The organism is Brenneria salicis ATCC 15712 = DSM 30166, assembly GCF_003315515.1.
Taxonomy (GTDB): Bacteria; Pseudomonadota; Gammaproteobacteria; order Enterobacterales; family Enterobacteriaceae; genus Brenneria; species Brenneria salicis.
Genome location: NZ_QNRY01000027.1, coordinates 1 through 52363, shown reverse-complemented (window position 1 = coordinate 52363; position 52363 = coordinate 1). Strand labels below are relative to the sequence as shown.

Genomic DNA, 52363 nt, shown 5'->3' with positions numbered 1-52363 from the left:
GTTCTGTAGCAAGTGCCTGAAGTTTCTTCTCGTCCATAATTTGCCTGTCTCCGCTGTTCGGATAACGATATCAAAAACAGGCAATTACACAATTTAATTTACAGGCTCGTTTTGATTCCTTTTTCTATTCCTTGTGCATCCCTTTTTTAAAACCAATCTGTCCCAGTTGTTGTGCGATGGTCATAATTACCTCCCGCTGACGGATATTTATCAGATCTCATATCTCAGATCGGTATCCTTTGTGATTAGCACCTTCACGATACGATGGCTTTCCACCGTCAAAATAGTGAAGGTGTAACCATCGACAGACAATGTATCACCCGCTTGCGGGATACGTTGAGAGTGCTCCATCAAGAGTCCGGCCAGCGTATAATATTCTCGCTTTCCATCCAGGGTGAGCGGAACGTACATGGTCAGATCTTCCAAAGGTAGATAGCCGTTCGCGGTCCAACTGCCATCCTCATTTTGCTGAATATCATGACGGGCATCGACTTCCTCACCTTTCAGCGGCAGGTTACCGGCAATGGTTTCCATCACATCGCTTAGCGTCACAATCCCTTCAACCGAACCAAACTCGTCAGCGACAAATGCAAAATGGGTTTGTGCCTCTCTGAATTGATCAAGAGCCAGTAACAGAGAAAGCTGTTCGGGAAAAACCAGTGGCTGACGCAGCAGAATACGCAGATTAAAAGGTTCATGACTGAGTTGCTGCTGTAACAGGTCTGTGACATTGACTATCCCCAGCAACTCATCTGACGTGCTGCTGTCGACAATGACCAGTCGGGTATGCTGGCTGGTTTTTAATATCTGCGCTAATTCCTGTTGAGCGGTATTTAGCTCAATCGGGTCAATGTCATGGCGGGACGTCATAATACTGCTGATGGTTCTCTGCGCCATACCTAGAACGCGTTCGATCATGCGGCGCTCCTGTCGGTTGAAAATTTCCTGACCAGCGTGTGCATTATCCGCAATCATTGATGACGTTTGGTTGTCCAGTTCTGCTTCATCATGATTTCCTCGCAAAATCCGCAGAACGACCTCGGCGGTGCGTTGGCGCAAGGGAACGGAAGAGGAAAGAAAGCGCCGACGGTTAAATTGCGAAACCTGATTCAACAACTCGATGAGCACCGAGAAACCAATAGCGGCGTAGAGATAGCCTTTGGGGATATGGTAGCCAAACGCATCCGCGACCAGGCTGAAACCAATCATCAACAGAAAACTCAGGCACAAGATAACAATGGTCGGATGCTCGCCGACAAAACGGGTCAACGGTTTGCTCGCCAGCAGCATCAGGAAGATAGCGATTGTCACCGCGGACATCATCACTAACAAGTGGTCGGTCATGCCAACGGCGGTGATGACTGAATCGAGCGAGAAAATCGCATCCAGAACGACGATTTGCGCAACAACAGGCCAGAAACGCGCTCCCTTGCGTTGCGTGTGTTGCTCCTGATCCTTGCCTTCCAACCGCTCGTTAAGCTCCATGGTTGCTTTGAATAACAGGAATACGCCGCCAATCAACATGATGACATCACGTGCGCTGAATGTATGTCCGAGCAATGTGAAGAGGGGAGTCGTCAGGGAGACAAGCCAGGAAATCGACGACAATAAAAGCAGGCGCATCACTAACGCCAGCAACAGACCAACAATCCTTGCTTTATCTCGTTGTTCTTTCGGTAGTTTTTCAGCAAGGATGGCAATAAAGATCAGATTATCAATGCCTAATACCAGTTCCAGCACAACCAGTGTTGCCAGACCTGCCCATATCGTTGGATCGGCGATCCACTCCATACTTATTATTTCACCTTTCTTAGCGAGAACACTTACCAGCGTATCAGGGACAACGGACATGAACCAGCGTTTATAAGGACATTCTGTCGCGGCCAACAACATGAGGATACTTAACTGGCTGCGCTACATTGTCAGTGTTTGGTAGGCATTGTGTCGGATTTTGGTTAACAGGAGTTAAAAAAGATCAGTAAACGGCCATAAGTAAAATTTTCTACTATATTGGCAAGACACCAACGCAGCCTTTGATAACGTAAGAGAATAGCACATAGAATAGCGCGCCCGCTCGCCACGCCAGATCAGCGTTGCTCGACTAGGTTAAAGTCGGGGGGCTTTGCTAAATTTTCATAAAATGTGCTGTTTTTATTCCTTAAGTTGGTTTTTTGTCCTATTGGAGAATCCAATGTTATGGATACGCGTAGTCCTATTCCGAAAAAAAACCTTCCGACATCTTAATTCTTGTGATCTTCATCAAGTCGCCAATACTATGAACGCCGGGCAAAATCGATTTTGCCAAAAGCGTGTTTGAACGTGGTTACCGGCAACAATTGATTAACTATGGCCCATTGGGTCACACAACGACAAAAATCAGACAAAGACAATTGTAACTTACGGATCCAAAGTCTAAACCATAGGATGGTGCTCCGTACTTTGACAGTACATTGGTAGCTACAAGCCAAGGGCGGTAGCGTGCCTGATGTAACAATTCATAACGGTTGATGATGGTGCAAACATGCAGGAATCCACGGTAATATTTTTAAGCGCGTTCGTCGCGTTATTCGTGGCAAGAACCGCGGCAGTCAAAGTGGGCTTGGTAGATAAGCCCAACATGCGTAAAAATCATCAAGGCCATATTCCACTGGTTGGCGGCGTATCCATGTACATGGCGCTGTGGGTACTGTATGTGCTGCAGCCAGGCTGGTTACCTGGTTTTTCCCTCTATATGGTTTGTGCCACTACGTTACTGATCATCGGCGTATTGGATGACCGTTTTGACCTTCCCGTCTTACCTCGCATTGGATTTCAGGCACTTGTCGCCGGATTGATGATGCATGCGGGTTTTTATCTGACCACATTAGGAAATGTACTCTTCGGCTACGAACTATTTTTAGGTAGTTTGTGCTACATCGTCACATTGTTTGCGGTATGGGGCGCGATCAATGCCTTCAATATGATCGATGGCATTGATGGCCTGCTAGGTGGACTGTCTTTTGTAACCCTTGGCGCACTGGTTATCGTTTTCTATCTTGGCGGCAACAGTGACCTGGCCCGTTGGAGTTTGTGCTTGCTGGCGGCAACGTTGCCTTATACGCTGTTGAACACTGGTGTCTTTTTGGGAAAAAAATTCAAAGTCTTTATGGGCGATGCGGGCAGCACGCTGATCGGTTTCTCGGTGATCTGGTTATTAATTCTTGCTACGCAAGGGGAAAATAGTGTGATGCGTCCTGTTACGGCGCTGTGGATTATTGCTGTCCCGTTAATGGACATGGCGGCAGTAATGATACGTCGTCTCTCAAGAGGGAGTAACCCATTCAAACCCGATCGCGAGCATCTGCACCACCTGTTGGTTCGTGCCGGACTAACACCGTGTCAGACCCTTGCTGCAATTCTTTTTATCGCGGTTTTATTTGCCGCCACAGGGATCATTTGCGAGCGTAACAGCGTGAGTGAGTCTATTATGTTAGGCGTATTTTTGATGGCGTTTGTCGGTTATCTGGGGACGATAACCCTGATGGTTCGAATGTCGGCATGGTATCGGCGGCCTATCATCGTAAACAGACAATAGCATCGCTTGGCGGAGTGCCATGAGAAGGGGAATTACCCTTGTTTTATATGTTAGATCTTGACTTCATCTGAATAGTTCTTCTCTATAATCATTGACTATTTTGTAGGGATTTGCGCAATTTTCAATTAAGAGCGATGGCATACACAGGATGATAAAGCACAAGTTAAAATTGTTACCGTTGGTGGTGTTTGCAGCTATGCTTAGCGGCTGCACCATAATTCCCGGTTCACACCTTTCTACCAGTGGCAAAGAAGTGATCGAGCAGCAGGATGCGGATTTTAATATCGACAAGCTGGTTAATGTTTATCCTCTCACGCCTTATCTAGTTGAAAAAATGCGGCCTAAGCCGTTGATAGCGCAAACCAATCCGGCGCTGGAACAAGAGTTGCAAAATTATGAATACCGTATCGGTATTGGTGACGTCATTATGGTAACCGTATGGGATCACCCGGAACTGACCACGCCGGCAGGGACGTATCGTACCGCCGCGGATACCGGTAACTGGGTACACTCGGATGGGACCATCTTCTACCCCTATATTGGTAAGGTTAAAGTGGCGGGTAAAACGGTCACCGAGGTGCGCGATCAGATTATGGGCCGCCTGGCTACATACATTGAATCGCCGCAGGTTGACGTCAGTATCGCCGCCTTCCGGTCGCAGAAAGCGTATGTGACGGGGGAAGTCGCCACTTCCGGTCAACAGCCGATTACTAACGTACCTTTGACCGTATTGGATGCGATTAATAAAGCGGGCGGTCTGACGGAAAATGCCGACTGGCGTAATATTGTGCTGACACACGACGGTAAAGAGCAACGCTTATCCCTCCAGGCGCTGATGCAGAACGGTGATCTTTCGCAAAACCACCTCCTTTATCCCGGTGATATTCTCTATATTCCCCGTAATGACGATCTGAAAGTGTTCGTAATGGGGGAAGTGAAGAAGCAAACCACGCTTAAAATGGATCGCAGCGGGATGACGCTGACCGAAGCATTGGGCAATGCGGAAGGAATGGATCAGACCTATTCCGATGCCACTGGCATTTTTGTTATTCGCTCGCTGCGTGGAACGCAGGGACCTAAGCTTGCCGACATTTATCAACTCAATGCGCAGGATGCAACCGCGATGGTGATGGGGACGGAGTTCCAGTTACAACCTTATGACATTGTTTATGTAACTACTGCGCCGATCGTTCGTTGGAACCGTGTTATCAGCCAACTCGTACCAACCATTTCTGGTTTCAATGAGTTAACTGAAGGTACATTGCGCGTTCGTAACTGGCCGTAGAGATAAATATGTTTGATTCAATATTAGTGGTTTGTGTGGGCAATATCTGTCGTTCCCCAACCGGGGAGCGATTGTTAAAGCAGGTATTGCCGGCGAAACGGATTGCTTCGGCGGGACTGGGCGCGTTGGTGGGCAAACCCGCCGATAATACCGCTGCTGAGGTGGCGGGCGAACGTGGTCTTTCTCTGGAAGGACACAGCGCGCAGCAGTTGACCTCTTCTTTATGCCGTCAGTACGATCTGATTTTAGTGATGGAAAAAGGGCATATCGATGCGGTGGGTAAAATCGCCCCGGAAGTGCGTGGGAAAACCATGCTGTTCGGGCATTGGTTGAATCAGCAGGAAATTGCCGATCCTTACCGCAAAAGCCGCGAAGCGTTTGAATTCGTTTACTCACAACTCGAGCAATCGGCCCAGAAATGGGCGCAAGCATTAAGCCGTTAACCAGTCAGGGAAACCCATGGCAGAGAAAATTTCAGTGAAAGCATCTGAAGCAGCGTCAGATGAGATTGATTTGGGACGTTTGTTAGGAACGTTGCTGGATAATAGATGGTTGATTATTGGTGTTACTGCCGTATTTGCTGTTATTGGGATTTTTTATGTCACATTAGCTACACCGGTCTATAAGGCTGATGCGCTCATACAGGTAGAGCAAAATTCAGGTAATAAGCTGCTTAATGATTTGTCGAGTATGTTGCCAGATGCAAAACCTCAGTCAGCGGCAGAAATAGAATTGTTAAAATCAAGGATGGTGCTTGGTAAAACCATCCGGGATTTATCTTTAGATACCTCAATTGAGCAAAAATTTTTTCCAGTTATTGGAAAGGGAGTAGCTAGAATCGTCGGTATGGTGCCTGGGGAAATAGCGGTTTCCCGATTGGATGTTCCAGAAGCATTGCTTGACAAGGATATGGAACTTACAGTTTTAAATGATACCAGTTACGAATTATCAGCTGATAATATTGATACATTTACCGGTACAGTTGGTCAATTGGAAAAGCATAATGATATTTCTTTACTTGTCAGCCAAATAAAAGCACCTGCAGGTACTGTATTCCGGTTGACGAAGTTAAATGAACTTTCAGTGATAAATGATCTTTTGGAAAGGTTCAATGTTGAGGACAAGGGAAAGGATATTGGTGTATTGCAACTAAGTCTCGAAGGTGAAGATACACAAGAAATTACCAAAATCCTTAACAGTATTAGCTATAATTATCTACAGCAAAATGTAGAAAGAAAATCTGAAGAAGCTGGTAAAAGTCTGGGTTTTTTAAAGGAACAATTACCTAGTGTGCGTGATGAATTGAATGAGGCTGAAAATAAATTAAACAGATATCGTCAACAAAATGAGTCGGTCGATTTATCTCTGGAAGCGAAGGCAGTTTTGGATACAATGGTGTCGATAGAATCACAGTTAAATGAATTAACTTTCAGAGAAGCTGAAATATCCAAACTATACACCAAAGAACATCCCGCCTACCGTGCTTTGATGGAAAAGCGCAAAACGCTAGAGCAAGAAAAAGAAAAGCTTAATAAACGAGTTAGTGGGATGCCGGCAACGCAGCAAGAGATTTTACGTCTTACGCGTGATGTGGAATCCGGTCAAGAAGTATATATGCAGTTGCTCAACAAGCAGCAAGAACTCAGTATCAATAAAGCCAGTGTTGTAGGTAATGTTCGCATAATTGATACCAGTGTTACCCAACCTAATCCGGTAAAACCAAAGAAAATTATTATTATTCTGCTTTCGATCATGATAGGTGGGGTATTTTCTGCCGCCTTTGTTGTTTTGAGATATATGCTTCATAAAGGCATAGAAAGTCCAGAGCAGTTAGAAGAATTGGGTGTTAACGTTTATGCCAGCGTACCGTTATCTGAATGGCAACAGAAAAAAGATCGTGAGTTGATTAATAACAAGCTCAAGAAAAGCAATGTTCGTTCTTCAGAGCTATTGGCTGTTGGCAATCCAGCTGATTTGGCTATTGAAGCAATACGTAGCTTACGGACCAGTCTTCATTTTGCGATGATGGAGGCTAAAAATAATGTGCTTATGATTTCTGGAGCCAGCCCTGCTATCGGTAAAACCTTTGTCAGTGCCAATCTTGGCGCGGTAATCGCACAGTCAGGGCAAAAAGTCTTGATTGTCGATTGCGATATGAGAAAGGGTTATGCCCATGAATTGATGGGAACGACGGGGAGTAATGGTTTATCGGATATTTTATCCGGGCAAAGCTTTGCCGATAAATGTTTACGTAAAACGCAAGTAGAAGGTATGGACTTTGTACCAAGAGGTCAGATTCCTCCCAACCCTTCAGAACTACTGATGCATCAACGTTTTCCGGCGTTTGTCGAGTGGGCATCCGAGCATTATGATATGGTATTGCTTGATACTCCGCCTATTCTTGCTGTGACCGATGCTGCGATCATTAGCCGTCATGCTGGTACGTCATTACTGGTTGCTCGTTTTGAAGTCAATACAATTAAAGAGGTTGAGGTTAGTATTCGCCGGTTCGAGCAGAATGGCGCTGAAATTAAAGGCGTTATTCTGAATGCTGTGGTAAAAAGAGCAGCAAGTTATTATGGCTACGGCAATTACGACTATTATACATACGATTATAAATCTAAATAATCGTAGGATATTATGCCGATGCACTTTTATATACTGATTCAGTGGGTCGGCAATGTATTGGCAGTATGTGTCTATTTCACTGTATTTTAAGGATATATACATATTGTAGTTACTCAGCGACTATAATCAGGAATAAATTATATAAAACAATATTTTGGATATATTATTTTTGACTAAATAATTTAAGTTTTTATTCATAAGCTAAATTCATTTGGTTAACAGTCTTAATCTATTTGTGTCAATTCTATATTTGCTTTTTTAATAAAGTAAGATATTTAGGAATTGAATATCACAATGTTTTGAGATTTTTTAGTATGCATGAAAGATATTGGGGTTATATAAAACTATTTGGGGTGTATATTATGCATGCAACTACTTTTCCTAAGAAGAATAATATTGTTAAGTTTTGTTTGGCTTCGTCTGATTTTATTTTTTTTAATTTAGCATTGATTATCACATTATTAATAATGAATTTATTAAATTATGACATATATTTTTTTATTCCTGAATCTGAAATTTCAGCAAGATTTATTTCTCATATTGCGCTGTCACTCCTGTGTGTAAGTTGGTTTTGGATAAGGTTGCGTCACTATACTTACAGAAAACCTTTTTGGTTTGAATTAAAGGAAATTATCAGAACGCTAGTGATATTTGCGGTTTTTGATTTGGCATTGGTTGCATTTTCAAAGTGGCAATTCTCTCGGTTTATTTGGATTATTACATGGATATTGGCAATTTTCTTAGTCCCGGTTGGGCGGGTAATAATAAAGAAAATGTTGGACAAGTTAGGTATCTGGAAGAAACATACGATTATTATAGGTACAGGTAAAAACGCTAGGGATGCTTATGAGGCGCTTCAAAGTGAAGAGGTTTTAGGTTTTGCTATTGGCGCTTTTTATTCAACAAATGGTTATGATGTTGTTCACGATATTTCTGGTATTCCAGTTATAAAAACAGAAGAGGAACTTTGGCAGCAAAGTTGCCCTAATGATACTCAATTCATTGTCGCCGTAGAGTTTGAAGAGCACGAGCTAAGAGATTTTTGGCTAAAAAATCTTACGAAGCATAATTGCCGTTCGGTATCAGTTATCCCGACATTACGTGGTGTTCCTTTATATGGTACGGAAATGTCTTTTATTTTCAGTCATGAAGTGATGATCTTGCGTGTTAGCAATAGCCTGGCAAAAAGAACGTCTCGCCTAGTAAAACGAACCTTCGATATTTTTGGAGCAATAACTATTGTCACAGTGCTTTCACCATTGTTGCTCTCCTTATTTTATCTGGTTTCGAAAGATGGAGGTAAGGCTATTTATGGACATGAGCGAGTAGGCAGAAATGGTAAAAAATTTAAATGTCTAAAATTCCGCTCAATGGTCATTAATTCTCAGGAGGTCCTGCGGGATTTATTAGAGAAGAACCCAGATGCCAGAGCCGAATGGGAGAAGGACTTTAAACTAAAAGATGATCCGCGGATCACCAAGATCGGTAAATTTATCAGGAAAACCAGTCTTGATGAGCTTCCCCAGCTTTTCAATGTTATTAAAGGTGAAATGAGTTTGGTTGGTCCAAGACCTATTATTGAGGATGAACTGGATAGATATGCGGGAGATGCTGATTACTATCTGATGGCTAAGCCAGGTATGACGGGACTATGGCAGGTGAGTGGGAGAAATGATGTCGACTATGATACGCGTGTTTATTTTGATGCATGGTATGTAAAAAATTGGTCATTATGGAATGATATCGCCATTCTTTTTAAAACTATTAGTGTTGTGTTAAAAAGAGACGGAGCCTATTAATTTTTAACCTTATCAAAGAGGCAGATGTTTTGAATATTCTTATCACCGGTGGAGCCGGTTTTATAGGTTCAGCAGTCGTTAGGCACATTATAAAAAATACAAATGATCATGTGCTTAATATTGATAGTCTAACGTATGCCGGTAATCTCGAATCTCTTAACGAGGTGTCTACTAATTCTCGTTATACATTTGCCCCAATTGATATTTGTGATCATGCGGCCTTAGATGAAGCAATTATTTCCTACAAACCGGATGCTATTATGCACCTGGCGGCAGAAAGCCATGTAGATCGCTCAATTGATGGTCCTGCCGCGTTTATTCGTACGAATGTTGTTGGTACCTACACGCTGCTTGAGGCAGCAAGGGCATACTGGTCTACTCTGGATACAGAAAAGAAAGGCACATTCCGTTTTCATCATATATCCACTGATGAAGTTTATGGTGATCTCCAAGGAGCAGACGATCTCTTTATTGAAGAGACACCTTATGCGCCTAGTAGTCCTTATTCCGCTTCTAAGGCCTCCAGCGATCATTTAGCTCGTGCATGGTTAAGAACTTATGGACTGCCTACTATTGTGACGAACTGCTCGAATAACTACGGGCCTTATCATTTTCCAGAAAAACTTATTCCGCTTGTTATTCTTAATGCCATTGAGGGAAAATCATTGCCTGTCTATGGTAACGGGACGCAAATTCGCGATTGGCTCTATGTGGAAGATCATGCCAGAGCGCTGTACAAAGTGCTGACAGAAGGGATTGTAGGTGAAACCTATAATATTGGTGGTCATAATGAGAAGACCAATATAGAAGTAGTAGAAAAGATCTGTGAGCTACTGGAAGATTTGGCGCCTGATAAACCAACGAATGTCGCTAAATACAAAGATCTTATTGTCTATGTCAAAGACAGACCTGGACATGACGCCCGTTATGCGATTGATGCCGGAAAAATTTCCCGCAAACTTGATTGGCGTCCTGAGGAAACATTTGAGTCCGGTATCAGAAAGACTGTCGAATGGTATTTGAATAACAAGACATGGTGGAGCCGGGTTCTGAATGGTTCTTATAGCCGTGAGCGCTTAGGTATGGGAGATAAGTAATGAAAGGTATTATTCTGGCCGGAGGTTCTGGCACCCGTCTTTATCCAATTACATTGGGTGTGTCCAAGCAGTTATTGCCTGTTTATGATAAACCTATGATTTATTATCCGTTATCGACATTAATGCTCGCAGGTATTCGTGATGTCTTGATCATCACTACCCCTGAGGATAGTTTATCCTTCAACCGTTTATTAGGTGACGGTAGTAAGTATGGCATTAATATTGAGTACGCGGTACAACCGAGTCCAGATGGGTTAGCTCAGGCGTTTATTATTGGTGAATTGTTTATTGGCAATAGCAAATGTTGTTTGGTTCTCGGTGATAATATTTTTTATGGCCAGTCTTTTTCCCGAACATTAGCACAAGCTGCCGGTCATGACTCCGGCGCCACCGTTTTTGGATATCGGGTGAAAGATCCTGAACGTTTTGGCGTTGTTGAATTCGACAAAAATAATAAAGTTCTTTCCATTGAGGAAAAACCGCAAAAGCCGAAATCGGATTGGGCAATAACTGGCCTTTATTTCTATGATAATCGGGTCATTGATTTAGCTAAGTCGGTAAAACCATCAACTCGTGGTGAGTTAGAAATTACGGCTGTTAACCAAATGTATTTGGATGAAGGAAGCCTTACAGTTGAATTATTGGGGCGTGGATTTGCCTGGCTGGATTCAGGTACACACGAGAGTTTGCATGAGGCATCTTCATTTGTTGAGACTATTGAACATGTTCAGGGACTTAAAATCGCGTGCCTGGAAGAGATTGCCTGGAGAAACGGTTGGTTAAATGCTGAAGAACTTGCCAAATGTGCAGAGCCTATGCTGAAAAACGACTATGGACGTTATTTGATGTCACTGCTTAAATCTATTTCGTGAGAATGAAAATGAAAGTATTAATTACAGGCGCGCATGGACAGGTGGGAACTCGTCTGGTTGAGCGTTTAAATGGAAAAGCGGAAATACTGGCAGTTGACCGTGATGTTTTGGATATCACTAATCGGGATGCTGTAATTCAAACGGTAAATAAATTTCATCCTGATATTATTATCAATGCCGCTGCGCATACGGCGGTTGATAAGGCTGAACAAGAGATCGCACAATCATATAAAATTAACTGTGATGGCCCTCTTTTTCTGGCAGAAGCCGCACAGAGTGCTGGGGCGGCGATATTACATATTTCTACTGACTATGTGTTTAACGGTAAAAGTGACGTTCCTTATATCGAATCGGATACGGTTGATCCGCAAAGTGTTTATGGGAAGAGTAAACAAGAAGGTGAACGTGCTGTTGCTGGTGCCTGTGCTCGTCATATCATTCTGAGAACGGCCTGGGTGTTTGGCGAGGATGGCAATAATTTTGTCAAAACAATGCTGAGACTTGGCAGGGAGCGGGATTCGTTAGGTATTGTTGCCGATCAATTTGGTGGACCGACCTATGCGGGGGATATTGCTGACGCATTAATTCGAATTGCCGAAAAAGTTCATTCAAAAGAATTCTCCGATTGGGGCATTTTCCACTTTAGCGGAATGCCTTATGTAAGCTGGTTTGAGTTTGCTGATAAAATTTTCGATGCTGCCGTTGATAAAAGAGTACTGGATAACAAACCGAATTTATCGCGGCTTAATACAGAAGACTATCCTACACCTGCAGCCCGTCCGAGTTTCTCAAAACTCAACTGTGAAAAAATTAATCAATATTTTGACATCAAACCTAGTGATTGGATAAAGGCACTAGAAGATATCACTCTCTACAGATAAGTGACTAATGATGAAAGTAATCGACACGAAAATTCCAGATGTGAAAATTATAGAACCTGCCGTTTTTGGTGATGAACGAGGCTTTTTTTTTGAAAGCTTTAACCAAAATAAATTCGAAGAAGCGATCGGATATTCTGTAAATTTCGTACAGGATAATCATTCAAAATCCTCTAAAGGGGTCCTCAGAGGATTGCATTATCAATTGGCGCCGCATGCTCAGGACAAACTGGTAAGGTGTGTTACCGGAGAGGTATTTGACGTTGCTGTCGATATACGTAAGTCATCGCCAACATTCGGGCAGTGGGTTGGCGTTCACCTTTCGGCAGAGAATAAACGTCAATTCTGGATCCCGGCAGGATTCGCTCATGGATTTATCACATTGAGTGAAACCGCCGAGTTTTTATATAAAACGACTAATTATTATGCGCCTGCAAGCGATCGCGGGATATTGTGGAATGATGAAAGCATTGGTATTGAATGGCCAATCAGCATAGAGCCTATACTGTCAGACAAAGATAAAAATGCGAAAAAACTCCTAGAGGCGGATGTTTTCTAAGACGTATTAAACATCATCAGATATAAATTCATCTCAAAGAGGTAATAGGAATGAAGATTCTTGACTGTACGTTACGTGATGGCGGTTATTATAATAACTGGGATTTTGATTTTGAAGTCGTTAATGCGTACCTGACGGCTGTGGCAGCGGCGAAAATAGATTATGTAGAGCTTGGTCTGAGAAACTTTCCACAAGAAGGTTTTTTAGGGCCGTTTGCCTATACGACAGAAAGCCTGGTCAATCGACTGACGTTACCTGAAGGACCGGCTTATGGCGTAATGATTGATGCCAAAACCGTGCTTTCCGCTAATATGCCGGTAGAAGAAGCAATTGATAAACTTTTTGTCGATGCATCTAAAAGTAAACTCAGTCTGGTACGCGTCGCCGCTCATTTCCATGAAGTTGAGCATTGTGAAGCAATCATCAAGTCACTAAAAAACAAAGGTTATATTGTTGGATTTAACTTGATGCAATCAGGTGGAAAACCTGACGATCTGATAGCGGATAAAGCGAGTCTGGCCGTTAGTTGGAATTGCCTGGACGTACTATACTTTGCCGACTCTTTGGGCAATATGGATACAACAGAGGTTAGACGTATTATTAAAGCGTTAAGAATGCACTGGGAAGGTGAATTAGGCATTCATACCCATAATAATATGGCCAAAGCGCTCGATAATACGCTTGCTGCTCGTGATTCAGGCGTCATTTGGCTGGACGTGACGGTGACGGGTATGGGAAGAGGCGCGGGAAATGCGCAAACGGAAAATTTACTTGCTGTTCTAAGTAAAACAGATGCCCCTTACCTGGCTACGCCGATTTATGATTTGGTTGTCAGGCATTTTGATAAAATGCAGAAAGAATCTGGCTGGGGTAGCAATTTCTTGTACTTTATCGGTGCACAGAATAATGTCCATCCTACCTATGTCCAGAATTTGCTTTCAAATGAGCGGTATGGACCAGATGAAATTGTCGGCGCAATAGCTTATTTAAGCAGAGCTCAGGCCTCTTCTTACAATGGAAAAGTTCTGGAACAGGCTTTGAAGCTAAATGATCAAAATGACGATGAAGAGGGTGGCAGCAGTGAACTGGTTGGCCGATTCACTAATCGGGAAATATTAATTATCGGTAGTGGCGATAGCGTTCTAAAATATAAAAACGGTATTATTGACTATATTTCAGAACATAAACCTATTGTCCTATCCATCAATGTTAATAAAAATATTCCAGCCGAGTATGTTGACTACTATATAATTTCTCATAATACAAAATTTCTTGCTGATAAAAGTAAATATAGTAGTTTGACTAAACCGCTAATCCTGCCTAAACATCGCTTCAATAAAGATGAACTTTCTTATCTTAGTCCTAAAACCGAAATATTTGATTATGGATTGAAAATTAACAAAGATGTGTATCAGGTAGCAGAAACTCAATGTACCATTCCATCAGAATTAACAGTTGGATATGCGATTTCAGCTGCAATTATTGGTCAATCGTCTTCAATAAAACTGGTCGGTTTTGATGGGTTCGAAAAAGGGGATTCGCGTCAGCAGGAAATGGTTGATCTCATCATCAAGATCAATGAATACATGCATAAAAAAGAAATTATTTCTCTAACACCGACTTCTTATCCAATCAAGGAAGGTTCAGTTTATGCCCCTCTCATTTGATTATGATGTATATATCTTTGATTGTGATGGTGTAATCTTAGATTCTAATCAACTGAAGTTGGATGCGATGGAAAAAGCATTGGGCGAATACCCAGTGCAAGACGTCGTAGTTTGCATTGATTACTTTTCTAAAAATTTTGGACGCTCACGCTATCATCATGTTGAGCATTTTCTTAAAAACATTATCTGCTGTAGAACTGACCGCTATCAACAGCAATATGATAATATCATTTTAAAGTATGCCGATTTTTGTCTTAGTCTCTACAAAAAAGCTAAAGTGAATGCTGGTTTTATTGATTTTATATCTAGCGTTAAAGTAGATAAATATGTCGCCAGTGGGTCAGATGAGAATGAATTAAAACAAGTCTTTGCTGAAAGAGGACTGGATGTTCATTTTTCTGATATTTTCGGTTCACCAGAGTCTAAAGTAAATAACGTTAGAAAAATACTTGAGCGGGGATACAGTAATGGAGTCATGTTAGGTGATGCGCTTGGTGACCTTATTGCCGCCGAAAAAAATAATATAGACTTTATTTTCCTATCTGATTTGTCTACGGCTCCCGATTTAGTTAGACAATCCGAGTTTTTTAAAGGAAATGAAATAGGAAATTTCTCTCATTTAATAGTAAGTTAGGTGAAATATGAACTATGCAGTGGTAATTCCCGCCAGATATAAATCGACTCGTTTGCCAGGAAAGCCCCTCATCGCTTTGCATGGTGTTCCAATGATTAAGCGTGTCTGGCTTCGTTGTTGTGAAGCCGTTGCTGGGGAAAAGATATATATTGCAACTGATGATAAAAGGATTTTTGATTTCTGTTTGACGTTTACTGATAATGTAATAATGACAAGTGGTGAGTGTAAAACTGGCACTGATCGCGTTTATGAAGCATCTGAAAAAATAGGTGATCTCGATTTTGTCATAAATGTCCAGGGCGATGAGCCTATTATCAACCCTGCAGATATTAAAGCTATTATTGATGAGTGCCTTCGTAATCCAAATGTAATTGTAAATGGTATGGCACCAATAAAAGATCCATTAGAATACGAGAGTAAAACAATCCCTAAAGTCGCTTTCCGACCGGATGGCCGATTGATGTATATGAGTCGTGCGGCTATTCCATCAAATAAGACAGGGGCGTTTAATAAATCCTGGAAGCAGATTTGTATTTATGGATTCCCTATTAAAGCCCTTAAGGATTTTTCATACTGCCCTGATAAAACATTGTTTGAAAACGAAGAAGATATAGAAATATTGCGTTTCCTTGAATTGGGATATGATGTAAATATGGTAAGTGTTAATGGAAACAGTCTTGCGATAGATACACCTGAAGATGTAGAGAAAGTATTGAAAATAATAAGTGAGAACTCTCACTAAAATATTGATGCCTTTTATGGATGGTTATTTTGCAATAAACCATCCATAAGTATTCTATTCAATCAATAACCACGATAAAGATAATATTAACTCATGAGTAATATTCATCCAAAGCTTAATCTTTTTTTTAATATAATAGCAACAATTATAACTCAAGCCAGTTCTATAGTTGTTGGTGTAATATTGACTCCTCTGTTAATTAACAGGTTGACTAAGGATGAGTATGGGCTTTATGTCTCTGGCGTATCACTTTCAAGCTTTGCTTTTGTTGTAGTTGACTTGGGAATGGCTTTTTATTTAATAAAAGAGGTTTCTGAAAATAGGGATAATCGCTCTTACGTAGGAAAATTATTATCTGTTTCATATATAATTAAAGCACCGATTTTAATATTAAGTTTTTTTGTATTCTTTTTGTTAACACCTCACAATCATTTTATAAGTTATACTATTCCATTCTGGTTATTCCTTGTCGCCACATCTTTACAGCCTAACTGGTTATTTCAGGGAATGGAGGCATTAAAGGTAATCACGATAGCCACCGTCTTGAGTAAGTTAGTCATGTTGGCAATTGTATATTTTTACGTTCATTCGTCCGAAGATTTTTATATTGTGACTTATTCATTTGGCCTATCCGCCGTAATTTGTATGCTTTTTTCTATCTTCTATGGAAAAGCGCGTGGATATACATTCTCCTCCTTTAATTATGAAGATATTAAGGATTTGTTGCGGAATGCTATGGGGTTCTATGCTCCCAGGGTTATGGTTGCAATGTATACGCAAGCCTCAGTATTTATTGTCTCTCGTGTGGCTGGAACCAGCGAAGCTGCTGTATATGCAGTTGCCGATCAATTTTATAAATTAGGACAAATGGCAATTGCTGCTGTGACCCAGGCATTTTATCCTTTTATGGTTTTTAGAAAAGAAGTTCGTTTTTTACTTATAACTTGCAGTGCAGTTTTAAGCGTTGCAATTATAGCATGTGCCCTATTATGGGGATGGGTTGATCAGGTTATATACTGGTATGTAGGGGATGGGTTTGGTTCGGCTGTAATTTTGGTTAAAATATTTATGATAACTTGTCTTTTTGTTGTTCCATCATCATTTCTCGGCTTCCCATTATTAGGTAGCGTGGGATTTCATAAAGTAGCCAATCAGACGCTTATGTTTGGTGCTTCTTTATATTCTATAGGATTAGCGCTACTGTATACTACTGGACATGTTGCAGCCTTATATATTGCATTATTGACATTTTCTTCTGAGTTGGCGGTTTTTATTTTACGCGCATATAAATCCTTTGTGATCTTGAAAAAAGATTGTAATCAGAGATAAGCAGATGGAGGGGAAGTGGTGCAAGATAAATTTGAAAAATATAAGGAATACAAAAAAAATATATCTCTATTTTATAGAGGGTATCCTCTACATAATATTTTATCTGTAGAAATTGCTTCTGCTTCTTATAACTTAAAAAAGTTAAACTTGAAAAGTTTTTTTAACTTTTTTGCCTCTAGAAAAATCAGTATTCCACATTTAAGTAAGAATGATATTCTCTATTCTATGGGTAGCTATCATCGTAAGGATTATTATGATTTGTTACATTATGTTCAATTGCAAGCTCCGGGTGAAATCATTGATCTGAATGAGAATCGGAGAGTTTTAAAAATAAACTTTTCTAATATAATTAATTCTTTAAAGCATATTTTTCGTAAGGGTAAGGGACTTACTTTTAAAGAAAAAATTATGTTTTCGGCTTCTTTTACTTATTTAATGAACTATATTGATGAGTTAGAGAAAAATAAAAAACCTGTATTGGGTGCATATGTGTCATTTTGTAGTTCACATGTTAATGAAGCGGTAATGGATCTTTACTTTCAAGGCAATAATATCCCTACATTTACTCTTCAGCATGGACTCTATTTTTTCTTCAAAAATAAAACAATTGATGCTATTTGTTATGAAAATATTATTTCTGATAAGCTTCTTTGCTGGGGAGAGTATACGAAAAATGAATTTATAGATTATGGGATTCCTGTCGAAAAAATTATCGTTGCTGGCTACCCTAGTCAACCAAAAGTTTTAGAAAAGCGTAAACCTTCGGATGAGTTAAGAATTCTGGTCTTATTATCCAGGTATATGTTTCATAAAAATAATATACGTATTCTCGATATAATTTCTTCTGTAAGAAAAAAAAATCCTAATATACATGCTGAAATCAAAATGCATCCTTCATTACAGATAACTGACTATGAGTGTTTTTTGGGGGATCATGGATTTTCATTATGTAAAAGTGGGACAATTAAATCCCTTCTTGAGCATAGGGATTATGATATGACCATATCTTATAATAGTACTGCATATTATGATAGCTATATGAATAACTGTGTAAGCTTGCGCTTTATAGATGAGGACGCTGATGGAAGCATTAATGTTCTTGATGACGAGTTCTATGATGAGAATAGCTTATCTGAAACAATAATTAAGTTTAGCGAAGCTATGTGTACACAAGAATTTTGGGAAAGAGTAGAGAATCGCCTTAAGTATATCTCTGGTTATAAGATAAATAATTATCGTGATGCAATACAAAGTTCTATCATTTCTTGAATATACTATTGAGGTGACTACATGGTGAGGGTACGAAAAAAAATAAAATCATTTTGTGATATGCCACTTTCAAGAAAACTTCAGTCACTCAGTTTTTTATTTAATGGACTTTATACTAACTTGTTTTATCGTTTTCGTTTAAAGTCTTGTGGTAGTAAGGTTACTATATTTAAACCATTATTTTGGACGCCTGAATATCTTTCAGTTGGTCATAATGTGCTGATATGGCATGGTTCAAGAATTGAAGGTATTAATCAATATGGTAATACATCGTTTTTACCATTGATCAGTTTAGGTAATAATGTAAGCCTTCAACAAAATTGCCATATTATTTCCGCAGGTGATTTGAAAATTGGACATGATGTTACGATCTCATTGAATGTGATGATCAATGACACGGATCATGGTTATAAAATTTTTGATACAAATGTTCTTGAGCAACAACTGAATTATAGCCCAATAACGATAGGTTCTTCTTGCTTCATTGGCGCAGGAGCCCGCATTCTATCGGGAACAATACTCGGAGACCATTGTATTGTCGGTGCTAACGCCGTTGTCAAAGGACATTTTCCCTCTGGTTGTGTCATTGCCGGCATACCAGCAAGAATTATTAAAAAGTACGATCCAGTAACGCAGACTTGGCTTACTGTTGAAAAAAATAAGGAGTAAATTATCTATGTCAAATCGTAATGTACTTATTTCCGGAGGGGCGGGGTTCATCGGTTCCAATTTAGCGCTTGCATTGATTAAGAAGGGATGGAGTGTTACTGTTCTGGATAATTTATCACCTCAAATTCATAGTGATGATTCGCCTCTTTATAAAAGTATCGCAGATAAGGTAACGTTTATTCGTGGTGATGTACGTTCCAAAGATGATTGGCGTACCGCGCTTAAGGGGCAGGATTGTGTTGTCCATTTAGCGGCGGAAACCGGAACGGGTCAGTCGATGTACCAAATCCAGCAATATACCGATGTCAACGTGGGTGGAACCGGTATTCTTTTAGATCTGTTGGCAAATGAGCCTCATGATGTTTCGCGTATTGTCGTGGCGTCATCAAGGGCGATTTATGGCGAAGGTCGCTATCACTGTCATTCGTGCGGTGAAGTCTATCCTGAATCTCGTAGTGCGGAACACATGGAGAAGGGGGATTTCGAGGTTAAATGTCCAATATGCGCTAAGAACGTTGAAATGCTTCCTACAAATGAAAGTAGCAAGCTTCATCCATCCTCTATTTATGGTATTACAAAGCAAACTCAAGAGCAGCTTGTTTTGGCCGCAGGTAAGGCGTTGAATGTTCCTGCCGTGGCTTTCCGCTATCAAAATGTATATGGACCAGGCCAGTCCCTTTCTAACCCTTATACCGGAATTCTGTCTATATTCTCAACGCGAATTCGAAATAATAACGATATTTTTATTTTTGAAGATGGTCTTGAAAGTCGGGATTTTGTTTACATTGATGATGTAGTCAAAGCGACGATTGCTGGCATCGAAAATCCTGCGGCAGCAGGTCATGTGTTTAATGTTGGTGCTGGTGTGTCAACAGATGTTACCACGGTGGCAAACACCCTGGTTAAAGCTTATGGTTCTGATGTAACGGTTAAAACAACGGGTAATTTCAGAGTTGGTGATATCAGACATAATATTGCTGATTTGACTATCATAAAAAAAGTTCTTGATTTTACGCCTTCTGTAAACTTTGAACAAGGAATTCAAAAATTTGTTGATTGGGTTTTAACCCAGGAAACACAAGTTGATAGCTATGAAACAAGCATTAGGGAAATGAAGGAAAAAGGACTATATAAATGAGTTTTTCCGGTCTCAGTGTGTTATTCATAGGTATTGGTTTCTACGATTATGAAAAAGAGATCGTTAACCGCATTAAAGAGCAAGGAGGGCAGGTCACGGCGTTAACGGAGCGCCCTCTTCCTTTATTTACCCGTCCGTGGGGCGGTTTATTGGCTAAATTTTCTCCTGTTGTCAATTTTTTACAATCGCTCCATGAAAAGAAAATTTTAAAGAAAGTAAAAAATAAGAAATATGATAAAGTTCTTATTATCAAAGCAAATGATTGTAGTTATTCGTTTATAAAGAATCTAAGGGATTATTTGCCAGATAGTGAGTTTATCATGTATCAATGGGATTCTCTAAAGCGTTTTCCAGGTGTTATCGATAAATTTAAGTTCTTTGACAGGATATTATCTTTCGATAGAAAAGATGTAGAAATATATCCAATGATAAAATTCAGGCCATTATTTTATCGTGCAGTAAGCGGAGAGAATTTAGCCACTCGTAGAGATAGCGATGATCCTTATAAATATGACTTGCTGTTTGTGGGGTTAATGCATTCATCACGTCTGGCTCAGGTTCGTCTTTTGCAAAAACAAGCTAAAGAACATGGTTTGAGGATGCATGTATTCTTAATCACCAATATACCCACCTGGGTAAAGTTATGGTTTAAAGGCCAATCTCAAGGCGTGCATTTAAGACAGCTTTCATATAAGGAAGTTATTCTGTTAAATAATCAATCTAAATGTATTTTGGATTTGCCGCATCCGGATCAAACTGGTTTGACGATGCGTGCTATAGAATCTATCGGGTTTCAGAAGAAGATAATTACCACGGGAAAAGATATTACTAATTATGATTTTTTTGATCCTGAAATGATCAATGTCATAGAGATGGATAATCCTGTTATTGATTTTAAATTTTTGGTGGGAGATATCAAAGCTTATTCTAAAAATGTAAAAGAAATTTATTCTATGGATAAATGGTTAGACGACGTTTTTTTTAATGCTAATTAATAACGATTACTTTGTATGGTGATAACTTGGATACTTTAGTATTTATTCCTACTTATAATGCTTCTTCAACGGCGTTATGGCACGAACTGTTACGTTCATTAAAAGTACAAAGTATTAAGCCAGCATTATTACAGATTGTAGATTCTGAGTCGTCTGATTCTACCAGGGAAGATGCAGAGCAAAATGACTTTAACGTGATTAAGATACATAAGAAAGATTTTAATCACGGTGGTACAAGAAACATGGTTCTTGATCTGTCGGAGGAAAATGATGCCATTGTTATTTTCTTGACACAAGATGCTATTTTAAATAGAACTGACGCACTTGAAAAGATTGTGGGGGTGTTTTTCGATCCTCAAATCGCAATCGCTTATGGTCGTCAGTTGCCTCACCTTGATGCGAATCCATTAGCTGCGCATGCAAGATATTTTAATTATAAAAAAGAAAGCTATACCAGTGATCTATCTTCAAAAAAAATTTTAGGTATCAAGACGGTTTTTACTTCTAACTCTTTTGCTGCTTACCGTTTATCTATTTTAAAAGCGTTAGGTGGATTTCCGACTAATACCATCCTTAGCGAGGATATGTATTTAGCAGCGAAGGCGGTTTCGGCTGGCTATAAAATAGCTTATGTGGCTGATTCTGAGGTGCGTCATTCTCATAACTATACTCCTGTTGAGGAGTTCAAACGCTATTTTGATATCGGTGTTTTTCATCATGATCATTCATGGATTGGAGATCAGTTCGGCGGTGTCGGTGGTGAAGGAATGAAATTTATCTTTTCTGAGATAAAGTATCTATCAAATGGCAATCTATTATGGATCCCGCGAGCATTAATTCATAATTTTCTGAAGATATTGGGTTATAAATTAGGTCAACAGTATACGAAAATTCCTGAAAGTCTTGTGGTTAAAATGAGTATGCATAAAGGATTTTGGAAAAGGAAATAATATCTATGGCTAATTGTTGAACGCATTTATTGACCATGTAATATAGAGATTAATTATGATAAAAGTCCTTTTGGCAGCATACAATGGTGAGAAGTACATCGAGCAGCAATTAAAAAGTATTCTATCTGCGAACCATATAGATGATCTTAAGGTGGTGATCAGTCTTGATCAGTCCTCCGATAAAACAGAGCACATTGTCAGAAACTTGCACTCTCCTGATATAGAGTTGATTGTTCACAAAGATCGTTTAGGAAGTGCCAAGAATAATTTTTCCTGGTTACTGAATCATGTAGAGGAAGATGCTGAATATTTTATGTTAGCAGATCAGGATGATTTTTGGTTTGACGATAAAATTCACGATTCAATTTTAAAAATAAAAGAGATGGAAAGTGAGTTTGGGATAGATACACCCTGTCTGGTTTTCACTGACTCTATCATTTCTGATGAAAATTTAAACGTGAAAAATAATTCTTTTGTTCATTCATCGGCATTAGATGTGGATGCCGGTCTATGCTTTGAACGGTTGGTGGTAAAAAATTCTGGACAAGGTTGTACATTTTTATTTAACGTCTCCTTGCTTCGCTTGCTTAGAAATACGCCCCAAGAAATTATAATGCATGACTGGTGGATTATGCTGGTTGCCGCATGTTTTGGCAAGATTTATTATATCGATAAGCCGGCGATGATATATCGACAGCATTCATCGAATGAGGTTGGGGCACTCAATTTTGATCTCTTGTTTATTTTTAAAAAAGTATTAAAATCTAATCTTCATAAAAATATTATTAGCACGCAAAAACAGGCTGAGGCGTTTCTAAATCGATTTAATGGTGAACTGTCGCCAAAAGAAAAAAATTTTTTGCAAGTATACTCTGGGTTACATAAGATGAATCCATTAAAACGCAGATACAGCGCGTTAAAACATGGGGTAAAAAGTGCTGGTCTTATACGCACGGTAGGCCTATACGTGTTTATGTAGCACTATAATTTATCATTATGATTGTTCTTGATGATTTAGGCTGAGGTATTTATGAGAATAATTAGCAGAAATGGGCTAGCTATTCCAAAATTTGCAATTTATCTGATTTTAGCAAGAAGCCCTTTTTTTGTGTTTTTTGTCGCTTTATATTATTTTTTTAATAAGTCTGGTTTTTATTTTTTCATAAAAAAGATTTATTTGTTTATTTTTTTTATTTTACTTGCTTGTTTATACTCTTTAGTTCAGGGGAATAGTACGGGGTTGGTTTTAGGACAAGCTAAGGATATTCTTTTATCTTTAATTGTTCTTTTTTTTCTCGTTTCATTTTGTATTGTCAATAAGAATGGTGACTATACTGTTTATAAATCACTACGGTTTGGTTTTATATTTATAGCTGTTATTAAAATTCTGATACTAGTTTTTGCTATCGCTACGGGTACAAATCCAATGGATATCATACGCAGCATCTCTGAAGTTTGGGGAGTAGATATGATGACGTTAGGCGTGGAAGATAGCAATGTTGTCAGAATTCAGATCCCTATGGATGCTATAACACCATTTATTATTTATTTTTGTGTTCATGAAATGTTAAATACAAAAGTGAAAATTTCAAATATCTTGACATTGGCTCTATTATTATCTTCAGTGTTGTTAACGATGTCTAGATATTTTTGGGCTGAGGCTGTCTTCCTGGTTCTCCTTAGTTTTTTACTTAATGGTCGATTTAAATCTTGGTTGTATTCGTCTGTTGTAGTCTTAGTTATTTCATTTTTTATTTATTTTATGACACCTCTTGGAGAGGTGATAAATTCTATTTTGAACGCTCGTATGGATTCGATGCTCAATAGTGCCTCTGATATGAGTAGAACTTTACAGATTAATGCAATTTTCACAGCTATTGAAAATAAACCTTTTTTTGGCTACGGGATTGGTTATTACCTTCCAAACATGATTAGATCTTATGATGTCAAGTATCTTTATGAAAACCAATCTTTATCTATGATTATGTCGCTCGGTGCAATTGGTTTCCTGATCCTTTGCGGAATGTTGCTTGGAAGTTTTCTGACTCCAGAATTGCTGTCCGGTCGATTAAATGTTAGTAATTTAATTATTGGGCTTATCATGTTTGCGTTATGGATGGCGGGTGGTTCGTTTAATCCATTTTTATTTGGCGCATCTGGCGGTATTATTTTATTTTTTTGTGCGCGATATTCACATATTAGTGAAAAAATACAGGCTAATATTATTAAATAACAGATAATTAATCCGTATGAATGCATCAGTAAATGATTTTATGCAACTGATGCATTGTATGGACTGAGATAAAATTTTTTTCTGTAAGTCTTTAGTCAGAACGATCTATCCTCCTTTCTTTAGTACCAAATTTTGGTATCGCCATCAACTAACTAGCAAACTGAGTCAATCTTTCTTTAAAATGGAAAAGTCATAATGAAAATAGCGATAGCTGGTACGGGTTATGTCGGTTTGTCTAATGCAATGTTGTTAGCCCAGCATAATTCAGTTATTGCGTTAGATATCCTTGAATATAAAGTAAATTTATTAAACCATAAAAAATCGCCTATCATTGATAAAGAAGTCGATGAATTTTTAATAACAAAAAATCTTACTTTCCAGGCCACCACAGATAAATATTTAGCTTATCAAGATGCCGAATTCGTCATCGTCGCCACCCCTACAGATTTTGATCCAAAAACAAATTACTTTAACACGAAATCTGTTGTGTCTGTGATTCGGGATGTTTTGTCGATAAATTCTCAGGCTGTTATTGTCATTAAGTCAACCATTCCTGTGGGATATACCAACCAGCTTCGTCAGAAATTCAATTCAGAAAATATTATTTTTTCTCCTGAATTTCTGCGAGAAGGCAAAGCGCTGTATGACAATTTATATCCTTCTCGTATTGTCATCGGCGAGCGATCCAAACGTGCTGAAGTGTTTGCGGGCTTATTGCTGCAAGGTGCTGTAAAAAAAGATGTACCCGTACTTTATACCGACTCTACAGAAGCCGAAGCAATTAAACTTTTTACCAACACCTATTTGGCAATGCGGGTTGCCTATTTCAATGAACTCGATACCTACGCGCAAACTAATGGTCTGGATAGTAAACAAATTATTGAAGGCGTGGGTTTAGATCCGCGTATCGGCAATCATTATAATAATCCGTCATTCGGTTATGGTGGTTACTGTTTACCCAAAGATACCAAGCAGTTACTGGCTAATTACGAGCGTGTCCCCAACAATTTAATTAATGCTATTGTTGAGGCGAATCGAACTCGGAAAGATTTTATTGCTGACTCCGTTATTAGTCAGAATCCTAAGATTGTTGGTGTGTATCGTTTGGTTATGAAATCAGGTTCAGATAATTTTCGTGCCTCTGCAATTCAGGGCGTGATGAAACGGATCAAGGCAAAAGGTATTGAGGTTGTGGTTTACGAACCTGAACTTAAAGAGGATTCTTTTTTTCGTTCGCGAGTGATTCGTGACCTGGCTGAGTTCAAGCAACTCTCCGATGTGATTATCTCCAACCGAACTGCACCAGAACTCTCCGACGTCTCAGAAAAAGTCTATACGCGAGATCTCTTTGGTTCAGATTAGGTGTAATCTTAAAGTCATGCGTGGCGTAGAGGGATTACGCTGCCAGGTGAAACAATCAGATTAAAGAGAGTCAATTCATGACAGCATTGAAAGCAGTTATCCCTGTCGCGGGTTTGGGGATGAATTTGTTACCGGTGACCAAAGCGATTCCTAAAGAGATGTTGCCAATAGTCGATCGCCCGGTGATTGAAAAAATCGTCAACGAGTGCGTTAACGCCGGTATTACCGAGATTGTGCTGGTGACGCATGCGTCCAAAAATGCTATCGAAAACCATTTTGACACCTCGTTTGAACTTGAATCTCTGTTGGAAGAGCGCGCCAAGCGTCAGTTGCTGGCCGAGGTGCAATCCATCTGTCCGAAAGGCGTGACTATCATGAATGTCCGTCAGGGAGAAACGCTGGGATTAGGGCATGCGGTGTCCTGCGCCAGACCCATTATCGGCGATTCGCCGTTCGTTGTGGTGCTGCCTGATGTGGTGTTGGATGAATACACTGCCGATCAGTCGAAAGAGAATCTGGCGTTGCTGATTTCCCGTTTTGAGGAAACCGGGCGCAGTCAGGTTCTGGTTAAGCACCGACCCTATGAAGTGTTGCCGGAATATTCGGTGATTGAAACCGCGGACAAGTTGACCAAAGCAGGGGATGCGTCTGCGATTACCTCGATGATTGAAAAACCTGAAGCGCCTTCGGCCACCGGCTCGGATCTTTCCGCGGTTGGCCGCTATGTGTTGACGGCGGATGCCTGGCCGCTGCTGGCTAAAGCGGTGCCCGGCGCCTGGGGACGAATCCAGCTTACTGATGCCATTGCTGATTTGATTTCAACTCAGCGGGTTGATGCCGTGCAAATGGCGGGTAAAAACTTTAACTGTGGCCGCAAGTTGGGTTATGCGCAGGCGTTCGTTTCTTATGGATTGCGTAATCCTGAGTTGGGGGCGGACTTCAGGGAAAGCATTAAGGCGCTGCTGAAAAAGCAGGGTTGATGAGTAATTATCTACGTTATGCCTGAGCAGGCATAACGTAGCCTTGTGAGGCACTATTCACCTGCCGTAAGCTGAGTTACCATGTGGGCCTGTTTTTAATTGCCTGCGGGTTTGCAACTTACTTGGGTTTGCAACGGCCACGGGCAGGTTATCCTTCAGACTGGAGTTGCTTTAATGTCCAAACAGCAAATTGGCGTTGTGGGTATGGCGGTGATGGGGCGCAATCTGGCGTTGAACATCGAAAGCCGTGGCTATACCGTTTCCATTTTTAACCGCTCTTCAGATAAAACTGACGAAGTGATTGCAGAAAATCCAGGCAAAAAACTGGTGCCGTGTTACACGGTTGAAGAGTTCGTTGAATCCCTGGAAAAACCGCGCCGCATTCTGTTGATGGTTAAAGCCGGAGCAGCGACCGATAAAACCATTGAATCCCTGAAACCGTATCTGGATAAGGGCGATATTCTTATCGATGGCGGCAACACCTTCTATAAAGATACCATTCGTCGTAACCGTGAATTGTCTGCCGAAGGCTTTAACTTTATCGGTACGGGCGTTTCCGGCGGTGAGGAGGGCGCGCTGAAGGGGCCTTCCATCATGCCAGGCGGTCAGAAAGAAGCTTATGAACTGGTTGCGCCGATCCTGGAAAAAATCGCTGCCCGCGCCGAGGGCGAAGCCTGTGTCGCTTACATTGGCGCGGATGGCGCCGGTCACTATGTGAAAATGGTGCATAACGGCATTGAATACGGCGATATGCAGCTGATTGCCGAAGCTTATGCGTTGTTGAAGCAAGCGCTGAATCTGGGGAATGACGAACTGGCCGCAACCTTCTCCGAATGGAATAAAGGTGAACTGAGCAGCTATTTGATCGAAATCACCGCGGATATCTTCACCAAAAAAGACGAAGAAGGAAAATATCTGGTTGACGTGATCCTGGATGAAGCGGCCAATAAAGGTACGGGCAAGTGGACCAGCCAAAGTTCACTGGATCTGGGCGAACCGCTGTCATTGATCACCGAATCTGTTTTTGCCCGCTATCTGTCTTCTCTGAAAGATCAACGTGTCGCGGCGTCGAACGTGCTGACCGGCCCAACCGCGCAGTCGTTCAGCGGCGATAAATCTGAGTTCATTGAGAAAGTGCGTCGCGCGTTGTATCTGGGCAAGATTGTCTCTTATGCGCAGGGATTCTCGCAGTTGAAAGCGGCATCTGAAGAGAACGGCTGGGGCCTCAACTACGGTGAGATTGCCAGGATTTTCCGTGCCGGCTGCATCATTCGCGCGCAATTCCTGCAAAAAATTACCGATGCCTATGAGCAGAAGGCCGATATCGCCAATTTGCTGTTGGCGCCTTACTTCAAGCAGGTGGCTGATGACTATCAGCAGGCATTGCGCGATGTGGTGTCTTATGCGGTTCAGCAAGGCATTCCGACGCCGACATTCTCCGCGGCCATTGCGTATTACGATAGCTACCGCTCCGCGGTATTGCCCGCTAACCTGATTCAGGCCCAGCGTGACTACTTCGGTGCGCACACTTACAAACGCACTGATAAAGAAGGCGTATTCCACTCCGAGTGGTTGGAATAATCTAGCCCGCTCTCCTTCCACCTCATTCGTTCCCGTGCAGGTACGAAAAGGGCGGAAGGGGCGAAAAATGACGGGAAATGACGACAGGAATAGCTAATCTGGCCCGTATGAAATAAATAACAAATTTATTAATAGCCTGAAACAGCAGATTAGGAAATATCTGGTATTGTTCCGAGTATGCGCTTTATGTTGTTATCGCTCGGATTTTTATCGTTTTTTTTCTTTCCTTTTCGTAAATCTAATTAAGTAAGCTTCTTTTTGTACTGATATCTTCATTGTCTATTGTGTCAGAATCTTGCTATTTTTAACTGTGTTGCGCAAATTGTTCTGGGGCATATGTCTCAGTTCTTGGTTTGAGGTGGTTTTTACTGCCATGCACGACTGGGTGGACCCCAGTCTCGGTCCGGCTAAGGGTAGAAAAGAGGCTTTCCTGTTCCTGGTCTGACCGAAATGAAGGACGGGGTATGGTCGAATCGGCGATACTCCACCCTGCTGAAGTACTTCATGTTCAAAAAAGGAAATCTTATGAAGAAAACGTTAATTACACTGGCTGCGGTATTAGCCATGTCGTCAAATGCGTTTGCTGTTGATGGTGTTTCCAGTGAAACCGCTGCTGGTTCCGCCACGACAGTTACCACCACCGCTGGCGCTGCCGGCGCCGCTGGCTCAAGCTCTGCTGCGGGCACCACTGGTCTGATTACTGTGGGTGTCGCTGCGGCTGTGGCTGCGGGTATCGCTGTTGCCGTTGCCAATGACGATGACAATGGCAGCACTGGTACGAGCACGACGACCAGCACTGCTGGTTAATATCGTTTCTATTACAAGGCCACTTCGGTGGCCTTTCTTTTTCCGGGTCAAGCTGTTCAGCGGGAATTTCATTCAATGACCAAAATAAAAAGCATGGCAAAAATGAATGTGCTGATTGCCATACCTCTCGCCTCAATTATCCTGGCCGGTTGTTCCCAAAAAATGGATGCCTTTAGCAAAACCGCTGAGCTGGCCTTTCTTGGACAGGATGATACTTATGTTACCGCCAGGCAGGTTGAAAATACGCCTTATGCTTCCGCTTATGTGAAAGTTGGCGATGCGCCGCAGGCGTTTGTGGTGCTGGCGTTTGCCGAACAGGAACAACTGAAATGGATCGCTGCGGATAAAAATATGATCGTGACGCAGCATGGTCGGTTGGTTAAAACCCAGGGATTTGGTGAAGACATTACCAATGTCAGTAATCTTGACCGGGATCCACTGGCATTGGGATTGCTGAAATCAACCACGCCGATGACGTGGCAAAGTCGTTTTGAGTGGGCGCAGGTATTCCGGGGCGGCTATGAGGTAACGTCGATATTTCGTTCCCGTGGTAAGGAAACGTTAACGATTCTGGATAAATCACGTGAATTGGCGCGTTTTGATGAACAGGTTACCGTACCGGCATTGAATGCAAGCTACACCAATAGCTACTGGATTGAACCGTCTAATGGACAGATTGTGCAGAGCTATCAGTATATGGGGCCGGATATGGCGCTGGTAAAGTTCACCGTATTAAAACCCTACGTACAATAAGGGGCTTACATGTTGGCACTCACTCGTATGGCTACCTTGTTGCTGCTGGTTTCCGGGGCGGCCGCGGCCGCTCAGTTAACGGTTAAGGAACCGCAGCAGACCATTGCGGTAGTAAAGCTGGATGATGGTACGCGTCTCGAAAAATTTTATGAGCAAGTGGTTTTTCCGCAAAACGCAAACTGGCAAGCGGCATTGATTTCCGATTTCGCCACCACGCAAAAAATTTATGAGCAGGGCGATACATTAAGAACAAAACTGGCGGAACTGGAAACGCGTTGGCGTAATTCTGGTGACGGCGATCTGGCGATATCGGCGTGGCTGCTGCGTAAAACGCTGGAGCCGATCAACGTCGCTGGCCGAATTCACACCGATCTTGATCCCGATCGCGTGCGGGTTTACCTGAAGAATAATCGTCCGCTGGTGGGAGAGTATGCGCTGTATGTTCCCCAGCATACCGCCGATATTTCGCTGATAGGGTTGGTGAATACCTCAGCCGATGTTGGTGAACTGGAAACCTCAGGACGCGTCGCGCTTCAGTCTGGATGGTCAATCGAGCGTTATATCGCGGGTAGACGACTGCTGGCGGGGGCGGATAAGAGCGTTGGCTATCTGATTGGCGGTAACGGTACATGGCGGAAAGTGCCGTTGGCGCTCTGGAACCGTAAACATATTGAGCCTGCCGCGGGAGAAACGCTGTTTATTGGTTTTGATCCGTCAACGTTGCCCAGTGATATGGCCGCGCTGAATGATCAGCTTGCTGACTATCTTGCTAACCGGATCCCATTCTAATGACAAAAAACAGAAACTTTAAACTTGGCTGTCTGTCGTTGGCAATTGGCGGCATTTTAAGTGCGCAGGCGCTAGCCGCTGACGCGCCAGACAGTAGCGAAACCAATCTGAATACTCGTTATCGACCGGCTGGCGTCTCTCAGTCCGATTTTGGCGGCACCGGTTTATTACAAATGCCGACAGCACGTATGGCGGAAACCGGGGAGTTCAGCCTGAGCTACCGTGATAACGATGAATATCGCCGTTATTCGGTATCGCTCCAGTTGTTCGACTGGCTGGAAACCACGGTGCGCTACACGGATATTCGTACTCGTCTCTATAGCGACGACCCCGGTTTCAGTGGCGATCAAACCTATAAAGACAAAGCCTTCAATCTCAAAGCACGGTTGTGGCAGGAAAGCTACTGGCTACCCGATGTGTCGGTCGGACTCCGTGATATCGCCGGGACGGGGCTATTTGATAGTGAATATCTGGTGGCCAGCAAGCGCATGGGGCCGTTTGACTTCACCCTCGGCATGGGCTGGGGAAATATGGCGGAAAGCGGCAATATCAGAAACCCGGCTTGTTCGCTGTCTGACGGCTTCTGCACGCGTACCGATAGTACGGATACCGGCAAGTTTGAAGTGAAGAATTTCTTCCACGGGCCGGCGGCGTTGTTCGCCGGGATCGAATACCAAACGCCGTGGGATCCACTGCGTTTGAAATTGGAATATGATGCGAACGACTACAGCAATGAAGCCGCCGATCGTGGTCGTAGAGAGAAGATTACTCAGGATTCTCCCCTTAACGTGGGGATGGTGTATCGCGTAGGCAACGTGCTGGACACCACCCTTTCCTGGCAACGCGGCAATACCCTGATGTGGGGCTTCACCCTGCGCACCAACTTTGACAGCCTGAAGCCTTCCCGTGTTGACGATGCGCCGCCGGTGTATGCGCCGGTGCGTGACGGCAAAGGCACCAACTGGCAACAGGTGGCAAAAGAACTGGACGACAAGGCCGGGTATCGTGAAGCGGATATTTATGCCGATCAGCGTCAGGTGACGATTGTGGCGCAGCAGGATAAATATCGCGATAACGACGAAGCTTCAATGCGGGCGGCCACGGTGCTGGCAAACCATGTGCCGGAAGGCGTCAGTGAATACCACATCGTGCAGCGCAACCAACGCCTGCTGATAGCCAGCACCCAGGTGGATGCCAAAGCGTTCCATCAGGTGCAGCAGTCAGCGACGCCGTTGGGCCAGCCTGAACCGGAAACGCATCGCGCGGAGCCGCTGTCTGAGGCGCGAGGTCAGCAAGTATTGCGTACTGAACCGAAGCGTTTCTCCTATTCATTGGATCCGGCGTTGACCCAATCCATTGGCGGTTCTGAATCCTTCTATATGTATCAGGTGGCCTTGAAAGGGAATGTGGATTATCGTCTGACGGATCACTGGTCAATCGGCGCGACCGCCTCGCTGAATCTGTTCGATAACTACGATAAGTTCAATTATAAAACGCCGCCTGCCGACGGCGCCGCGTTGCCGCGCGTCAGAACCTGGGTAAGGGAATATGTCACCTCTTCTGATTTACTGCTGACCAACCTGCAATTAACACGTATGGATAACCCGTCCCGTGATTGGTACACCCAGGTCTACGGCGGTTATCTGGAAATGATGTACGCCGGTGTTGGTTCCGAAGTCCTGTATCGACCGTTTGGTCAAAGCTGGGCATTGGGATTGGATGTCAATTACGTGAAACAACGTGACTGGAACGACATCATGAAAACGGCTGACTACGATGTCGTGACAGGCCACCTGACGGCATACTGGGAGTTGCCGTTTGTGGAAGGGGCGCTGGCGAAGGTGAGCGTCGGACGTTATCTGGCCGGGGATAAAGGGGTTACGCTGGATCTGTCCCGCCGCTTTGACAGCGGCATTATCGCCGGTGCGTTTGCGACTAAAACGGATGTCAGTTCAAGCGAATACGGGGAAGGCAGCTTTACCAAAGGCTTCTATATCTCGGTGCCGTTTGACTTACTGTTTACCGAACCAACCGTGAAGCGCGGTTCCGTGGGTTGGGTGCCGTTGACGCGTGATGGCGGGCAGATGCTGCAACGTCGCACCTCGTTGTACGGCGTGACGGATCATTGATCTCATTGAAAGGGGAACGCGGCTTCCGCTTCCCCGTTGTCCCTGTGAAAGCAGGGACGTTATTAGAGCGACCTGAGCGAAACCTGATACCCACCGGTGGGTATCAGGTTTTTTTTCGCCCTGCGGTTGCTGAACCATAACGGCAGCGCATGTCACCGCACGCCCCCAGCCACCAGCGGCAGCAGATAGTGATGGGGATAATGGCGGAAAACGTTACGCTGTTGCAGCCGCCAGATGAGTTTTTCCACATCGTGTTGATGTCTGTCGAGTAGCAAGCCCGCCACGCTGCCGCTGTGTGCGACGTTCAAACCATAGATCCCACTGTCCTCGACCACCGCCAGTAAATCGCTGAACGCGGGTTTAGTCAGCGTTTGTTGGCTGGCTATCGCGCTCAGCGTGCAGGCTTCACCGAGTCGGGCACGATCCTGTTTCTCCACCGCCGAACAGAACAGACACCAGGCCTTGTTCAATGCATCGGCATTGCCCAGTAACGACGCGCGACGATCAACCCGGTGGTAATCCGCTGTCGCCAGCGTGTGCGGGCTTTCCAGTAACAGAATATCCAACGCGGGCTGCCAGCCGCAGGCAATTTGCGTCGCCGCGGTTTGATGATCGAACAGCGTCAACTGGCGAAACACCGTGCTGTCAGTGGGTTCCAACTGAACACACAACGTAGCGAGCCTGCTTTCATCCAGCGTGACGCCGAGATGACGCGCGGTAGCTTGTGCGGTGGCGGCGATATCGGCCGTGCTGCTGGCCATGCCTTTGGCGACGGGAATGGTGGAGTCAAATTGAATGCGCAGGCCGCGCCCGATATCGACAGGCAGGCCAAGGTGGGCGATGACGTGATTCAGCATGCGCCGCATGCGCGGACGCTCGGTATCGTCCGGGCGCCCTTCTGTAACTGAAACATGGCTGAACCAATCCACCGGGCAGGAAATCAATTTTTCGCCGCCGAGGATCCATCCCTGAATCAACTCGCCGCAGGAGGCGGGGCAACATGCGTCAGCCATGCCCGAATACCTGATGCAGCGCAGTGATAAGCCGCTGATTATCGGCGGCGCTTTTGACGGCAACGCGGTAATAACCGGCTGACAAACCGGGATAGTTGGCGCAGGCGCGGATCAACAAGCGATGTTGCAACAGCGCTGGCTGAAGCGGGATTTCCGGGCGCAGACAACGCAGAAAAATGTAGTTGGCGCACGGTTGCCATACTTTTAGTTCCGGCATGGCGCTCAGTTCCCGATAAAGCCACCGTTGAGCCGGTGCCAGCCAGCGGTGCGTCGCCGCGATATACGCCGAATTTTTCGCAATGATTTCATTGGCCAGGACTTCTCCGGCCAGTGCAGCAAACGCGTTAATGGTCCAGGGTTCTCGTGATTGTTTCATGATCTGGATGGCATGCCGATCGGCGCTGACCAGATAACCGAGTCGCAGACCGGGGATGGCGAAAAACTTGGTCAGAGAGCGCAGGATATACAGATGGGGAAAAGCGGTGATCTGTGGGATCAATCCCGGCGCATCGGGCAGGAAGTCGATAAAGGCTTCATCAACAATCAACGCGGTATGACGCTGATGACAGCGTTCGACAATGGCCTGCAACAGCGAGCTATCGGGCATCAGCCCGGTGGGATTATTCGGGGTGGCGATAAACAGGCAATCATAGTGAACCTTATCCAGCGCGGCCAGCAGCCGGGCATCGGGCTGAAAACCGTCCTCCGCCGACATAACATAATCATCAATGATGCAATCAATGCGCTGTAAAGCCCGGCGATATTCCGCGAATCCCGGCGCCAACAGCAGCGCCCGGCGAGGTTGCAGCGTATGACTCACCGCATAGATTAGTTCCGTCGCCCCGTTGCCGGCCATGATATGGTCAGGTGAGCAGCCATGAACCTGAGCAAGGGCGGCATGGAGTTCACGGTACTCCACATCAGGATAATGCTCGGCGCGTTCGAGTTGGCTGATGAGCGCCGTTTTCAATGACTCAGGCATACCCAGCGGATTAATGTTGGCGCTGAAATCGATGATATCAGCGGCGTTCACCCCGATTTTCAGCGCCATTTCCAGCACATTGCCGCCATGTTCGCTCATGATGTTTTGATTATCTTCCGTTAGCCCTATCAATTCATTGATTTTTCAGCATAAATAATCACGATCTACCAATAAGGCGAAAGTTGTCATTAGATAAATAATGAAGGGCTGACATTAAATCGTGCTGACAGAGCACGGATATGATCAACGGTCAACGAACGTTTGCCGTTCAGGATCTGACTGACCAGTGATTTCACACCAATCTCGTCTTTGAGATCAGATAGTTTTAAACCATGCTGATTCATCAGTACCCTTAATGCCGCAACGCCTTTAGGCAATGCATCCAGTGCGGCATTAAACGCAGAAAAACACTCGCTCTGGCGTTCATACTCAGCAATTTTTGCTGACAACAGGCTGATTAACAGATCGCTGCCCTCGTTTTCTATCAGTTCTTCCACTGCATTAAGTGCGTCTTCATAATCGTGTTCCTCTTTACTTCCGCTGAGTAGTGGAAATGCGCGTTCCAGCGTTTTAGTCGCTTCAATCACATCTGCAATCATTCTTTATGCTCCCGATAATATTTGGTCAGTTTGTCATACTCGGCATGAGTGACAATATGCTTTACAAAGACACATTGACTGACAAAATTGATAAAGGCGATCAGTCGCAAATTATTTCCACCAATATCAATAACCCACCATTTATTCCTGTATTTGAAATTGTCGAGACTTGGGAAAATTTGCCGTAGAACCTCTGGACTGGAAAAGGAATTGCTTTCAAGCACCTTTAGCACTGCAATCAGAGCCGTTGCATCACGCGGGTTATTTATTGCCGCTTCAATGAAGGGTTTGCGCGAAATAACGTGCATATATTCCTCATCGTTTACAACCTGTGAATACTATATCGTAATATAAAGTAATTCACAATTTGTAAACAATAAGGCCATAAGCACTTGTCCGTTGCGGCTGGAATTTTCAAAATATTCTACATTGTCGCGAATATCACTCACTTGCAGTTCGGAGGACGGTGATGGCGCTTACCGTCGCTCCATGCTGCGAGTTATACAATGACCAACCATCAACGCCAGCGGCACTGGTTGTCTGTTATCCGGTAAAGCTGGACTTCAATGACGCCATATCGATAACAAACCGATAGTGTACGTCGCTTTTCAACATGCGCTCATAGGCCGTGTTGATGTCCTGCATATCAATCATCTCAACGTCACAGCTAATGCCATGTTCGGCGCAGAAATCCAGCATTTCCTGGGTTTCCTTGATACCGCCAATCAGCGAACCGGCGATGGATTTACGGCCCATAACCAGCGGGCCGCTATGCACGGTGGGTTCGATCGGTTCAATCAATCCCACCAGAATCAGGGTGCCGTCGCGTTTTAAGGTGGTCAGATAGGGATTAAGGTCGTGCTGCATCGGAACGGTATCAAGAATAATGTCAAAATGGTTGACGACGGCCTCCATGTGCGTCTGATCGGTAGAGATAACCACCTGTTCTGCGCCCAATCGACGGGCTTCCTGTTCTTTGCCTGGCGAGCGGGTAAACAGAGTGACATTCGCGCCCATCGCTTTGGCAAATTTCAACCCCATGTGTCCCAGACCACCCAATCCGACAATAGCGACATTATCGCCGGGGCCGACATTCCAGTGTTTCAGCGGCGAATAAGTGGTGATGCCGGCGCACAGCAGCGGCGCGGCGGCTTTTACGTCCAGCGCTTCCGGCACGCTAAGCACAAAGCTCTCGGAAACGACGATACGCTCTGAGTAGCCGCCGAAAGTGGGCAGGCTGTCATGACGATCAAAACCGCCGTAGGTCGGGGTCACTCCTTCTTCGCAGTACTGTTCCAGCCCTTCATCGCAGGCATCGCAATGTTGACAGGCATCCACCATACAGCCGACGCCGACCCAATCGCCCGCTTTAAAACGCTTGACCGCGTTGCCGACGCTGACGACTTTCCCGATAATTTCATGTCCTGGCACGAGCGGGTACAAGCTGTTATGCCACTCATTACGCGCCATATGAATGTCTGAATGACAGACGCCGCAATAGAGGATATCTATAGCTACGTCGTTCTCCCGCGGGTCCCGGCGGACAAACTGGTGTGGAACCAATGGGCTTGTTGAATCCAGGGCGGCAAAGCCACGTATATTTTGCATTGCGATTTTCCTCTTCATTTTATGTATAACATCAAAAGATCAATGCCAGAATTCAGTATGATTCAGATTAACGATGATGCTTTAACGATTTATGGCTAACTTCTTATAACAAACGTCTGGCCGACGCGACACGAGTTTTAAACCGAGAGATAAACCTTATAGCCAATGAATAAAGAGAGTGTTGTCAGGTGAGAAGCGAGCATGGAAAACAATGCTCAATTCCGCATGTTGTCATGCCGCATGACAACAGGGAAGGGGGTGCGAATCCCCCGCAGCCCCCGCTGCTGTAATGCCGACGACCCCGTAAAACCACTGATCGCTGCGATTGGGAAGGCGCGGGGAAGAATGACGCTAAGCCAGAAGACCGACCTGACAATGACGGTTTCAACTCCTTCGGTGGGAAGCGGGTTGTCATCCGATGCGTGCAACGGCAACGCCGCTTTTGCGCACCTTGTGACATAACCTTTCCCGACCGATAATGTCGGGATTTTTTATGCCGCGTGCACAACAACAGAAAAGCGTATCAGCGAATCAGGGGCGAAATAAAACCGCGTTAGTCATCGCCGGCACCGGCAGCGGCTGCGGCAAAACCACCGTGACGCTGGGGATCCTGCGGGCGTTGATGCGGCGCGGGTTGAGCGTACAGCCCTTCAAAGTGGGGCCTGACTATCTGGACAGCGGCTGGCACAGCGCGGTATGCGGCGTCGCGTCGCGCAATCTGGATGCATTCATGCTGCCCACGGCGACGCTTAACGGTCTGTATAACCAGCGGATGCGCCATGCCGATGTCGCGGTGATCGAAGGCGTGATGGGGCTGTACGATGGCTACGGCGCCGACCCGAACGATTGCAGTACGGCGGCGATGGCCAAACAGCTTGGTTGTCCGGTGGTGTTGCTGGTGGATGGCAAAGCGGTATCCACCTCCGTGGCGGCCACCGTGATGGGGTTTCGCCAGTTTGATCCCGGCGTGAACATCGTCGGTGTGATCGTGAATCGGGTGAATTCGGCGGAACATTACCAACTGCTCAGTCATGCCATTGAGCACTATTGCGGTATCGCGGTGCTGGGGCGCTTGCCCGTTATGGCGGACATCGCGCTGCCTGCCCGCCATCTTGGTTTAATCCCCGCCCAGGAACAGCCGCACGGCGACGATAGCCGCTGGCGCAAACTGGCGCTGCAAATGGAAGAAACCGTCGATGTGGATCGTCTGCTGGCGTTGTGCCGTGACGTCCATTTGCCTGAGGGCGAACCACCCGCATTGTTCTCGCCCGAACAGGCCGAAGGATTGACGTTGGCGCTGGCGGATGACCAGGCTTTCAATTTCTATTATCAGGATAATCTCGATTTGCTGGGGCAGGCGGGCGTGCGCATTCATCGCTTTAGCCCGATTTATGACCGCCAGCTTCCCCATTGTCAGATGGTGTATATCGGCGGCGGCTACCCGGAAATTTATGCCGCGCCGCTCGCCGCCAATAGCGGGATGCGCGAGGCCTTGCAGGATGCGCATCGGCGCAACATCCCAATCTATGCCGAATGCGGCGGGCTGATGTATCTGGGCGACGGGCTGACGGATACGGACGGCCAGCGTCACCGCATGAGCGGCATTCTGCCCGGTGAAAGCCGGATGGGAAAACGGCTGACCCGCTTTGGCTACTGTCAGGCGCGGGCGCTGACCGACACGCTGCTGGCGGCACAGGGCGAAGTGCTGCGCGGTCATGAGTTTCATTATTCCGATTTTTCCACTTCGCTGCCTCCCCGTTTCGCCTGCGCCAAATCCCGTGACGGCGCGGTAATCAAGCGGTGGCAAGGGGGGTACCAGCTTGAGCAAACCTGCGCCAGCTACCTTCATCTCCATTTTGCCCAGCGTCCGGGGTTGCTTGAGCGTTGGTTCGCCAGCGCCAGACTTGCCGACGCAAGGGGAACGGCATGATCCTGTCGGCCTGGTTTGCCGCTTTCCTGCTTGACTATTGGCTGGGCGATCCGGCGCACTGGCCGCATCCGGTGCGCTGGATAGGCAAACTGATCACCTGGCTGCAAACCCGAATTCGCGCCATTTGTCACGCCGAGCGCGCGCTGCGGCTGGGCGGCGCGGTATTGTGGCTGGCGGTGGTCGGGGTGACCTGGTTGTCGAGTTGGGGACTGCTTGCTCTGATGAACCAGCTTCATCCGTGGCTGGGCTGGCTGACGGAAGTGTGGATGATTTACACCCTGCTGGCAGGCCGTTGTCTGAGTGATGCCGCGATGGTGGTTCATCAGGCATTACTACAGGGTTCGCTGGAAGAGAGCCGCCGTCAACTGGCGGGGATTGTGGGCCGCGACACCGCGCAGCTTGAAAAACCGCAGATCACCCGCGCTGTGGTGGAAACCGTTGCGGAAAACAGCGTGGATGGCGTGATTGCGCCGCTGTTTTTCCTGTTGATCGGCGGCGCGCCGCTGGCGATGGCTTACAAAGCCGTCAACACGCTGGATTCGATGGTCGGTTATAAGAATTCGCAATATCGTGCGATTGGCTATGTCTCCGCGCGGATGGACGATGCGGCCAATCTCATTCCCGCCCGGCTAAGCTGGTTGTTGCTGAGCGCCGCCGCCTGGTTGCTGAAAGCGGATTACCGGCAGGCGCTGTGTATTGGCTGGCGCGATCGTTACCAGCATGCCAGTCCCAACTGTGGTTGGCCGGAAGCCACGGTAGCCGGTGCGCTCGGCGTGCGGCTCGGCGGGCCGAACCACTATTTTGGCGAGCGGGTGGAGAAACCGTGGATCGGGGACTAGCGTCGGGAAATCGCATTGAGCGACATCCCCCGCAGCATTCATCTGATGATGACGGCGTCATTGCTGGCGTTGCTGCTGTTCGCCCTGATCCGGCTTTTGCTCGCTGCATAGAACAAGGAAAGATGATGAATTATCTCCAGCAACCGCAACAAATCGAGCAGCAAAGTTTTGAGATGATCAGCGCGATTATCGCCTGCGAACGCCCTGACTATCGTTTTGTCGATCCGGCTCAGGAAGCGGTCATCACGCGGGTGATCCACACCACGGCGGATTTCGATTGGCTGGATGTGTTGTGGTTCTCAACCGACGTACTGACGCGGATCAGCGCCGGGCTGCGCGCCGGTTGCATTCTCTATACCGATACCACGATGGCGCTGTCCGGGATCAATAAAACCCGGCTGGCGCAACTGGGATGCGAGTGCCGCTGTTTTATCAGCGATCCGCGCGTGGCGGCGCGGGCAAAAGCGGAAAACATCACGCGTTCGATGGCGGCGGTGGATATCGCGCTGCAAGAGGACGGCGACAAGCTGTTTGTCTTCGGCAACGCGCCGACGGCCTTGTTTCGTTTACTGGAACAGCAGGCGACGCCGCTGGCGGTGATTGGCGTGCCGGTCGGTTTTGTCGGGGCGGCGGAATCAAAGGACGCGCTGATCCACAGCGCCATCCCTTGTATTGCGGCGACGGGCCGCAAAGGGGGCAGCAATGTCGCCGCGGCCATTATGAACGCCATTCTGTATCGGATGGGAGAGACAGAATGAGCATGGCAACACAGATGGATAGCATCTGGCATCACGGCAGGCAATATCGCAAAGGCTACACCACCGGTTCGTGCGCGACAGCGGCGGCGAAAGTGGCGGCGTTAATGGCGCTGCGTCAGCAGGTGATCGATCAGGTTTCGATTGTCACCCCGTCAGGCGTAACCCTGTATCTCAATGTGGAGCAACCGCTGATTGAAGGACGGCAAGCGACGGCAGCCATTCGTAAGGACGGCGGGGACGATGTGGACGCCACGCACGGTATGCTGATTTTTGCGCGTGTCGCCCTGCGCGATCACGCCGCTATTCATATTACGGGCGGCGCGGGGATCGGTACCGTCACGCGTAACGGCATCGGTTTGCCGGTCGGCAGTCCGGCGATCAACCGTACCCCGCTGCACACCATTGAAGCGGCGGTGCGCGAGGTGATTGGCCCGGCGCGTGGGGCGGAAATCACGATTTTTGCCCCGGAAGGCGAGGCGCGGGCCGAAAAAACCTACAACGGACGATTGGGGATCGTCGGCGGCATTTCCATTCTCGGCACCACTGGCATCGTCACGCCGATGTCGGAAGAGAGTTGGAAACGCACGCTGGCGCTGGAACTGGAAATGAAGCGCGCTACGGGGCTGGACAAGGTGATTCTGGTGCCGGGCAACCACGGCGAGCGCTTTGTGCGCGAACAACTGGGGCTGGATAGCCAACGGGTGGTGACCATGAGCAACTTTGTCGGCTACATGTTGCAGGAGACGGTACGGCTCAACTTTCGTCATGTGGCGGTGATCGGGCATCCCGGCAAACTGGTCAAGGTTGCCGCCGGGATCTTTCATACCCACAGTCATATCGCGGATGGCCGTATGGAAACCCTGATTGCGCATCTGGCGTTGCTTGGCGCGCCGCAGGATTTACTGCTGGCGGTCAATCAGTGCAGTACCACGGAAGCGGCGATGACGTTGATTGCGGATCATGGTTTTCAGCGCGTGTATCAACGCATTGCCCAGCGGATTTGTGAGCGGGTAAACGAAATGTGGCGTTTTTGCGCCGAACTGCCGACGATCGATGCCATCTTGTTCTCGTTCGACCATCAAGTGCTGGGGACGAATCGGGCGCTCGCCGACATTGTGGCGGCGCTGCGATGATTACGGTCGTCGGCATCGGCCCCGGCGCGTGCGCGCATCTTACGCGGGAAGCGCGGCGCCGCATCGACGCGGCGGATATTCTGGTCGGCGGGGGGCGTCATCTGGCGATGTTTCCCGATTTCCGTGGGCAAACCCGCCGACTGGACGCGGATCTTTCCGCGTTGGTGCGCTGGCTTGCCGGGCAGCAGCCAAGGAATATTGTGGTATTGGCATCAGGCGATCCGCTGCTGTATGGCATCGGCAAGCGGCTGGCGTCCCATTTTGGCGCCGGGACGTTGCGGATTATTCCCGGCATCAGCGCCATCCAGTATCTGTGCGCCCGGATTGCGCTGGATATGAACGATATCTATCTCACCAGCAGCCACGGGCGCGAACCGGATTTCGACTGGCTGCTGCAACATGACAAAGTGGCGATGGTGACGGACGAACGCATCGGCCCACGGGCGATTGCGGATGCCATTTTGCAACGCCAACTCACCCGCACGCTGATTATTGGCGAAAACCTTTCTTTGCCGGATGAACGTATCCATCGCCTGCCCGCAGATGACGTGGCGCCGCACTATGACATGAATGTGGTGGTGATCCTCAATGAGAGATGACGAATTCTTACGTGGTAGCCGGGTGCCGATGACCAAAGAGCCGGTGCGCTTGCTGGCGTTGGAACGGCTGGAACTGACTGACGCGCGGCGCCTGATTGATGTCGGGGCCGGAACGGGCAGCGTGGCGCTGGAAGCCGCGTTGCGCTTTCCCCAATTACAGGTGACCGCCATTGAACGCAATCCGGCGGCGCTGGCGTTGATCGCCGGGAATTGCCAGCGCTTAGGGTGCCGCAACGTGGACATCATCGGCGCAGACGCGCCGCTCCCGCTGGACATATGCGCCGATGCCATTTTTATCGGCGGCAGCGGCGGTCAACTGACCGCGCTGATCGACTGGTCGCTGGCGCATCTGCATCCCGGCGGTCGTCTGGTGTTGACGTTTATTCTGCTTGAAAACCTGCAAATGGCGCTGACGCACCTGCCATCACGCAATGTGAGCGCACTGGAATGCAGCCAGTTACAGGCTTGCACGCTGACGCCGCTTGGCAGCGGTCATTATTTTAAACCCGGCAATCCAACCTATCTTATTGCTTGTCGCAAGGAGGGAGAACATGTCTGAACAGCTTGAAGTACGGCATGAGAATATGGCCCGCAAGGATTTTGATACGCGAAAAGTCTGGTTTGTCGGCGCGGGGCCGGGAGACAGCGAACTGATTACGCTGAAGGGCTATCGGCTGCTGCAACAGGCGGATGTGGTGATTTACGCCGGTTCGCTGATCAATACCGCATTGCTCGACTATTGCCTGCCGGGGACGGCGTGCCATGACAGCGCCGGGTTTACGCTGGAGCAAATTATCGCGCTGATGGTAAATGGCGTCGGCGACGGCAAACTGGTGGTTCGGTTGCAAACCGGCGATCTCTCGCTGTACGGTTCTATCCGCGAACAGGGCGAAATGTTGGCGCAACAGGGGATCGGTTTTGCGTCGGTGCCGGGCGTCAGCGCGTTTCTCGGCGCGGCGGCGCAGCTTGGGGTGGAGTACACCGTCCCGGAGGTGGCGCAGAGCCTGATTATTACCCGTATTGAAGGCCGCACGCCGATGCCGCCGCGGGAACAACTGGAAGCCTTTGCCGCCCATCAGACTTCTATGGCGATCTTCCTGTCAGTACAGGACATTCACGGTGTGGTTGCGCGGCTGGCGGCGGGAGGCTATCCGCTATCGACCCCGGTTGCGGTGGTGTACAAAGCGACCTGGCCGGAAAGCCGGACGATACGCGGCACGCTGGCGGACATTGCCGAACAGGTCAACGCGGCGGCGATCCGCAAGACGGCGCTGATTCTGGTCGGCGCCTTTCTGGGCGAGGAATACCACTATTCCCGACTGTATGACGCAGGATTTAGCCATGAATATCGCCAGGCCTGAATCGATAGCGGTGTTTTGTCTGACGCCCGGCGGCGTTCGGCTGGCCCAACGGTTGCGCGCACAGTTGCCGCTGACCTGTTTCACCAGCGAAAAGCTGCTGCAACCGGGATTTGTCGCGTTCAATGGCGGTTTCGGCGACACCCTACGTCAGGCGTTTGCTCAGTATGCCGCGCTGGTGGTGATTGGGGCGGTGGGCATCACGGTGCGGACAATCGCGCCATTAGTGCAGGACAAGCTCACCGATCCGGCGGTGGTGGTGATTGATGAACGCGGCCAACACGTCATCAGCCTGTTGTCCGGGCATGTTGGCGGCGCCAATGCGTTGACGTGTCATCTGGCCGAATTGCTGGGCGCCGACCCGGTGATCACCTCCGCCACGGATATCAACCAGACGGCGGCGCTGGATATGCTGGCGACCCAACTGGATGCCGGGATACGGGATTTTCGCCAGGCGGTAAAAATCGTCAACCAGATGCTGGTCAGCGAGCAACGCGTCGGCTTGTGGTGGGATGCGCCGTTTCAGCACGAATGCGAACGTTGCGATATGCGCGGCTTCATCCCGGTAGATTGTCTGGAAGCCCTGCCGCCGCTGGACGCACTGGTGTGCGTCAGCCTGCGCGCCTACTTGCCTGAATTACCGCTGCCGGTGTACCAGTTGGTGCCGCATCGCGTGGTGGCCGGATTCGGCTGTCGGCGCGGAACATCATTGGCGACGCTGGACGCGCTGTTGTCGCAACAACTGGCTGACAACCACTTCGATCCGCTGGCGTTGAGAGCTATCGGCAGCGTCGAACTCAAGAAGGACGAACCCGCGTTACATCTGCTGGCGCAACGCTGGCGCGTGCCGTTTGAACTGTTCAGCATCGAGGCGCTTCGCCGCCATGAAGCGCGTTTCCCTTCTTCTGACTTTGTCCGTCAAACCGTCGGCATCGGCAGCGTATCGCAACCTGTCGCCTGGCTGATGAGTGAAGGCCGACTGGTTGGTCATACCCTGCGTCGGCAGGGCGTCACCCTTACCCTGGGAGTTTCATATTGATGTTAACCGTGATCGGCATTGGGCCGGGTAGTGAAGCCATGATGACGCAGGAGGCGATTAACGCCATTCGTGAAGCGGAAATCGTGGTGGGCTACAAAACCTATACCCATCTGGTAAAGGCGTTGACCGGTGATAAGCAGGTGATCAAAACCGGAATGTGCAAAGAGATCGAACGCTGTCAGACCGCCATCGACCTGGCGCTGACGGGGCGCAAGGTGGCGCTGATCAGCAGCGGCGACGCCGGTATTTATGGCATGGCCGGCCTGGTGCTGGAACTGGTCGGTCAGCAACAGCAGGATCTGGAGGTCCGTCTGGTGGCGGGGATCACCGCCAGTATCGCCGCCGCGTCGTTGCTGGGTGCGCCGCTGATGCATGATTTCTGTCATATCAGCCTGAGTGATTTGCTGACGCCGTGGCCGGTGATCGAAAAGCGCATCATTGCCGCGGCGCAAGCTGATTTCGTGGTGTGCTTTTATAATCCGCGCAGCCGGGGGCGGGAAGGGCATCTGGCCCGCGCGTTCAAACTGATGAAACCCTGGACATCGCCGGCAACGCCGGTGGGCGTGGTGAAAGCGGCGGGCCGCAAGAAACAAGAGACGTGGATCACCACCTTTGGCGAAATGGATTTCTCCCCGGTGGATATGACCAGTCTGGTGATTGTGGGTAATAAAACCACCTATTGCCGCAATGGTTTGATGATCACGCCGCGAGGTTATGAACTGTGAACCCTCCGGCTATCCATGTCTTTGGCGGCACCAGCGACGCCCGTCTGATTTGTCAGGCGCTGGAGGCGGCGGGCGAAGGTTACCGGCTGTCGGTCGCGACGAAAACAGGCAGGCAACTGGCTGGCGCGATCACCGGCGAAGTGGTGGTGGGGCGGATGGATGCGCAGGAAATGGCGGATTATCTGGCGACCCGGCAAGTGCGTTGGGTGATTGATGCTTCCCATCCGTATGCTGAGACACTGCACCGTAATGTGGCCGCTGCTTGCCATCGTCTGCACATACCGCTTACCCGTTATCAGCGGCCAAGCGACATTGATGCCATCGAACATCCGCTGCTGCACAAGGTATTGAATCTGGATGCCGCCTGTGCGGTAGCCGAAGGGCTAGGCCCCCGCGTGTTGCTCACCACCGGCAGTAAAGATCTGGCGCAATACCAGCGCAAACTGCCGGGTAAACATTTGCTGGCGCGGGTGTTGCCCACGTCCGCGGTGCTGGCGCAGTGCGAAACGCTGGGGCTGGGTGTGGAGCAGATGATAGCCCAGTGCGGGCCATTCAGCGCCGCCTTTAATCAGGCGCTGTATGAGTTTTGCCGGCCGGATGTGGTGATCACCAAGGAGTCCGGCGCCGAGGGCGGCTATCAGCAGAAAGTGGCGCCCTGTCTGGCGCTCAATATTCCCTGCATTGTGGTGCGCCGCCCGGTGGTATCGGCGGAGCGCGATGGGTGGGATCAGGTGGTTTCCCTGGCGGCGTTTACGCATCGACTGTCCCGCTGGCAGACGCAACAAGGATAAAACATGAAAAAAGCACTATTAATCATCAGCTTTGGCACTAGCTATCCGCATACCCGGCAAAAAAATATCGATGCCTGTGAACAGCATCTGGCGGCGACCTGTCGCGATCGTGATCTGTTTCGCGCTTTCACCTCCGAAATGATCATCCGCAAACTACACAGTCGCGACGGTTTGTTGATTGACACCCCTCGTCAGGCGCTTCAGCGACTGGCGGACGCCGGGTATCAGGATGTGGCGATCCAGTCTTTGCATATCATTAATGGTGACGAGTACGAAAAAGTGGTCAGTGAGGTACGGGCGTGCAGCGGCTGGTTTCAGCGTTTGGCGCTGGGCGCGCCATTATTGAGCCGTTTTGAGGATTATCAGCAACTGATGACGGCGTTGGCATCACAGATGCCGCCGCTGGCGGCGGATGCGCGGGTGGTCTTTATGGGCCACGGCGCCAGCCATCACGCGTTTTCGGCTTATGCCTGTCTCGATCACCTGATGACCAGTCAGAACTTTCCGGCGGTGGTGGGGGCCGTTGAAAGTTACCCGGAGATCGAGCATATCATCGGGCGGCTATCGCGGCTGGGGGTGCGCAAAGCGCATCTGATGCCGCTGATGCTGGTGGCGGGGGATCACGCGATTAACGATATGGCGTCCGATGACGCCGATTCATGGAAATCCCGACTCGAAGCTGCTGGCATCGCCACGCAAAGCTGGTTGCAAGGGTTGGGCGAAAATCCGCTGATCCGCGATATGTTCGCCCGGCATCTGCATGCGGCCCTGCGTCATGCCGAACGGGAGGTGGCGTGATGACCGGCAGACTGTATGCGCTAGGCGTGGGGCCCGGCGCCAGCGATTTGATCACCGTGCGGGCGGCTCGTTTGCTGGCTACGCTCGATATTCTGTATGCCCCGGCCGGACGTCAAGGCGGGGACAGTCTGGCGTTATCCATCGTGCGCGAATATTTGTCGCCAGCGACCGCGATCCGCACCCGTCATTTCTCCATGCGCGCCGAAAACGACGAGAAAGAAGCCGTTTGGAATGAGATGGCGCAGCAGTTGACCGCGGATATCGCCGACGGCAAACGGGTGGGATTTATCACGCTGGGCGACGCCATGTTGTTCAGTACCTGGGTGTTTCTGCTGGCGCGGATTGGGCCGCAGCCCTGGCTGGAAATCGTGCCGGGCGTAACGTCTTTCGCCGCGATTGCGTCACGGGCCGCGTTTCCGTTGGCGATGGAGAAACAATCGCTGGCGGTGATGTCCTGCACCGCGCCGCAAGCTGAATTGGAACAGGCTTTGCTCACCCATGATTGCGTGGTGCTGATGAAAGTGTATGGCCGTTTCGCCGCGGTGCACTCGCTACTGGCGCGGCTTAATCTGTTTGAACACGCGTTGTTGATGTCCGATGCCTCGTTGCCGGGGGAACAGTGCTGGCGGCGTTTGGATCAGGTTGATGAGGATCAGGCCTTACCATATTTTTCCACCATTCTGGTGAACAGGCAATGGCGTGCCGGGGGGGTGCCATGAGCAGGGCCATCATGATTCAGGGGACGGCGTCGGATGTCGGCAAAAGTGTTCTGGTTGCCGGACTCTGTCGTCTCTTTGCGCAAGATGGTTACCGCTGTGCGCCGTTTAAAGCGCAGAACATGGCGCTGAATTCCGGTATTACGCCGAACGGCGAAGAGATGGGACGGGCACAGATTTTCCAGGCTGAGGCGGCGGGTATCGAACCGGATGTACGCATGAATCCGGTGTTGCTCAAACCCACTGGCGATCGTCAATCGCAGGTGGTGCTGATGGGCAAGGCGCTGTGCAATATGGATGCGGCGGCGTATCACCAGTATAAGCCGCGGTTGCGGCAGCAAATCAATCAGGTCTACCACAGCCTTGCCAGCGAATATGACCTGATGGTGCTGGAAGGCGCGGGCAGTCCGGCGGAAATCAATCTGCGTGATCGGGATATCGTCAACATGGGCATGGCGGCGATGGCCGACGCATCGGTATTGCTGGTGGCGGATATCGGTCGCGGCGGGGTTTTTGCGGCGATTTACGGCACGCTGGCGCTGTTGCGGCCGGAAGAGAAAGCGCGGGTGAAAGGCGTGATCATCAATAAATTCCGTGGCGATGTGGCGCTGCTCACGCCGGGATTGGCGCAGATCGAAGCGCTGACCGGCGTGCCGGTGATTGGCGTCATGCCGTGGCTGAATATCGACCTGGAAGATGAAGACGGCGTGGCGCTGCAAAGCGGGAAATACGCCGCGGCGCAACCCAGGGATCTGGCTATCGCCGTCATACGCTTGCCGCATATCGCCAACTTTACTGATTTTAATGCGCTGGCGGCGCAGCCCGATGTGAGTTTGCGTTATGTCGCCACCGCGTCAGCGCTGGCCGGGGCGGATTTGATCATCTTACCCGGCAGTAAAAATACATTGGGTGATTTGCGGTGGCTGCAACAAAGCGGTATAGCCCACGCGCTGCAAACCCGGCATCAGGCGGGCGTGCCGGTCATCGGCATCTGTGGCGGTTATCAGATGCTGGGGAAGCGGATTAGCGATGGCGTGGAGTCGGGGTTCGCCTGCATGGACGGGCTGGGGCTGCTGGATATGGAAACCGTGTTTGCGCCGGAGAAAACGACGACGCGGGTGACGGGACACTGCGCGCCGCGATTACCGGGTCTGTTGGCAAGTTGCGCCGGTCTGCCGATGAACGGTTATGAAATCCATATGGGTCAGGCGCGCCCTGGATCGCAAGCGGAACCGTTTATCTCGCTGACCGGGCGTAACGGGCAGGCGACAAGGCACGACGACGGCGTGGTCAACGCTGACGGCAGCGTTATGGGCAGTTATCTCCACGGTCTGTTCGATAACGCTGAGTTCACGCGCGCGCTGCTCAATAGTCTGCGTCAGCGCAAGGGGCTGGCGGCATTCGAGGGCGAGGTGGTTGATTACGCCTGCCACAAACAACAACAGTTCGATATTTTGGCTGCCGCCATGCGGGAACATATTGATATTGCGGCGATATATCAGTTTATGGCGGAGTAGTGGGCGATCCCACGCCCCCTGGCAGGCGGCCTTTTAGTTGTAAACTTACGGTAACGGTCTATGCAGATTCAGTGCTATTTCGTGCGCGAAAATAGTGGTAATTCCTTGCAACGTCGTAGCACGCGCCCGACAAGGAGCGCTCAGTCGCCGCGCTCCTTGACCTGTGGCTTTTGGCGGAACGGGGCCGCTGCGCGGTCCCTTCGCCGTGAGGTGTCTTCTGACGGACCGCCAGTGACGCGTTCCCGACGCGGCACTGGCTTGCGCCGCATCCATGCGGCGCATCCTGAAGACACCACACGGCTCAGCCCCTTTTACGCCAGGAAAAACACCCTTTTGTCCCGTGTTTTATAAGGCGCGTCTCACAGGAAGTTGGACGGGATTTGCATAGCCTTAATATCTGAACAGGAGTTTATTCGGTGATTTTGATTACAGGCGGGGCTCGCAGCGGTAAGAGCGCGCTGGCGGAAAAGTTGGCGGCGGGGCATGAACGGGTGCTGTATATCGCCACCTCGCTGGCGACGGATGACGAAATGGCCGAACGTGTGCGCATACATCGGATCAGTCGTCCGGCGCACTGGCGGACCTGGGAAGGTTACCGCGATGTGGGGGCGGTGATCATGCAGCAGGTTGCGGCGGATGAAGCCGTGATCGTGGAATGCATCACTACCCTGATCACCAATCTGTTATTTGATCAGGCGGGGGATACGCCGCCGGAGCAGATGGATTTCCCGGCGATAGAAGCTGCGATCCAGCAGCAGATTGATGCACTGATCGCCGCCTGCTTAGAATGCTCGTCGCCGATCTTGCTGGTGACCAACGAGTTGGGGATGGGCATTGTGCCGGAAAATCGGCTGGCGCGGCATTTTCGCGATATCGCCGGACGCGTCAATCAACGGCTGGCGGCGGCGGCGGAGTCTGTCTATCTGGTGGTGTCGGGCATTGAGGTAAAAATCAAATGAGTCTGCGGTTATTTCTCGCCACCTTGCAATTCCTGACGCGTATCCCGGTGCCTGAACGCTGGACGCAAGGGGTGGCGATGTCGCAGTACGTGCGCGGGATTGTCTGTTTTCCGCTTATCGGGCTGATTGTCGGCGCGATTGCGGGAGGCGTGTTCACGTTGCTCGCGCCGTGGAGCGGATTGCCTCTGGCGGCGTTGGGCTATGTGCTGGCGCAGGCGTTGATTACCGGCGCGTTTCATCTGGATGGGTTGGCGGATACCTGCGACAGCGTCTTCTCCGCCCGCCAGCGTGAGCGAATGCTGGAGATTATGCGCGACAGTCGGCTCGGCACTAACGGCGGACTGGCGCTGATTTTCATCGTGGCGGCGAAAGTGCTGGCGGTCAGTGAATTGGCGCTGCGCGATGCCTCCATGTTGGCGCTGCTGACATTGGCATCGGTGGCCGGACGTACCGCAGTGGTGCTGCTGATGTATCGGCAGCGCTATGCGCGTGAAGGGCAAGGGCTGGGGAATCTGTATATCGGTCAGGTAAGCGCGGGCGCGACAGGGATTACGCTGCTGGTAGGCGCGATACTGACCGGGTTGTCAGGCCAGCCGCGGGCATTACTGGCGTTAGCGATAACCCTGGCGGTAATCTGGCTGATGGGCCGCTATTTGCGCCGTCAGCTGGGCGGGCAAACCGGCGATACGCTGGGGGCGGCAATCGAAGTCGGTGAACTGGTGTTCTTACTGGCGCTGTTATGGTGAGTGAGTTACGGCGCATAAATTGTGGATAATTTATTGCGATGGCCATGTAGCTGAATAAATTTTAAGGAAAATTATGCGCCTGTTTCTTGTCAGACACGGTCAGACCGAGGCCAATCTCAGCGGTGTTTTTTGCGGAACCACGGATGTCCGCCTGACGGATGTCGGCGTAGCGCAGGCCCGACAGGTTGCTGAGTGGTTGAAGGATATCGATTTCACTTCCGCGACCAGTAGCGGCTTGGCGCGGGCGCGGCAGACGGCGGAAATCGTCCTCCAGCCGCATTCATTGACAGCGACGTCGGATACGGCGCTGAACGAGATGCACTTTGGCGACTGGGAAATGCGGCATCATAGCGAGTTGCAACAGCAGGATGCGGAAAACTGGGCGGTCTGGGTGAAGGATTGGCAGCATGCCCGCCCGACGGCGGGGGAGTCTTTCCCTGAGTTTTCGACGCGGATAGACGGTCTGGTTCAGACATTGATGACGCAAGATATTCAGGGGAACCATCTGTGGGTGGCGCATCAGGGCGTACTGAGTTTATTGCTGGCAAGGTTGTTGGGGATGCCCGCCGGGGCCATGTGGCATTTTCATTTTGAACAAGAGTCATACAGCGTGCTGGATATTCAGGACGGGTTTGTCATCCAGCGCGCTTTTAATCAACGGACGTATTGGCAACAGGAATCACGAGAATAATCTATGCACTCACAATCGAAACTGACGCTTCCCCAACTGATTGAATCCATCACTCCGTTGGATAACCAGGCCATGCGGCAGGCTGCGGCCAACATTGATGGTTTACTGAAACCACCGGGTAGTTTGGGGAGACTGGAAACCCTGGCGATCCAACTGGCGGGTATGCGCGGTGTGTCCGGTCATCAGGTCGAGCGTAAACAGATTATCGTCATGGCTGCCGATCATGGCGTATATGCCGAAGAGGTGACGATTACACCGCAGGCGGTAACGGCTATTCAGGCGGCCAATATGGTCAAGGGCATTACCGGCGTTTGCGTGCTGGCGGCCACTGCGAATACTGAAGTCAAGGTTGTAGATGTCGGGATTGACAGTGAACCGCTGCCCGGCGTGGTGAACATGCGGGTGCGGCGCGGAAGCGGCAATATCGTTCGTGAAGCCGCAATGACGCGTCAACAAGCGAAAGATTTACTCTGCGCCAGTGCGCAACTGACCATTGAGCAGGCAGCCGGCGGCGTCAAGGTGTTTGGCGTGGGAGAGTTGGGCATGGCTAACACCACGCCTGCCGCCGCTATCATCAGTGTCATCACCGATCGCGATCCGCATCAGGTGGTGGGGATCGGGGCCAATTTCCCCAGTGATCGTCTGCATCATAAGGTGGCGGTGGTGCGCGAAGCGATTGCATTCAATCAACCTGACGCGCGTGACGGCCTTGATGTGCTATCTAAATAACTGCGCCTAATAGTAGATCACTGAAGGGAACTCAATCCGGTTTGAGCGATCTGATCAATCGCCAAATCAAAACAAATCACCAACCGGACTGAGTTATGCCGATCATAGCATTCA

The 52363-nt window shown here is 47.9% G+C and carries 48 protein-coding genes, 2 pseudogenes and 1 riboswitch; of the genes and pseudogenes, 44 read left to right on the top strand and 6 right to left on the bottom strand.

Going from position 1 to position 52363, the window contains the following annotated elements; all coding sequences use genetic code 11:
- Window positions 1-210 precede the first annotated feature (210 nt).
- Window positions 211-1791: a TerC family protein gene (locus tag DES54_RS12160; protein ID WP_113867741.1), complete on the bottom strand. Its 1581-nt coding sequence runs from the start codon at window positions 1789-1791 to the stop codon at window positions 211-213.
- A gap of 730 nt (window positions 1792-2521) precedes the next feature.
- Between DES54_RS12160 and wecA the strand changes: the two genes are divergently transcribed.
- The 27 genes from wecA (at window position 2522) to DES54_RS12025 (ending at window position 32719) form a co-directional block, all read left to right on the top strand.
- Complete coding sequence (gene wecA, locus DES54_RS12155) at window positions 2522-3574, top strand: UDP-N-acetylglucosamine--undecaprenyl-phosphate N-acetylglucosaminephosphotransferase (RefSeq protein ID WP_113867739.1); 1053 nt, start codon at window positions 2522-2524, stop codon at window positions 3572-3574.
- A gap of 148 nt (window positions 3575-3722) precedes the next feature.
- Window positions 3723-4859, top strand: a complete 1137-nt coding sequence (locus tag DES54_RS12150; protein WP_113867737.1) for a polysaccharide export protein — start codon at window positions 3723-3725, stop codon at window positions 4857-4859.
- Between the two features lie 8 nt (window positions 4860-4867).
- On the top strand, window positions 4868-5302 hold the full coding sequence (locus tag DES54_RS12145; RefSeq protein ID WP_113867735.1) for an arsenate reductase/protein-tyrosine-phosphatase family protein: 435 nt from the start codon (window positions 4868-4870) through the stop codon (window positions 5300-5302).
- A gap of 16 nt (window positions 5303-5318) precedes the next feature.
- Window positions 5319-7487 carry a tyrosine-protein kinase Wzc gene (gene wzc / locus DES54_RS12140; protein ID WP_113867733.1) on the top strand — a complete coding sequence of 723 codons (2169 nt, stop codon included), beginning with the start codon at window positions 5319-5321 and terminating at the stop codon, window positions 7485-7487.
- Window positions 7488-7849: 362 nt separating this feature from the next.
- On the top strand, window positions 7850-9286 hold the full coding sequence (wbaP, locus tag DES54_RS12135; RefSeq protein ID WP_113867745.1) for an undecaprenyl-phosphate galactose phosphotransferase WbaP: 1437 nt from the start codon (window positions 7850-7852) through the stop codon (window positions 9284-9286).
- Between the two features lie 29 nt (window positions 9287-9315).
- On the top strand, window positions 9316-10383 hold the full coding sequence (rfbB, locus tag DES54_RS12130) for a dTDP-glucose 4,6-dehydratase (RefSeq protein ID WP_113867731.1): 1068 nt from the start codon (window positions 9316-9318) through the stop codon (window positions 10381-10383).
- A complete protein-coding gene (gene rfbA, locus DES54_RS12125; RefSeq protein WP_113867729.1) occupies window positions 10383-11255 on the top strand; it encodes a glucose-1-phosphate thymidylyltransferase RfbA in 873 nt (290 codons plus the stop codon). Before rfbB ends, rfbA begins: the two co-directional genes overlap by 1 nt.
- An 8-nt stretch (window positions 11256-11263) precedes the next feature.
- Entirely contained in the window at window positions 11264-12136 is an 873-nt protein-coding gene (gene rfbD, locus DES54_RS12120; RefSeq protein ID WP_113867727.1) for a dTDP-4-dehydrorhamnose reductase, read from the top strand.
- A gap of 10 nt (window positions 12137-12146) precedes the next feature.
- Window positions 12147-12692: a dTDP-4-dehydrorhamnose 3,5-epimerase gene (rfbC, locus tag DES54_RS12115; protein ID WP_147247296.1), complete on the top strand. Its 546-nt coding sequence runs from the start codon at window positions 12147-12149 to the stop codon at window positions 12690-12692.
- A 50-nt stretch (window positions 12693-12742) separates the two neighbouring features.
- Window positions 12743-14359: an aldolase catalytic domain-containing protein gene (locus tag DES54_RS12110; protein WP_113867723.1), complete on the top strand. Its 1617-nt coding sequence runs from the start codon at window positions 12743-12745 to the stop codon at window positions 14357-14359.
- Complete coding sequence (locus DES54_RS12105) at window positions 14343-14993, top strand: HAD family hydrolase (protein ID WP_113867721.1); 651 nt, start codon at window positions 14343-14345, stop codon at window positions 14991-14993. Before DES54_RS12110 ends, DES54_RS12105 begins: the two co-directional genes overlap by 17 nt.
- Window positions 14994-15000: 7 nt before the next feature.
- A complete protein-coding gene (locus tag DES54_RS12100; protein ID WP_113867719.1) occupies window positions 15001-15735 on the top strand; it encodes a 3-deoxy-manno-octulosonate cytidylyltransferase in 735 nt (244 codons plus the stop codon).
- A gap of 93 nt (window positions 15736-15828) precedes the next feature.
- On the top strand, window positions 15829-17064 hold the full coding sequence (locus DES54_RS12095) for an oligosaccharide flippase family protein (protein ID WP_113867716.1): 1236 nt from the start codon (window positions 15829-15831) through the stop codon (window positions 17062-17064).
- Window positions 17065-17082: 18 nt separating this feature from the next.
- Complete coding sequence (locus tag DES54_RS12090; protein ID WP_147247294.1) at window positions 17083-18333, top strand: glycosyltransferase family protein; 1251 nt, start codon at window positions 17083-17085, stop codon at window positions 18331-18333.
- 21 nt (window positions 18334-18354) lie between these two features.
- Complete coding sequence (locus tag DES54_RS12085; RefSeq protein ID WP_113867712.1) at window positions 18355-19002, top strand: acyltransferase; 648 nt, start codon at window positions 18355-18357, stop codon at window positions 19000-19002.
- Window positions 19003-19009: 7 nt separating this feature from the next.
- On the top strand, window positions 19010-20140 hold the full coding sequence (locus DES54_RS12080) for an NAD-dependent epimerase/dehydratase family protein (protein ID WP_113867710.1): 1131 nt from the start codon (window positions 19010-19012) through the stop codon (window positions 20138-20140).
- A complete protein-coding gene (locus DES54_RS12075) occupies window positions 20137-21135 on the top strand; it encodes a WaaS/CpsH family glycosyltransferase (RefSeq protein WP_113867708.1) in 999 nt (332 codons plus the stop codon). The genes DES54_RS12080 and DES54_RS12075 overlap by 4 nt, the downstream gene beginning before the upstream one ends.
- A gap of 26 nt (window positions 21136-21161) precedes the next feature.
- A complete protein-coding gene (locus tag DES54_RS12070) occupies window positions 21162-22085 on the top strand; it encodes a glycosyltransferase (RefSeq protein ID WP_113867706.1) in 924 nt (307 codons plus the stop codon).
- Window positions 22086-22140: 55 nt separating this feature from the next.
- A complete protein-coding gene (locus DES54_RS12065) occupies window positions 22141-23064 on the top strand; it encodes a glycosyltransferase (RefSeq protein ID WP_113867704.1) in 924 nt (307 codons plus the stop codon).
- Between the two features lie 51 nt (window positions 23065-23115).
- Window positions 23116-24318 carry an O-antigen ligase family protein gene (locus DES54_RS12060; protein WP_113867702.1) on the top strand — a complete coding sequence of 401 codons (1203 nt, stop codon included), beginning with the start codon at window positions 23116-23118 and terminating at the stop codon, window positions 24316-24318.
- Between the two features lie 195 nt (window positions 24319-24513).
- Entirely contained in the window at window positions 24514-25680 is a 1167-nt protein-coding gene (locus DES54_RS12055; protein WP_113867700.1) for a nucleotide sugar dehydrogenase, read from the top strand.
- Window positions 25681-25757: 77 nt separating this feature from the next.
- Complete coding sequence (locus DES54_RS12050) at window positions 25758-26660, top strand: sugar phosphate nucleotidyltransferase (RefSeq protein ID WP_113867698.1); 903 nt, start codon at window positions 25758-25760, stop codon at window positions 26658-26660.
- A 174-nt stretch (window positions 26661-26834) separates the two neighbouring features.
- Window positions 26835-28241, top strand: a complete 1407-nt coding sequence (gnd, locus tag DES54_RS12045) for an NADP-dependent phosphogluconate dehydrogenase (protein WP_113867696.1) — start codon at window positions 26835-26837, stop codon at window positions 28239-28241.
- A 525-nt stretch (window positions 28242-28766) separates the two neighbouring features.
- Window positions 28767-29048 (top strand): hypothetical protein, encoded by a 282-nt coding sequence (locus DES54_RS12040; RefSeq protein ID WP_113867694.1) that lies wholly within the window; start codon window positions 28767-28769, stop codon window positions 29046-29048.
- A 75-nt stretch (window positions 29049-29123) separates the two neighbouring features.
- Window positions 29124-29801, top strand: coding sequence for a YjbF family lipoprotein (locus DES54_RS12035; protein WP_113867692.1), 678 nt, complete (start codon window positions 29124-29126; stop codon window positions 29799-29801).
- Window positions 29802-29810: 9 nt separating this feature from the next.
- Complete coding sequence (locus DES54_RS12030; RefSeq protein ID WP_113867690.1) at window positions 29811-30590, top strand: capsule biosynthesis GfcC D2 domain-containing protein; 780 nt, start codon at window positions 29811-29813, stop codon at window positions 30588-30590.
- Window positions 30590-32719, top strand: coding sequence for a YjbH domain-containing protein (locus DES54_RS12025; protein ID WP_113867688.1), 2130 nt, complete (start codon window positions 30590-30592; stop codon window positions 32717-32719). Before DES54_RS12030 ends, DES54_RS12025 begins: the two co-directional genes overlap by 1 nt.
- A 152-nt stretch (window positions 32720-32871) precedes the next feature.
- Here the strand turns inward: DES54_RS12025 and DES54_RS12020 are convergent, their stop codons facing one another.
- From DES54_RS12020 to DES54_RS12000, 5 genes are all read right to left on the bottom strand, one after another.
- Window positions 32872-33732, bottom strand: coding sequence for a GHMP family kinase ATP-binding protein (locus tag DES54_RS12020; RefSeq protein ID WP_113867686.1), 861 nt, complete (start codon window positions 33730-33732; stop codon window positions 32872-32874).
- Window positions 33725-34813, bottom strand: coding sequence for a threonine-phosphate decarboxylase CobD (cobD, locus tag DES54_RS12015; protein ID WP_113867684.1), 1089 nt, complete (start codon window positions 34811-34813; stop codon window positions 33725-33727). Before cobD ends, DES54_RS12020 begins: the two co-directional genes overlap by 8 nt.
- An 89-nt stretch (window positions 34814-34902) precedes the next feature.
- Entirely contained in the window at window positions 34903-35313 is a 411-nt protein-coding gene (locus DES54_RS12010) for a helix-turn-helix domain-containing protein (protein ID WP_113867682.1), read from the bottom strand.
- Entirely contained in the window at window positions 35310-35621 is a 312-nt protein-coding gene (locus DES54_RS12005) for a type II toxin-antitoxin system HigB family toxin (protein WP_113867680.1), read from the bottom strand. Before DES54_RS12005 ends, DES54_RS12010 begins: the two co-directional genes overlap by 4 nt.
- 235 nt (window positions 35622-35856) lie before the next feature.
- A complete protein-coding gene (locus tag DES54_RS12000) occupies window positions 35857-36921 on the bottom strand; it encodes an NAD(P)-dependent alcohol dehydrogenase (protein ID WP_113867678.1) in 1065 nt (354 codons plus the stop codon).
- Between the two features lie 211 nt (window positions 36922-37132).
- A riboswitch (cobalamin riboswitch) is annotated at window positions 37133-37308 on the top strand.
- Window positions 37309-37414: 106 nt separating this feature from the next.
- Here DES54_RS12000 and DES54_RS11995 point away from each other — a divergent pair.
- The 17 genes and pseudogenes from DES54_RS11995 to DES54_RS11910 form a co-directional block, all read left to right on the top strand.
- A complete protein-coding gene (locus DES54_RS11995; RefSeq protein WP_113867676.1) occupies window positions 37415-38851 on the top strand; it encodes a cobyrinic acid a,c-diamide synthase CobB in 1437 nt (478 codons plus the stop codon).
- Window positions 38848-39801, top strand: a pseudogene (gene cbiB / locus DES54_RS11990) (adenosylcobinamide-phosphate synthase CbiB). Before DES54_RS11995 ends, cbiB begins: the two are co-directional and overlap by 4 nt.
- Before the next feature lie 14 nt (window positions 39802-39815).
- Window positions 39816-40448 (top strand): cobalt-precorrin-8 methylmutase, encoded by a 633-nt coding sequence (locus tag DES54_RS11985; protein WP_113867674.1) that lies wholly within the window; start codon window positions 39816-39818, stop codon window positions 40446-40448.
- A complete protein-coding gene (cbiD, locus tag DES54_RS11980) occupies window positions 40445-41581 on the top strand; it encodes a cobalt-precorrin-5B (C(1))-methyltransferase CbiD (protein ID WP_113867672.1) in 1137 nt (378 codons plus the stop codon). Before DES54_RS11985 ends, cbiD begins: the two co-directional genes overlap by 4 nt.
- On the top strand, window positions 41578-42180 hold the full coding sequence (locus DES54_RS11975; RefSeq protein ID WP_113867670.1) for a cobalt-precorrin-7 (C(5))-methyltransferase: 603 nt from the start codon (window positions 41578-41580) through the stop codon (window positions 42178-42180). Before cbiD ends, DES54_RS11975 begins: the two co-directional genes overlap by 4 nt.
- Entirely contained in the window at window positions 42170-42739 is a 570-nt protein-coding gene (locus DES54_RS11970; RefSeq protein WP_113867668.1) for a decarboxylating cobalt-precorrin-6B (C(15))-methyltransferase, read from the top strand. The genes DES54_RS11975 and DES54_RS11970 overlap by 11 nt, the downstream gene beginning before the upstream one ends.
- Window positions 42732-43541 (top strand): cobalt-precorrin-4 methyltransferase, encoded by an 810-nt coding sequence (locus tag DES54_RS11965; protein ID WP_240635018.1) that lies wholly within the window; start codon window positions 42732-42734, stop codon window positions 43539-43541. The genes DES54_RS11970 and DES54_RS11965 overlap by 8 nt, the downstream gene beginning before the upstream one ends.
- Window positions 43522-44577, top strand: coding sequence for a cobalt-precorrin 5A hydrolase (gene cbiG / locus DES54_RS11960; RefSeq protein WP_113867666.1), 1056 nt, complete (start codon window positions 43522-43524; stop codon window positions 44575-44577). Before DES54_RS11965 ends, cbiG begins: the two co-directional genes overlap by 20 nt.
- Window positions 44577-45302 (top strand): precorrin-3B C(17)-methyltransferase, encoded by a 726-nt coding sequence (locus tag DES54_RS11955; RefSeq protein WP_113867664.1) that lies wholly within the window; start codon window positions 44577-44579, stop codon window positions 45300-45302. Before cbiG ends, DES54_RS11955 begins: the two co-directional genes overlap by 1 nt.
- The gene (locus tag DES54_RS11950) at window positions 45299-46093 is read left to right on the top strand and encodes a cobalt-precorrin-6A reductase (protein ID WP_113867662.1); all 795 of its coding nucleotides are present in this window, start codon (window positions 45299-45301) and stop codon (window positions 46091-46093) included. The genes DES54_RS11955 and DES54_RS11950 overlap by 4 nt, the downstream gene beginning before the upstream one ends.
- A gap of 3 nt (window positions 46094-46096) precedes the next feature.
- Window positions 46097-46891 (top strand): sirohydrochlorin cobaltochelatase, encoded by a 795-nt coding sequence (gene cbiK, locus DES54_RS11945; protein WP_113867660.1) that lies wholly within the window; start codon window positions 46097-46099, stop codon window positions 46889-46891.
- Window positions 46891-47610, top strand: coding sequence for a cobalt-factor II C(20)-methyltransferase (locus tag DES54_RS11940; protein ID WP_113867658.1), 720 nt, complete (start codon window positions 46891-46893; stop codon window positions 47608-47610). Before cbiK ends, DES54_RS11940 begins: the two co-directional genes overlap by 1 nt.
- Window positions 47607-49124, top strand: coding sequence for a cobyric acid synthase (locus DES54_RS11935; RefSeq protein WP_113867656.1), 1518 nt, complete (start codon window positions 47607-47609; stop codon window positions 49122-49124). The genes DES54_RS11940 and DES54_RS11935 overlap by 4 nt, the downstream gene beginning before the upstream one ends.
- Before the next feature lie 416 nt (window positions 49125-49540).
- Window positions 49541-50083 carry a bifunctional adenosylcobinamide kinase/adenosylcobinamide-phosphate guanylyltransferase gene (gene cobU / locus DES54_RS11925; protein ID WP_113867652.1) on the top strand — a complete coding sequence of 181 codons (543 nt, stop codon included), beginning with the start codon at window positions 49541-49543 and terminating at the stop codon, window positions 50081-50083.
- Entirely contained in the window at window positions 50080-50829 is a 750-nt protein-coding gene (gene cobS, locus DES54_RS11920; RefSeq protein WP_113867650.1) for an adenosylcobinamide-GDP ribazoletransferase, read from the top strand. Before cobU ends, cobS begins: the two co-directional genes overlap by 4 nt.
- A gap of 73 nt (window positions 50830-50902) precedes the next feature.
- Window positions 50903-51520, top strand: coding sequence for an adenosylcobalamin/alpha-ribazole phosphatase (locus tag DES54_RS11915; RefSeq protein ID WP_113867648.1), 618 nt, complete (start codon window positions 50903-50905; stop codon window positions 51518-51520).
- A gap of 3 nt (window positions 51521-51523) precedes the next feature.
- Window positions 51524-52246: pseudogene (locus DES54_RS11910) on the top strand (nicotinate-nucleotide--dimethylbenzimidazole phosphoribosyltransferase); the annotation flags it as partial.
- Between the last annotated feature and the right edge of the window lie 117 nt (window positions 52247-52363).

What these genes read in the sequence shown, in the direction of transcription:
- DES54_RS11940 (WP_113867658.1), top strand. Translation starts at nt 46,891, where the DNA reads ATGACCGGCAGACTGTATGCGCTAGGCGTGGGGCCCGGCGCCAGCGAT.
- DES54_RS12145 (WP_113867735.1), top strand. Translation starts at nt 4,868, where the DNA reads ATGTTTGATTCAATATTAGTGGTTTGTGTGGGCAATATCTGTCGTTCC.
- DES54_RS12005 (WP_113867680.1), bottom strand. Translation starts at nt 35,621, where the DNA reads ATGCACGTTATTTCGCGCAAACCCTTCATTGAAGCGGCAATAAATAAC.
- cbiK (WP_113867660.1), top strand. Translation starts at nt 46,097, where the DNA reads ATGAAAAAAGCACTATTAATCATCAGCTTTGGCACTAGCTATCCGCAT.
- DES54_RS12075 (WP_113867708.1), top strand. Translation starts at nt 20,137, where the DNA reads ATGAGTTTTTCCGGTCTCAGTGTGTTATTCATAGGTATTGGTTTCTAC.
- gnd (WP_113867696.1), top strand. Translation starts at nt 26,835, where the DNA reads ATGTCCAAACAGCAAATTGGCGTTGTGGGTATGGCGGTGATGGGGCGC.
- rfbD (WP_113867727.1), top strand. Translation starts at nt 11,264, where the DNA reads ATGAAAGTATTAATTACAGGCGCGCATGGACAGGTGGGAACTCGTCTG.
- DES54_RS12020 (WP_113867686.1), bottom strand. Translation starts at nt 33,732, where the DNA reads ATGGCTGACGCATGTTGCCCCGCCTCCTGCGGCGAGTTGATTCAGGGA.
- wzc (WP_113867733.1), top strand. Translation starts at nt 5,319, where the DNA reads ATGGCAGAGAAAATTTCAGTGAAAGCATCTGAAGCAGCGTCAGATGAG.
- DES54_RS12055 (WP_113867700.1), top strand. Translation starts at nt 24,514, where the DNA reads ATGAAAATAGCGATAGCTGGTACGGGTTATGTCGGTTTGTCTAATGCA.
- DES54_RS12085 (WP_113867712.1), top strand. Translation starts at nt 18,355, where the DNA reads ATGGTGAGGGTACGAAAAAAAATAAAATCATTTTGTGATATGCCACTT.
- DES54_RS12105 (WP_113867721.1), top strand. Translation starts at nt 14,343, where the DNA reads ATGCCCCTCTCATTTGATTATGATGTATATATCTTTGATTGTGATGGT.
- cobS (WP_113867650.1), top strand. Translation starts at nt 50,080, where the DNA reads ATGAGTCTGCGGTTATTTCTCGCCACCTTGCAATTCCTGACGCGTATC.
- cbiG (WP_113867666.1), top strand. Translation starts at nt 43,522, where the DNA reads ATGAATATCGCCAGGCCTGAATCGATAGCGGTGTTTTGTCTGACGCCC.
- DES54_RS12095 (WP_113867716.1), top strand. Translation starts at nt 15,829, where the DNA reads ATGAGTAATATTCATCCAAAGCTTAATCTTTTTTTTAATATAATAGCA.
- DES54_RS12010 (WP_113867682.1), bottom strand. Translation starts at nt 35,313, where the DNA reads ATGATTGCAGATGTGATTGAAGCGACTAAAACGCTGGAACGCGCATTT.
- wbaP (WP_113867745.1), top strand. Translation starts at nt 7,850, where the DNA reads ATGCATGCAACTACTTTTCCTAAGAAGAATAATATTGTTAAGTTTTGT.
- DES54_RS12060 (WP_113867702.1), top strand. Translation starts at nt 23,116, where the DNA reads ATGAGAATAATTAGCAGAAATGGGCTAGCTATTCCAAAATTTGCAATT.
- DES54_RS12035 (WP_113867692.1), top strand. Translation starts at nt 29,124, where the DNA reads ATGACCAAAATAAAAAGCATGGCAAAAATGAATGTGCTGATTGCCATA.
- DES54_RS12100 (WP_113867719.1), top strand. Translation starts at nt 15,001, where the DNA reads ATGAACTATGCAGTGGTAATTCCCGCCAGATATAAATCGACTCGTTTG.
- DES54_RS11995 (WP_113867676.1), top strand. Translation starts at nt 37,415, where the DNA reads ATGCCGCGTGCACAACAACAGAAAAGCGTATCAGCGAATCAGGGGCGA.
- DES54_RS11975 (WP_113867670.1), top strand. Translation starts at nt 41,578, where the DNA reads ATGATTACGGTCGTCGGCATCGGCCCCGGCGCGTGCGCGCATCTTACG.
- DES54_RS11935 (WP_113867656.1), top strand. Translation starts at nt 47,607, where the DNA reads ATGAGCAGGGCCATCATGATTCAGGGGACGGCGTCGGATGTCGGCAAA.
- DES54_RS12000 (WP_113867678.1), bottom strand. Translation starts at nt 36,921, where the DNA reads ATGCAAAATATACGTGGCTTTGCCGCCCTGGATTCAACAAGCCCATTG.
- DES54_RS12025 (WP_113867688.1), top strand. Translation starts at nt 30,590, where the DNA reads ATGACAAAAAACAGAAACTTTAAACTTGGCTGTCTGTCGTTGGCAATT.
- DES54_RS11915 (WP_113867648.1), top strand. Translation starts at nt 50,903, where the DNA reads ATGCGCCTGTTTCTTGTCAGACACGGTCAGACCGAGGCCAATCTCAGC.
- DES54_RS12160 (WP_113867741.1), bottom strand. Translation starts at nt 1,791, where the DNA reads ATGGAGTGGATCGCCGATCCAACGATATGGGCAGGTCTGGCAACACTG.
- DES54_RS11965 (WP_240635018.1), top strand. Translation starts at nt 42,732, where the DNA reads ATGTCTGAACAGCTTGAAGTACGGCATGAGAATATGGCCCGCAAGGAT.
- DES54_RS11955 (WP_113867664.1), top strand. Translation starts at nt 44,577, where the DNA reads ATGTTAACCGTGATCGGCATTGGGCCGGGTAGTGAAGCCATGATGACG.
- DES54_RS11985 (WP_113867674.1), top strand. Translation starts at nt 39,816, where the DNA reads ATGAATTATCTCCAGCAACCGCAACAAATCGAGCAGCAAAGTTTTGAG.
- rfbC (WP_147247296.1), top strand. Translation starts at nt 12,147, where the DNA reads ATGAAAGTAATCGACACGAAAATTCCAGATGTGAAAATTATAGAACCT.
- DES54_RS12040 (WP_113867694.1), top strand. Translation starts at nt 28,767, where the DNA reads ATGAAGAAAACGTTAATTACACTGGCTGCGGTATTAGCCATGTCGTCA.
- wecA (WP_113867739.1), top strand. Translation starts at nt 2,522, where the DNA reads ATGCAGGAATCCACGGTAATATTTTTAAGCGCGTTCGTCGCGTTATTC.
- rfbA (WP_113867729.1), top strand. Translation starts at nt 10,383, where the DNA reads ATGAAAGGTATTATTCTGGCCGGAGGTTCTGGCACCCGTCTTTATCCA.
- DES54_RS12150 (WP_113867737.1), top strand. Translation starts at nt 3,723, where the DNA reads ATGATAAAGCACAAGTTAAAATTGTTACCGTTGGTGGTGTTTGCAGCT.
- DES54_RS12110 (WP_113867723.1), top strand. Translation starts at nt 12,743, where the DNA reads ATGAAGATTCTTGACTGTACGTTACGTGATGGCGGTTATTATAATAAC.
- cbiD (WP_113867672.1), top strand. Translation starts at nt 40,445, where the DNA reads ATGAGCATGGCAACACAGATGGATAGCATCTGGCATCACGGCAGGCAA.
- DES54_RS12065 (WP_113867704.1), top strand. Translation starts at nt 22,141, where the DNA reads ATGATAAAAGTCCTTTTGGCAGCATACAATGGTGAGAAGTACATCGAG.
- DES54_RS11970 (WP_113867668.1), top strand. Translation starts at nt 42,170, where the DNA reads ATGAGAGATGACGAATTCTTACGTGGTAGCCGGGTGCCGATGACCAAA.
- cobD (WP_113867684.1), bottom strand. Translation starts at nt 34,813, where the DNA reads ATGAGCGAACATGGCGGCAATGTGCTGGAAATGGCGCTGAAAATCGGG.
- DES54_RS12080 (WP_113867710.1), top strand. Translation starts at nt 19,010, where the DNA reads ATGTCAAATCGTAATGTACTTATTTCCGGAGGGGCGGGGTTCATCGGT.
- DES54_RS12050 (WP_113867698.1), top strand. Translation starts at nt 25,758, where the DNA reads ATGACAGCATTGAAAGCAGTTATCCCTGTCGCGGGTTTGGGGATGAAT.
- DES54_RS12030 (WP_113867690.1), top strand. Translation starts at nt 29,811, where the DNA reads ATGTTGGCACTCACTCGTATGGCTACCTTGTTGCTGCTGGTTTCCGGG.